The following is a 55919-nucleotide window of genomic DNA, read 5'->3' on the forward strand; positions in this document are numbered from 1 at the left end:
AGGGGGCGGTGGTGAAGTCTTTGAGGGAGACCCATCCCGACTTCGGGTTCGCCAGCGGGCCTGTCGATGTCCAGCGGTACGACGACGGAAGATCGCACGTACCGGTCGGCGTCGGCGTCGGCGTCGGGTCGGGGGTTCCCGGGGTGCCGTTCCAGGTCCATTTCTGGTTGTCGCCGGTGTGGCAGGTGTAGAGCTGGATCAGGGTGCCGTTGGCGGTTCCGGTGCCGACGGCGTCCAGGCACAGCCCGGACTGCACGCCGGCGATGGTGCCGTTGGTGTTGACGCGCCATTTCTGGTTGTCGCCGCCGTGGCAGGAGTAGATCTGGACTTTGGCGCCGTTGCCCGTGCCTCCGGCATCCAGACACTTGTTGCCGTAGACCTTGAACTCACTGGCGGCGGTGTAGGTCCACTGCTGGTTGGCGTTGTTGTGGCAGTCCCACAGGTTCAGCTGGGTGCCGTCGGTGGTGCTGGAGCCGGGCACGTCCAGGCAGCGGCCGGAGGCCACGCCCTTGACCTGCCCGGTTCCGCCACCCGAGGTCGGGGTGACGGTGGGCGTCGGGGTGGGGTTGGGGTTCGCGGCGTTGAGGGCGTTGAGGACCGAGGTGTAGGCGGGTTTCTTGTTGCCGTTGCCGTCGAAGAGCAGAGGGGCGGCGTTCGCGCCTAGCCAGGAGTCGCTGTCGCGGACGCCCCACACGGTGATGCCGGTGCACCGGGGTACGGCCAGGCAGTCGTTGGTCACGTTGGCGTAGGTGGTGGCCGAGCCGCCTTGGATGTCCAGTTCGGTGATCTGCACGTCGACTCCCAGTGCGGCGAAGCTCTGGATGGTCGTGCGGTAGTTGCTGTTGTAGGGGCTGTTGCTGTTGAAGTGCGATTGCAGGCCGACGCAGTCGATGGGTACGCCGCGGGCCTTGAAGTCGCGGACCATGTTGTAGACGCCCTGGGTCTTGGCCCAGGTCCAGTTGTCGATGTTGTAGTCGTTGTAGCAGAGTTTGGCGGCCGGGTCGGCGGTGCGCGCGGTGCGGAAGGCGACCTCGATCCAGTCGTTGCCGGTGCGCTGGAGGTTGGAGTCGCGCCGGCCGCCGCCGCTGTCGGCGTAGGCCTCGTTGACCACGTCCCAGGCGTAGATCTTGCCCTTGTAGTGGGCCATGACGCCGTTGATGTGGTCGATCATCGCCTGGCGCAGCGTGCTGCCGGACAGGGACTGCATCCAGCCCGGCTGCTGGGAGTGCCAGGCCAGGGTGTGCCCGCGGACCCGTTTGCCGTTCTGCACGGCCCAGTTGTAGATGCGGTCCCCGTTGGTGAAGTTGAACTGCCCCCGGTTGGGTTCGGTGGCGTCGATCTTCATCTCGTTCTCGGCCGTGATCATGTTGAACTCGCGGTTGGCGATCGTCGTGTACGCCGAGTCACCGAGTTTGCCCGCGGGGACCGCGGTGCCGAAGTATCGCCCGCTCTGCGCGGCGGCCGCACCGAGCGTGGTCTCCGCGGCACTGGCGGAAGCGGCACCGGAGGAGACCTGGCCGGTCACCACCGTGAGCGTGCCGAGCACGAGGGTGCCGAGGGCGCCGGCGATCAGAGCCCGTCGAAGGCCGCCGAGAGGTCGCCGGGTGCCGGGCGGGGGTATGGCATTTGTGCCCATGCCTGAGCCTCCATAACTGCATCACAGAAACGCGGAAGCGGGTAATCACGAGGGGAAACCCGCAGGATCGACGCCGCGTCCCGTCATCAGGGACGCACACCACCGGGCGTCGTGGCCGACGGCCCCTGCCGCTCACCACCGACTTGGCAGGGGGCCGTCTCGGGGACTCAGTGTGGAAACTATTGCAAAATGTGTCAAGCTCATCCAGAAGGGTTCTGTCGCACTGCTTGCTACCCATGTCTCGCACCTGCGCCAACGTCTCCTGACCCCTGAAAAGCTGTGGTTCCGCCACCTGGGCCGAGACGTCTTCTTGTGAAATCTTCATCACATCGGCCTGCCCGGCCCGATGCGGTGACTCATGAAACACCAGATGAGCCGTGCCTGCCTCTCACTTCTCCCGGCACGCTATGTTTCGTACTCTTGACAGCTTCTCCCTGCCTCGTGTTTGCTCCGCTCCACCACCACAACCGTTCGACGGAGAAGGAGCCACGACCGACAGGCAGAATGTTAGCGCTCACATTCTGCCGTCCCCCAAAGGCATGCTCGGCGACCGTGAACCCCCGGACAGACACCACATCCGCGGGTTCCTCCCCTACGGTCGCCGAACTCTTGACAGGAGAATTCCCGCACAAGCGAAAGCTCGGATCAGCCTGATATATCGGGCCTCGCGGTCCTCAGGTGACCGGGGACACCTGCGATGCGCCCGAGCCGCCACGCCCGGCCGCCAAGCCCGCCACCGCATGACATCCGTTGGCGAGCGATCCGAATACAGACCGTTAGCGCTACACGAGCTGTCAGCAGTAACTGCTCTCAGTTGCCGGAAAGAGGTTGAGCATGCGTGGGTGGAGACGGTGGTTCAGCGCGGCGCTTCTGGCCGCGACCATGGTTGCCCTGGGCGCGGCGACGCAAACGAGCGTCGCCGGCGCGGAGTCCAATGGCGGAGTGCGGGTCATGCCACTGGGCGACTCGATCACCGAGGGCACGCAGGTGCCGGGCGGATACCGCATCGGCCTGTGGCAGCGGCTGGTCTCCGGGCGGTACACGGTGGATTTCGTCGGGTCGCAGTTCAACGGACCGGGTGGCCTGGGTGACCACGACCACCAGGGGCACCCCGGCTGGCGTATCGACCAGATCGACGGGAACATCACCGGCTGGGCGCGGACCTACAGTCCGCGCACGGTGCTGCTGCACATCGGCACCAACGACATACTGCAGAACTACAACGTGGCCGGTGCGCCCCAACGGCTGTCGACCCTGATCGATCGCATCACAACGGCAGTGCCGGACGCGGACGTGTTCGTCGCCACCATCATCCCGTTGTCGTCGGCGAGCCAGGAGTCCGCCGCCCGTACCTTCAACGCGGCCATCCCCGGCATCGTGCAGAACAAGGTCAACAGTGGCAAGCGCGTCCACCTGGTCGACATGCACAGCAAGCTGACCACGTCCGACCTGATCGACGGCATCCACCCCACCGCCGGCGGATACGACAAGATGGCCGCCGCCTGGTACGCGGCACTCCAGTCGGTCTCCGGCAGCATCGGCCAGCCCGGCGGCCCCGGCCCGACGCCCTCGCCTGCGAGCGGGATCCGCGGGGTGGGTTCGGGCAGATGCCTGGACGTCGCCAACGTCTCGCAGGCCAACGGCGCGCAGGTGCAGATCTGGGACTGCAATGGGCAGGCCAACCAGCAGTGGACGCCGACCGGCGCGGATGAGCTGCGGGTGTACGGCAACAAGTGCCTGGACGTGTCCAACATGGGCACCGCCGACGGCGCGCAGGTGCATATCTGGGACTGCAACGGCCAGAGCAACCAGAAGTGGCGCCTCAACAGCGACGGAAGCATCACCGCGCTCGGCGCCGGCAAGTGCCTGGACGCACCCAACTACTCCACCGCCAACGGCGTCAAACTCCAGATCTGGTCCTGCAACGGCGCCCCCAACCAGCGCTGGACCCGCGTCTGACGCGGGAAGGAGCACGGGGCGGTCTCAGGCGCCGGCATGGTGGGGAGCCGACACCCAAGAGGCCGCCCCGGTGAAGTGTGAAGCTGGGCAGGTCAGGTTCTGCAGCGCCGGCTGATCGCCGCCGCTACGGGACCAGCCGACGGGCAGCACTGGGTACTGAAGTTGATGGCGTCCATGGCGCCGGGGGCGTCGGCCTTCCTGGTGGTCACGCTGTTGCCGTAGTCGAAGCAGCAGCCGCTGTTGATGTGGGTGCCACTGGTCACCATGTACATGCCCTCGGGTGCGCTGCCCGTGGGGACGCCTGTCAGGTGGCCGTCCCGCCAGTAGCTGGTGCCGGGGTTGATGTGGAGGGAGTAAGCCTCGTTGCCGCCGATGGTGAGCGACTCGGTGCGGTCGCGGTCGCGGGCCTGCTCTGGGGGACTGGATCCCTGGTACCACAGGTCGTCGCCGCGGTGGGTGTCAAGGTCGCCTTCACGACGGATCAGGTGCCCGATCAGTACGACACATCTGAACGTTTCATGGGGCGAGATGGCCGGTGTAGGCCACCTTGTGGCGGACATCGTCGCAGATCACAGCGGATAACGGCTAACCAGGGCCAGAATCTCAGTGTGCATAGTATGAAATAAGTAGGCTTAATGCCTTGACGGACATAAGTCGTCGGAACGTAATTGGTAGTGAGGTCCCGGGGGCACCTTCCGTGGCCTCCGCGGCTGGATCACATGAGCGGCATATGGAGGCGCTTCGCGGCCCTTCACGTTGTGGTCGGCCATGTCGACATCCACAGCCTCGCCGCACCATGCCCTCTTTCGTGGTGTCACCGGTGAGGCGCGCCATCCTGGGAGAAGCACGTGCCCGATCGAACGAGCTCCGCAGACGAGGTCGGCCTCAATCCGGCGTGGCCGTCCCCATCGGCGTCGTGATGGCCAGGAGACCGCCTCCACCGGCCCGCCGATCACGGTCACCATGCCGCGGAGCGGCATGATCCGGCCGACCTCGTAGCCGGATCCGCGCAGCCGGCCGCCGTCGTACACCTCCCCGTTCGGCGACGGCCTCCATCTCAGGAGGGCGTCACCCACCTGAGGAGGAGGGCGTGACCTGACCCACACCCCCACCCCCAAAGGAACCACCGTGCAACCATCTTCGCCCGCCGTGGCGCTCAGACCGGTCCTGACCGGCATCGTCGCCGCGGCGCTGGCCGCAGCCTTCGCCCTCGTCACCCCGGTCGCCTCCACCCTCGCGGCCACCCCGAGCCTGCACGCGTCATCATCCGGCGCCGACGGGGCGGGTTCGCTGTACCAGGCGAACGCGCTGAACATCCCGGCGTCCGACTACCAGCAAGTGCCGCTCGCGTCGGGCGGTGGCGAACTGGGTGAGGCGATGTCACTGGCCCTGATGCCGAACCGATCGGTTGTCCACACGGCCCGCGACGGCACGGTGCGCGTGACCGACGTCAACGGCAATACGAAGGTGGCCGCCAGGCTCAACGTCTACACCCACGACGAGGAGGGCCTTCAGGGGGTGGCGGTCGATCCGAACTTCGCCACGAACCGGTACATCTGGCTGTACTACTCACCCCGGCTGAGCACGCCGAACGGCGACGCCCCGGCCACCGGCACCCAGGCGCAGTTCGACCAGTGGAAGGGCGAGCTCTACCTGTCCCGGTTCACCCTCAAATCGGATGACACGCTCGACACGGCCAGCGAGAAGGTGGTCCTGCGGGTCGCCAACGATCGCGGCCAGTGCTGTCACGTGGGCGGCGACATCGACTTCGACGCGCAGGGCAACCTGTATCTGACCACCGGCGACGACACCAACCCCTTCGAGTCGAGTGGCTACTCCCCACTGGACGAGCGGACCAACCGCAATCCGCAGTACGACGCCCAGCGCTCATCCGCCAACACCAACGACCTGCGCGGCAAGCTCCTGCGGATCAAGCCGCAGTCGGACGGCACCTACACGATTCCCAGTGGCAACCTGTTCTCGCCGGGGACGGCGAGGACGCGGCCGGAGATCTACGCGATGGGTTTCCGCAACCCGTTCCGGATGAGCGTCGACAAGGCGACCGGCGTCGTCTACCTGGGCGACTACGGGCCGGACGCGGGGGTGACCAACTCCAGCCGAGGGCCGAGCGGGCAGGTGGAGTTCGATCGCGTCACCGGTCCCGGCAATTACGGCTGGCCGTACTGCACGGGCACCAACACCACCAGCGAGACCTACAACGAGTGGAACTTCGCCTCCAACAGCACCGGCTCGAAGTACAACTGCGCGGGAGGCCCGACCAACAACTCCTTCCGCAACACCGGCCTGACCACGCTGCCCCAGGCCAAGCCGGCGTGGATCAAGTACGCCGGTGACTCCGGTTCGCCACCGGAGTTCGGCACCGGCTCGGAGTCGCCGATGGGCGGTCCGGTCTACCGGTACGACCCGAACCTGAACTCCGGCGTCAAGTTCCCCCAGGTGCTCGACGGACGGTTCTTCGCCGGCGAGTACGGCCGCCGCTGGATCAAGGCCATCGAGGTGAAGGCGGACGGCGGCTACGGGGAGATCTCCGCGTTCCCCTGGTCGGGGACGCAGGTGATGGACCTGGCCTTCGGCCCCGACGGGGCGTTGTACGTGCTGGACTACGGCACCGGAAGCAACAACCAGGCGCTCTATCGGATCGAGTACATCGGCCAGGCCAACCGCAACCCGATCGCCAGGGCCTCGGCCGACAAGACCTCAGGACCGGCTCCGCTGACGGTGAACTTCTCCTCGGGCGGCAGTTCCGACCCCGAGGGCGGCACGCTGACGTACTCGTGGAACTTCGGCGACGGCACCACCTCCACCGCCGCCAACCCGAGCAAGACCTACACCGCCAACGGCACGTACACCGCCACGCTCACCGTCCGCGACCCTCAAGGGCTGACCGGAAGCGCGAGCGTCGGCGTGTCCGTCGGCAACACCGCCCCGTCCGTCACGCTCACGACCCCCGTCGACGGTCAGCTGTTCTCCTTCGGCGACACGGTGCCGTTCCAGGTCAACGTCAGCGATCCGGAGGACAACGCGATCGACTGTTCGAAAGTGACGGTGACCTACTCGCTCGGCCATGACAGCCACGCTCACCAGATCACCTCCAGTACCGGCTGCAGCGGCTCCATCGCGGTGCCGGCCGACGGCGAGCACGACGTAGCGGCGAACATCCGCGGCGTCTTCGTGGCCTCCTACACCGACGGGGGTGGCCTGACCTCGACCAGTACGCGGACACTGCAACCACGGCACCGTCAGGGCGAGCATTTCGGCGCTCAGCAGGGCGTGCAGACGGCCGACCACACCAGCGCCGAGGGCGGCAAGACCGTGGGCTTCGTCGACGACGGCGACTGGATCTCCTTCCAGCCGTACAGCCTGAGCAACGCCAGGAGCATCACCGCGCGGGTGTCCTCGGCGGGCGCGGGCGGCCGGATCGAGGTTCGAGCAGGCTCGGCCACGGGCACGCTGCTGGGAACGGTGAACGTCGCGAGCACCGGTGACTGGGAGAACTTCGCCGACGTCTCGGCGAACCTCAGCGGCGCGCCGGCCGGCACCACGACGTTGTACCTCGTCTTCCGCGGCTCGACCGGCCAGGGCTACCTGTTCGACCTGGACGCCTTCACCTTCGGCACCGGCACGACGCCCTCGCCGACTCCGCCGCCTTCCGGTGATACGGGCGCGTTGCGGGGGGTGGGCTCGGGCCGGTGCCTGGACGTCGCCGGTGCTTCGCAGGCCAACGGCGCGCAGGTGAACATCTGGGACTGCAACGGCCAGAACAACCAGCAGTGGACCTCGACCGGTTCAGGTGAGCTGCGGGTGTACGGCGGCAAGTGCCTGGACGTGAACGCGGCCGGGACCGCCGACGGCACCGCGGTGATCATCTGGGACTGCAACGGCCAGAACAACCAGAAGTGGCGCCTGAACACCGACGGCACCATCACCGCGGTCGGAAGCGGCAAGTGCCTGGACGTGTCCGGCTCCGGCACCGCCAATGGCACCAAGGTGCACATCTGGACCTGCCAGGGCGGCACCAACCAGAAGTGGACTCGCGTCTGAGGCCATCCGCCACACCACGCGACCTCGACCGCACGACGAGCACCTAATCGATGTGGTGCCCGGCACGGCCCGGCTCTTCGCCGAAAGGGCCGCGCCGGGCGCCACGACGGAAGGACATCCATGCTGCGACATCTGACCCGCGCCGCGCTCGGGCGCATCGCGGGTGACGGCCGGAAGACATCCGTGCTGCGACGCCTGTCGGTGGCCGCGGTGGCGCTCACCGCCGCCGCCGCGACGGTGATCCCCGCCATCCCCGCCCAGGCCGCCACCTTCAAGGTGCTGGTCTTCTCCAAGACGGCCGGGTTCCGGCACGACTCGATCCCCACCGGGATCCGGGCCATCCGCGACCTGGGCGCCGCCAATGACTTCACCGTGGACGCGACCGAGGACTCCAGCGCCTTCAGCGCGGCCAACCTCGCCCAGTACAAGGCGGTGGTGTTCCTCAGCACCACCGGTGACGTGCTGAACGACACCCAGCAAACCGCCTTCCAGACGTACGTGGACGGCGGGGGCGGTTATGTGGGGGTGCATTCGGCCGCCGACACGGAGTACAGCTGGCCGTACTACGGACAACTGGTGGGTGCCTGGTTCAGCAACCATCCGGCGATCCAGCAGGCCACGGTACGAAACGAGGACCGGGCGCACGCTGCGACCGCTCATTTGGCGGCGACGTGGTCGCGGACGGACGAATGGTACAACTACCGAAGTAACCCCCGCTCGAACACGCGGGTCCTGCAGAGCCTGGACGAAGGCAGCTACAGCGGCGGCGGCATGGGTGACCACCCGATCACCTGGTGTCACCCCCAGTCCTCCGGCCGCGCGTTCTACACCGGCCTGGGGCACACCCAGGAGTCGTACGCGGACTCGAACTTCCGCACGCTGCTGCTGGGCGGAATCCGGTACGCGGCCAAGGCGACCAACGCCGACTGCCGCCCGGAGACCGGGTACACGGCGTTGTACAACGGGTCGACGACGGGCTGGTCGCAGGCCGGGCCAGGGTCGTTCACGAACAGCGCCGCCACGCTGACCTCCCAGGGGGGCATGGGCATGCTGTGGTACAGCGCCAAGGAGTTCCGTTCCTACTCGCTCAAGCTCGACTGGAGGCTGACCGGCGACTCCAACTCGGGGGTGGTCGTCGGGTTCCCGGCCACCAGCGACGCGAACGCGGCGCTCAACACCGGACATGAGGTGCAGATCGACGCGACCGACAGCTCGGACAAGACGACGGGGGCGATCTACGGCTTCAAGGCGGCGGACATCACCGCACGTGACGCGGCGCTGAATCCGCCGGGTCAGTGGAACACCTATGAGCTGCTGGTGGAGGGTGAGCGGCTGCAGGTGTTCCTGAACGGCGCGAAGATCAACGACTTCACCAACACCGATCCGGTCCGCTCGCTCCAGCAGGGCTACATCGGCATCCAGAACCACGGGTCCGGCGACGTGGCGTCGTTCCGCAACATCCGCATCAAGGAACTGACCAGCGTGACGCCCTCTCCGACGCCGACTCCGCCGCCTTCCGGCGATACGGGCGCGTTGCGGGGGATGGCGTCGGGCCGGTGCCTGGATGTCTCCGGTGCTTCGCAGGCCAACGGCGCGCAGGTGAACATCTGGGACTGCAACGGGCGGTCCAACCAGCAGTGGACCTCGACCGGCTCAGGTGAGCTGCGGGTGTACGGCGGCAAGTGCCTGGACGTCAACGCGGCCGGGACCGCCGACGGCACCGCGGTGACCATCTGGGACTGCAACGGTCAGAACAACCAGAAGTGGCGCCTGAACACCGACGGCACCATCACCGCGGTCGGAAGCGGCAAGTGCCTGGACGTGTCCGGCTCCGGCACCGCCAACGGCACCAAGGTGCACATCTGGACCTGCCACGGCGGCACCAACCAGAAGTGGGCCCGGGGATGACCGTGATGTGACGCGCCCCTTGGAGCCGGTCCGCCCCCGGCGACCGGCTCCACGGGGCGTCATTGCCGGACATAATCGCCGTCCTGCCACACGTCAGGTTCGAGACAACGGTCGGCCCTTGTACGTCTATAGGGGTATTCGGCACCTACGCCGCGCGGCGGATGATGACACGGAAACGTTCGCCGAGAATGGACGTCCCGGCTGTCGACACTGTGGTGGCGTCATGGATGTTGTTAGCACCACCGAAGTCCCGGCGAACGAGCGGTTCGCCTTCTGGCGTGAGGTGAGCTCCAAGACCTGGGTACCCTACGATGCGCGCTGCGCGCCGCATCTGGAGGACCGGTTCCGGGCTCAGATCGGTTTCCGCCAGTTGGGTCCGGTGCAGTCGACGCTGATGACCACGACGCCGTACTCGATCCACCGCACCCACAAGCTCATCCGCCAGACCGATCCCGAGGTCTACAAACTCTGCTGCACCACGCACGGTCAGGGTGTGGTGGTGCAAGATGACCGGCAGGCCGTTTTCGGAGCCGGGGACCTGGTCCTGTATGACACCTCCCGCCCCTACCATGCCGAGCTGGCACCGGACATTCCGGCGATTCAGATGCTGGTCCTGCAATTCCCGCGCTCATTACTACCGTTGCCCACTCGGGACCTACAGCGCCTGACCATGGTTCCCATCTCAGGCATCCAGGGAATCGGCGCGCTGTCTTCGCAGTTCATGCTGCAACTCGCTGAGCACATGGATGAACTCACTCCCTCCGACACCGCCCGGTTGTCCACCCTGACGCTCGACGTGCTGACCGCGGCGCTGGCCAATGCGCTGGACGCCCACGGCGCGGTACCCCCCGAGACCAGGCGACGCGCGCTGATGGCCGAAATCCACGCCTTCATCCGGCAAAACCTCGGCGACGCGCACCTGACCCCGGGCGCGATCGCCGCGGCACACCACATCTCCCTGCGCTATCTGCACAAGCTATTCCACGACGAAGAACGCACCGTCGCCAGCTGGATCCGCGAGCGCCGCCTGCAACAGTGCCGAGGCGACCTCGCCAACCCCCGCCTGGCCGCCCACTCGATCAGCGCGATCGCCGCCCGGTGGGGGTTCACCAGCTCCGCGCATTTCAGCCAGGTCTTCCGCAGCACCTACGGCCTCTCCCCACGCCAGTTCCGCCGGCAGTGCGCAACTGTGCGCGCTGACTAAAGAGGTGGGCGCGCACACGAAAGACGTGCCGAGCAGCAGCCTGCCATCCTCGAAGTGAGGAAACAACGAGGCCTCAAGTCCCATCAACCAAAAGGAGAACCCTTGAAGGTCAAATCCCTGACGGTGACTGGTGCCCTGGTCATGGCGACGGCTGGAATCCTCACCGCCTTACCCGCTCAGCCGGCGGCAGCGGATGCGCCGTGCCTGACCGGCCAGGTCTGCATCTACCGAGACGGCTCCTTAGTGAACAGACTCGCACCGGTTCCCTCGGGCCAGTGCCGCTGGGCGGGGCAACAAAATCCCTGGCGCTTCGACTTCATCCGGAATCTTTCCACGGTACCGCAGCGTGCCTGGAGCGCCATAAACTGCATGGGCGACAACGTTCTCGTGGCACCGGGCACCTCGAAATCAATCAGCTTCCCGTACGGCGGCAACAGTCTCGGCGGCCGCTAAAGGATTCTTTCAACCTCCTGGTGATCTTTCGGGGGCTGTGAGGGCGCAGCCCTGGTCGCCGCTCACGACCTGCTCGAGCGTCCATTGCGCAAGGACAGGATGGACCTGGTCAAGCTCTTGCACGAGGGCGGCAAGGTGGTCCTGGACTTCTGGGCGGGATCGACGTCCTGCCCATGGTCGGGGTCCAGGGGCAGGACGCGCTCTCCCTTTCAGCCATAGCGGCGGTCCAGGACCATTCGTCGGCGTACGCGGCCGTCCTCGGTAGCTCGGCGCCTGGCTCCGGGAAGTCGGGCACGTGAATGCTGGGTCTTTCGCGGGCCACGGGGTTTCAGCGCCCGGGGCGGTCCGTTGCGGTCTCGTCCGGTCCGGTGGCGAGCAGGATCCACTCCAGGATGGAGGGGCGTTCCGGGCGCCAGCCGAGTTCGGTCCTGGCGGCGTGGCCGCGGACCCTGCTGTTCGACCCGAGGGCGTACACGGCGGGCTCGTAACCCCACATCTCGATGGCGGCCGCAATGTCCATGGATTCCGGCCCGGGAACGCCCAGCGCTGACGCGATGGCGGCGGTAATGTCCTTGAACCTGGTCTCCCCGTTCTCCACGAAGAAGAAGGAACCGGGGGCGGCCGAGTCGAGCGCCCGGAGGTAGAGGTCGCAGGCGTCGTCCAGATGCACGTTGGACCAGATGTTCTCACCCGAGCCAATGTGCCGGGCGACGCCGCTCTCCCGTGCCGCGCGTACAAGCCGGGGAATCTGGACGCTGTCGGGGTTCAGCCCGGTGCCGGTCCCGTACACCATCGTGTTGCACAGAACCGCCGACCGCACGCCAAGATCAGCGGCGGCCATCACGTGCCGGTCGATCGCCGCCCGCGCGGCCTTGTCCGGCGCGGGCGTCCAGGACGTTCCCGGGGCGATGTCGGCCTCGGTGTACACCTCCTCCTGTGGGTGCCCGTTCGAGGGCTCTCCGACGATGCTCGACCCGCTGGTGTGCAGAAACGGCTTGCCGGACCCGGTGAGGGCACCGACGAGCGCGGTCACCGCACCAGCGTGGTCGCTGTCGGCGGCATTGACCACGGCGTCGGCGGCCTGTGACTCCTGTGCCAGCAGCATGTCGTCGTCCAGCGAGCCGAGCACCGGGTCGACGCCGAGCGCGCGGAGAACCTCGATCGTCTGAGGAGAGCGGGTGAGCCCGCGAACATGGTGCCCGGCCTCGATGAGCCGCGTGGCGAGGGATCCGCCAAGATATCCGGTCGCGCCGGTCAGGAAAATGCGCATAAGAGGTTCTTCTTTCACCTGTCAGATGGTGGGCGCACCATTCGGGTGTCTCCACCGTCGGCCTTCTCGGACTGCTCAGGTATGGCCGGTCTCCCCGGATTTCTGGGGATGCGGCCACCGTTCACAGGCCGACGCCGGCCGTCTCGATCGCGGGTTCCGGCGCGTTGTTGTCTTCCAGGACCATCAGTGCGTCCGCGACGGACGGCTCCGGTGAGTGAACCAGGGCCATGAGCGCCCGCACCATGCGCCGCGGGTGGGGGTGCTGGATGATGTTCCGCCCGTAGACGATGCCGGCCGCGCCCTGTTTCATGATCTCCGCAGTGCGAGCCAGGATCTCCTCGTCCGAAGCCCGGCCGCCGCCGCGGACGAGGACCGGGATGCCGGAGGCCGTCTCGACGACTTGGTGGAAGTCCGCCGGATCGGTACAGGGATCGGCCTTGATGATGTCCGCGCCCAGTTCGGCGGCCTGCCGGACCAGCGTCGTGATCTTCGTCAGGTCGCCGTCGACCATGTATCCGCCCTGGACGTCGTTCGGCGCCATGACAAGAGGTTCGACCATCAGCGGCATCCCGGCGCTCTCGCACTCGCGCTTCAGCCCCGCGATGTTCCGCACGCACTGATTGTGCAGCTCGGGCCGGCCGGGAAGGAGAAGCAGGTTGACCACCACACACGCGGCGTCGGCGGCCACCGCGAGGTCGACCGCGGCGCCCATGGCCTCAGAGAACAGATGGCGGGGAAGTGTCGGCCCGTAGACGTTCGACACGTCGCCGCGCAGTGCCAGAGCGGGCCGCCGCTTTCCTCGTACTCCGTCGAGCAGGCGCGCCATCCCGGGTGTCAGCTGGATGGCGTCGGGTCCCGCGTCCACGATGCGGGCCACCGCTGTGCGCATGTCCTCAATACCGCCGAGCAGCGAGAACTCGTTGGTCATGCCGTGGTCGAGGGCAACGTCGAGGCATTTGCCGCTCTGCCCGAAGAAGCGGTCCAGTCGTGCTTTCACGGATGTCGTACTCCTGTCGGTCAGTTGGCCGGTTCAGGCGGGTAGATCGAGTACATGTCGGCCGGGAGGTCGAGGACGGGGCAGTTGCCGAGCTCGTAGATGAAGTCCAGCTTCGGCTCCGTGGCGAGGTAGTAGTGGACGTCGACGTCGAACCGGCCTGTCTGCATGACCCCGATGCTCTTCTCCCGGTACGCGGCCACTACGGCGTCGATGTCGGCGTCGGCGATCCGCTCCTTGATGTGGTGCAGTCCCTCGCCCTTCTCCTGCAGGAACTTCTCGTAGATGGTGGGGCCGTACACCGGTTGGATGATCTCGAACTGCATGTCGCCGACCCAGGAGATGGCGATGAGGAACTTGAACGGCTCGGTGACCGGCTCGTCGGCCACCTGGAGGTTGTCCACGGTGTCCTGGGTGAAGGTCAGCACGGTCCACGGACCGATGCCCAGGTTCTCGACCCACGCCTTCATGCTTTTCTCCAGGTCACGTGTGACGACCGCGATCTGGTAGATCTTGCGCGACTTGTTGAGCTCTCTCAGCTCGGCGTTGTTCATACCTCTCCTTGTGCCGATGTGGTCGGGTGTTCGTTGTTGGCCGTGATCCACTCCGCCATGGCCGTGAAGATGATCGTCGTCGACACGGCGCCGGCGTCGGGGAAACCGAGAGATCGCTCGCCGAGGGTCATGGCCTTGCCGAAGCGGGCAACGAGGTCCTTGCTGCGATCGGTGCCCTCCCCAGCCGCGATCGCGGCCCCGCGAAACGCGTACGCCAGCGTGTCGCCGGCCTCCGAGCTGCGGCGCAACGACTCCACGGCGGGATGCAGGGCGTCCAGCATGGTCTTGTCTCCGATGGTGGCCCCTCCCCGCCTGGAGATCTCCCGAGTGGAGCGCTCGAAGTGGTCGGCGGCGATGGGAACTGTGAGGACGTCCGACGGGAGCAGCCCCTGCGCTCCCGCACGAAACAGCAGGCCGAAGACGACTCCGGACGCGCCTCCCATGGAGGTGATCAGTGTGTCGCCGACACCGGCCAGCACGCTCTGGACGTCGTCGTAGGTGTTCTCCAGCAGTAGTTCCCGCACCGCGGTGAAGCCGCGGGTCATACCGAGCCCGTGATCTCCATCCCCGATGTCGCGGTCGGCCTTGGTCAGCAGCTGCTCGCTGGCGATGATGCGGTCGGCGACGGCGATCATCATGCTTCGCACGTCGTCGGCTGTCATGCGGTCCATATGCTCAGTCCTGGTGGAGACGGTGGTCAGTGGCGGTTCGCGCCGGAGAAGAAGGAGGTCCGCCCGGGGGCGTCATAGAGCTTTTGGAGCTCCGGTGTCAGGCCGAACACACTGATGGAGAAGCCGTGCATCTCCTGGCTCGTGGCGAAGTCACCGACCTGGAGGTCGTGGATTCGGATGCCCGCCTGGTCCAGGACCCGCGCGGTCCGCCGGGCGATGATCAGCAGTTCGGCGCGGGTGGTCGCGCCGAGTCCATTGACCAGAACGCATGCCTTCTCGTCCGGTGACAGGGAGCGGTCGCCCATGATGAGCCGTACCATCTGGTCCACGGTCTCGTCCGCGGTCGCCATGTCGGCGCGCCGGACCCCCGCCTCGCCGTGCATTCCCATGCCGATCTCCATCTTGCCGTCGGGCAGGACGAAGGTCGGCTCCTCGGTCCCGGGGATGGTGCCCCCGGCGCTGGCGACCCCCATGCTGCGGGTGCGGTCGGCGGCCAGGGTGGCGAGTTCCTGAACGGACTTGAGGTCCAGACCGACCTCGGAGGCCGCACCGGCGATCTTGCTGACGAAGAAGCCTCCGGCGATCCCCCGCCGGTCGTTCGCGCGCTCGGGTGGCGCGGCGGCGACATCGTCGGCGACCCGTACGGTCAGGACCTCGTGTCCCTCGGCTTGCAGTTCCTCGGCCGCCAGGTCGAAGTTGAGCCGGTCACCGGAGTAGTTGCCGTAGACGAACAGGATGCCGCGCCCGCGCTCGACAGCCTTGGCGGCTCGCACGATCGACCGCGGCGCGGGCGCGGCGAAGATGTCCCCCTGGCACACCGCGTCGGCGAAGCCGGGTCCGATGTACTCCAGCCACACCGGCTCGTGGCCGCTGCCTCCTCCGGAGACGATCGCGACCTTGTCGGCCGGAATCCGCTTGGCGACGGCCAGCGAGCCAGGCACCTGTGTGAACCGATCCCCGTATACAGCGAGGAAGCCTTCCAGGGTCTCCCGGGCGACCTGGCGCGGTTCGTTGATGAACTTTCTCATGATGGCTCCGTGTAGAAGATCGGGTTCACCGGCCCGCAACTGACAGGTATCGCCGGACCGGCTCGGGGTCGTCGTGCGTATAGGTCGGGCCCGCGGTGAAGTGGTCGAACCCACCGGTGCTCGCACCGGACCTGAGGGCGTCGGCCACCTTGATCACTTCGGCTGCCCAGGACGCGGCGTCCTGGCCGGTCGTGTGCCGGACGGTGCCGTCGCCTGCGAGTAGCAGCTGGCCGACCGTGGGGTTGATGCCGATGCCGAAAACCGTTGTCTTGCCGGTGAGTCCGCGAGCCTTGATCGCGTTCGCGCTCGCGATGACCGCGTCCTCGTTCTCGGCGAAGATGACGTCGACATCCGGGTTGGCGGACAGGATGGCCGAGGCGACCGGAGTGGCCTTGTCGACGACGAAGCCCTCTTGGGATGCGACGACCTCGGTCGTGACGGAGGACAGGCCCTTCTCGAGCCCCTTGCGGCGCTGCTTGCACACGTCGTAGGTCTCGCAGGTGAGATACGCGATCTTCGCCGAGCCGCCGAGCGTGTCCTTGATGTAGGCCGCGGCGGCTTCACCCGTCGTCACACCGAGCGCCACGTTGTCGTTCGTGACGAACGCCCGTGCGAGCTGCCGATCCTGCGGGGCGCCCAGGCACGTGTTGTAACACACGACGGGTACGCGGTTTGACTGCAGGCGTCGCAGCGAGGCAGCGGAGCCTGTGGGCGACACGACACTCGCGACGACGAGATCGACCTTCCTGGTGGCGAAGGCGGACATGATCCGGCTCTCCTTGCCTGCGTCGTTGCCGACGTCCTGCACGTCGAAGGCCATGTCGTGCTTCGGGCCCTCGCGCTTCAACGCGGCGGCGAATTCGGCGAAGGTACCGGTCGGGAAAAGCGTCGTGACGCCGACGGTGAACGGCTCGCCTGAGCCGGACGCCTTCGCGGGGCCGGTGGACGGCCCGGCGGCGGAGCAACCCACGACCGTGAGGACGGCCACGGCCGCGGCGCAGCGAAAGAGCAGTCCTGCGGAGTGTGGACGGGACATGAGCGATCCTTTCTGTGGTCACGCCAGCCGACATGGTTCGGTGACGAGGACGGGCTGGGCCGGTCGGCGGAACCGTTCTTCAGCTTCCGGGGGCCGGGGCGATGACGGCCCGTCGGCGGGTGCGGCGGGTCGACGGCCTCGCCACGCTGACGAGGACCGCCAGCAGGACGATGGCGCCGTTGGCCACGTTCTGGGAGTAGCTGTTGACGCCCAGCAGGACCATGCCGTTGTTGAGGATTCCGATGAGGACGACACCGAGCAGGGTCCCGACCATGGAGCCGCGGCCGCCGTACAGGCTGGCTCCGCCGACGATCACAGCGGTGATCACCGCGAACTCGACCCCGATGCCGATCGTCGGGTTCCCGGATCCGAGCTGGGACGTTTGCAGCAGGCTCGACAGCGCGGCGAGCAGGCCGGTCGTCCCGAAGAGGACGGCGCGCACCCGGGCGACCGAGATGCCGGACAGGTTGGCGGCCTCGGCGTTGCCGCCGATCGCGTAGACGCTGCGCCCGAACGTCGTGCGGTTGGCCAGCAGCCAGAAGGCCGCGAACACCACGATCATTATCAGCGCGGGGATCGGTACGCCGAGCACGGAGTCGTTGCCCAGTGCGGCGAAACCGGCGTCGGTGACGGGGATGGGAATCGAGTCGGTCATCAACAGCGCCAGCCCGCTGAGTGCCGAGAACAACGCCAGGGTGACGATGAAGGACGGCACGTTGAGCAGGGCCCGCAGCAGGCCGGCTCCGACACCGATCAGCGCGCCCAGCGCGCATACGGCGACGGCGGCGAGCCACAGCGGCCACCCCCGGTCGACCGCGAGCACCCCGAAGAGCGCGGAGCCGAAGGCGATGGCCGAGCCGACGCTGATGTCGATCTCGCCAGCGATGATCACCAGGGTCATGCCGAAGGCGATGAGCCCGGTGAAGGAGATCTGGCGGGCGACGTCGAGCAGGTTTTCCGCGCTCAGGAAGTTCGGCGCGGTCAGGGACAGCAGGACGAAGACCACGGCGAGCACGCCGAGCAGCCCGAGGTGCTCCATGGTGGGGCGCCCCGCCACCCCGGTGACCCGGCGGAGCCGGCTCTCAGTGCCCTCGCCCGGCGAGTAACGGTCGGAGACGGTCGTGCCCGTCATCGCGCGCTTCCTTCCATGGCCGCGGCCATCACCGCTGGGAGATCCGTTTCACCGGTCTCCCGGTCGAGGACGACCCTGCCGGAGTTCAGAACCAGGAGGCGGTCGCAGACGAGAAACAGCTCCTCGATCTCGGACGAGACGACGACGATCCCGGACCCTTCGTCGGCGAGGTCGCGCAGGAGCGCGTAGATGTGCTCTTTGGCCTCCACGTCCACGCCCCGGGTGGGTTCGTTGAGGAGCAGCACCCGCGCCCGCGCGTTCAGGCACTTGCCGAGGACCACTTTCTGCTGGTTGCCGCCGGACAGGGTGCCGACGGCGGTGCGGAGCGCCGGGGTCTTGATGGCCAGGCGGCTGCGTGTGGCCTCGGCGACACGCTGTTCCTTGCGCCGGGAGAGCAGCCCCGCGACGCTGATACGGCGCGGGCTGGACAGCGTCACATTGACTGAGACGCCCATGCCGAGGGCCAGCCCTTCCTTCTTGCGGTCCTCAGGGGCGAAGCCCAGACCGGCGTCGATCGCCTGGCGTGGGGTGCGGGGGCGCAGCGGCTGCCCGTCCAGTTCCACCGACCCGCTTTCGCGCCGGCTCAGACCATAGAGACATCGGAAGAGCTCCGTCCTGCCCGAGCCGAGCAGTCCGACGATGCCGAGGATCTCCCCCTGACGCAGATCGAACGAGACGTCACGGACGCGGTCACCGCTGCTCAGCCCGGACACCGAGAGCACCACGCGCTCCGAGGCCTTCCTTTTCGGCCCGCGGCTGGGGGAGGCGGTCCTGCCGGTCATCATCTCCACGATCTCCGCGGTGGTGACGTCGCCGACAGGCCGAGTGGCGACGTGGCTCCCATCGCGGAGCACGGTGATCGAGTCGGCGACCCGGGGGATCTCGTCCATCCTGTGCGAGACGTAGATGACGGCGAGACCCGTCTCCGCGAGCCTTCGCACGAGGACCAGCAGCGTGTCCACTTCGGCGGCCGGAAGTGAGCTGGTCGGCTCGTCGAGGATGAGCACCTTGCCGCCGTAGGACAGCGCTCGCGCGATCTCGACCATCTGCTGTTCGGCCACGCTGAGCTCACCCACCTTGGCCCGGGGGTCGAGTTCGAGCCGCAGGTCGTCGAGGAACCGGCTGGCGTAACGCACGAGCGCGGCGGGGTTGATCAGTCCTCCGCGGGTGCCTGCAGCGCGCCAGCGGCCCAGCAGGATGTTCTCAGCGACGCTCAGTTCCGGGACGAGACTGAGTTCCTGGTGGACGGTGGCGATGCCCTGCTCGCGTGCGACGGCCGGGCTGGGCAGTTCGACCTGCCTGCCACCGATATGGATCCGCCCGGCGTCGGGGCGGACCGCACCGGAGAGGATCTTCACGAGAGTGGACTTCCCCGCGCCGTTCTTCCCCAGCAGCGCCCGGACCTCCCCGGCCGCCAGCGACAGATCGACGCCGTCGAGCGCCTGCACGCCGGGATAGCGCTTGACCAGGCCATGTACGGCGACCGCAGCACGTGCGCCGTCTGGCGGTACCGGATGGGCACTGTCCGGCGAGTGCCGGGAGAGAGCGTGGGCGTTCATGTCATCTCCGTTCGAACTTGATCTCGGCACCCCCCGCCGAGTGATCCAAGCAGGTCCACATTCTGATGAGTGTTCTATATCTCGGCGTGCCGTCCGAGCTATTGAACAACGTAGGTGGCCGTAATTCGGCTGTCAAGCGTCCGAAACATGAAGGTCCGAATGGCGGCATCGGTCGGCCGCCTTGAACGGGGGCCGACCCGGCGCCAGAGCGGTGCCTGCTCACGTCGCTGGAGTTTGTGGCACGCCCAGGCGGCCGGTTGGAGGAGCCAAGACCCGGCCAGGAGAGGGTTAAAGCGCGGGCGGGGCCGGGCTTTCGAAGGCGGCCACCATAAGACGACGGACGTCGCGGGCGGCACAGACGATCACGGACACGACACCGGCACCGGCACCGGCACGAGCGGGTTCAGTCGGAGCACGCCACGGCCGCCGGCCCGTGGCGTGCTCAGGCGCCGCGCGGCACGGAGAGTCCGCTCAGGTGCGACGGGGCGTGGGCCGCACCGTCAGGCTTCGGACGGGCTAGTCCGCTCCCGTCACAGGGATTCGGACAGGTGGCGAGCGAGCGCTCGGACCGCTTCGGCGTCGCCGTCGCCGTCGGCGTCCGCCGAGGCGATGTCGACGATCGATCCGACTGCGGCCAGCGGGCCGCCTCGGCCGTACACGACCGCGGCGGTTCCGGCCAGCGCCATCTCGCCCAGGTCCGCGTTGGAAGCGAAGCCCCGGGCACGGGCCAGGCCCACCGCCTCGATGAGCCGCTCCATCTCGAACAGTTGCCCGCTGGGTGAGAGCGGAGCTGCATCGGTGTGCATCTCCCTGATCACCGGATCAGGCAGCGTGCTGAGCAGCGCACGGCCGGTCCCTGTCGACCACGCGGGCAGGCGGATACCCGGCTTGAGGGTGAGCGGAAGAGGTCTCTCTCCGGGACGTACCGAGAGGTAGGCGGCGTCAAGGCCCGACAGGACGGCGAGCACGACCGTGCGCCCCGCAAGACCCTTGGCGTGCGGGGTCTCTGCGTGGAACAGCTCCAGAAGCGGGGTGCCGCCCACTAGTCCTCTGGCGATCTCGTTCAGCCTGGCGCCGAGCTGCATGCGCCCGTCGATGTCGCGTGCCAGGACTCCGGTCTCCAGCAGAACACCGCAGATGTCGGCCAGGGAACTCTTGGGCATGGCGAGGCGCCGACTCAGCTCGGCGAAGTTCGCCGCTTCATGGTGGGCGGCGAGCTCGAAGAGGATGCGGGCCGCCTTGCGCACCGCGGGCGATCGGCCCGGGGTCGTGCTCTCGCTGATCGCGATCACCCCCAGGGGTGGTAGTCGGCGACGTTGGCCTCGGTGACCAGCGTCGTGGGAAGGAGTCGAGTCTGGGTGACCAGACGCTCCCCAGCCCGCACTTGCGCGGCCAGGCGCAAGGCGAGGCGGGCGAGCTGAGCGGGGTCCTGCGCGGCGGACGCCTTCAGAGGGCCCCCGGCGGCGATAGCCGAGACGGCGGCGGCTGACCCGTCGACGCTCACCACCGGCACCGAAGCCCCCCGCTCTTCCAGCGCCTCGATGATCCCTGTCGACGTCGGGTCGTTGATGCCGAAGAACCCCGCGAGCCGCGGGTGCTCGGCGAGGATTCCGCGGGCGATGGACCTGCCCGCCTGCGGGGAGTGGTCGCCGCGTTCCCGAGCGACCACGCTCACGCCCGGGTGCTCACGCAGGGCCGACATGAATCCGGCGACCCGGTCGGCCGTGGCGGTCACCGGCTCACCGTCGACGATGGCCACCTCACCCCTGCCGCCCAGCAGGCCGGCGAGGTGGTGCGCGACCAGCTGGCCCGCCTGGACGTTGTCGGTGGTCACGGTCACGTCGGCACCCTCGGCGCCGACGTTGACGGCGATGACGGGGATGTCGGCAGAGCGCGCCAGCCGTACGGCTCCGGCCACCTTCGTGGAGTGCACAGCGTCGAGCACGATCGCGTCGACACGCATGTTCACCAGGTCACCGATCTGCTTGATCTGCACGTCGACGTCCTGCCCCGAGTCGAGCGCCACGATCTCGGCCCCTATCTCGGCGGACGCTTCCGCCAAAGCGCGGAGCTCGACGACGTAGAAGGGATTGCCGGTGTTCGGGACGGCGACACCGATCCGGGCCAGTTTGGGCGGATGCCGCAGCTGCGCGGCGGCGAGTTCCGCGACCGCCAGCCCGAGAGCGTAACGGCCCTGCTGATCCTGGACGAGCAACCGTTCCTCCACCAGCGTCTGGCAGATGCCCAGCAGGCTGCTCTTCGGCAGTCTCAGACGCCGGCCGAGATTGGCTAGGGAGGCTGGGCCATGGACGGCTATGTCGCTGAGCACGGCCACGGCTCGGCTGACCGCGGGCACCCTCGAAGGCGCCTCGGGGTCCACGGTCCCATCACGGGGTGCTTCGGTCACGAACCCACCTCCTGCCTCGACCAGCGGCCCGAATCGAAACGCCACATCTTGACAACTTCGCCACTGGAAGTATGTTGTTCAACATATCGCATGGGAAGACGAAATAATGACCACGTCTTCGGCGACCATCCCGATCATTCTCTCGTTCTTCCACACCCAGGGTGTGCGCCCTGACTAAGGCATGCCCCCAACCCGGAGTCACGCGATGCGAACACAGGCCGCCGTCCTCGATCATCCCGACCTGTCCCGGCTGTTCACGCACGACCGGCCGCTACGCGTGGGCGCCGTCGACCTCGAGGCCCCGGGGCCGGGTGAGCTGCTCGTCTCCATCGACGCGGCCGGGGTGTGCCACTCCGACCTGTCCGTGGTCAACGGCTCCCGCAGGCGTCCCACCCCCATGGCGCTCGGGCACGAGGCGACAGGCATCGTGGAGGCTCTCGGCCCATACGTGACCGACGTCGAGGTCGGCGACCGCGTCGTGCTGGTCTTCGTCCCGAGCTGCGGGCTCTGTGGCCACTGTACCGGTGGCGCCCCGGCCCGGTGCGTGAGCGCCGCCCGCGCCAACGCGGCCGGCACGCTTCTGTCCGGGGCCCGCCGCCTGCACCGCGACGGCCAACCCGTCCACCACCATCTCGGCGTCTCCGCCTTCGCCCGGCACGCGGTCGTCGACCGCCGTTCCGCAGTGGTCGTCCCGGCCGACCTCCCCGCGCCGGTCGCCGCGCTGTTCGGCTGCGCCGTCCTCACCGGCGTCGGAGCGGCTCTCAACACCGCGAACGTGCGCCCCGGCGAGTCGGCCCTCGTCCTCGGGCTGGGTGGCGTGGGATTGTGCGCCCTGCTCGGCGCGGTCCTGGCGAACGCGCACCCGATCATCGCCGTGGACCCCATCCCGGAGAAACGCGACCTCGCGCTCAAGCTGGGCGCCACGCACGCGGTCCACCCGGAGGAGGTGGAAACCAGACTCGCGGCCGTCCTCGACGGCGGAGCGGACGTGGCGTTCGAAGCGGTCGGGCGCGCTTCCGCGCTCCAGACCGCGTGGTCGCACACCCGTCCCGGCGGCCGTACCGTGTCGGTCGGCCTCCCCGATCCGTCCGAGCGGCTGCCGGTCCCGGTCGCCGCCCTGGTAGGAGAGGGGCGCACGCTTCTGGGCAGCTATCAGGGCGACTCCGTTCCACAGCGCGACATCCCCCGCTACGTCGCATTGTGGAGGGCCGGCAGGCTCCCCGTCGACCTGCTGCTTGGAGAGATGTTCCCCCTCTCGGACGTCAACGTCGCCCTCGAACGACTCGCCACCGGAGGCGCGGTACGGCCGATGCTCCTACCGTGATCCGACGCCGCGGGCCGATTCCGGCTCGCGAGACGGCGGTTACTCCTGATCGCCGAGGTGTGTCGTGTCTCGTCGCTTCCTGCGGCGTATCTGGCCATGCAAGTGCTGCGTCCGGCGCTGTTCCCGTGAAAGTCCTGGGACCGGCTGCGCGTAACGGCCCCAACGCTGGATGTCTTGGCGAAGGGAAGCGCTGATTTTGTCCCGTGGGCCGGCGGTGTCCGTGGAACACCTGGTCCCCGGACTCGACGGCGTCGGCCAGGCGCTCGAACGAGACGTCGTAGCGCGAGTAGTCGTGACCACTGGTCCGCCCGCTGATCACGTGTCCGGTGCAGACGTGCGGGGATCAGCGTGGCGGTGCTGTCCATGTAATGGTGCCACCTGCCATGAAGGCGATGAGCCCGATCCCAGTTGCCGGATCGGTATTCAGGCGTTGAGCTCGCGCTATCGCCAGACAAGTGACGAAGGGACCGCGTACCGTCACCCTCGTGAACAGCCCACCCGTTTGCCCGCACGACCCGCTCGACGTCGGCGTCGATACCAGCCAGAGCGGGGCCGCCCACCGGAAACTGCCGGCCCGCCAACTCGGCGAGACCACCGTGGGCGATGGTCCGGGGCGGCGAACGCTGCTCACAGCAGCGGCGTCTCTGGCGGTGGCCGGCCTGGTCGGCTGCTCATCGGCCGAGGTGCGGAACGAGATGCACACGGCGCCGCCCGCATCCCGCACAGGACCGGCTCCTGGCGCGCCGAAGGCCGCATACCAACGGCTGATGGAGGGCAACAGACGCTGGGTGGCCAACGCACTGCTGCATCCGGATCGCGATCCCACACGCCGGGAGTTGCTGGCCGCCAGCCAGCAGCCCTACGGAGCGGTGCTGTCATGCATCGATTCCCGGGTGCCACCCGAGCTTGTCTTCGACACCGGTCTAGGTGATCTGTTCGTCATGCGCAGCGGCGGGGGGGCTGCGGGGCCCGTCATTACCGGCTCCATCGAGTACGGGCCAATGACCAGCGGAACTCCGCTGATCGTCGTACTCGGCCACCAGCGGTGCGGCGCGGTCTCCGCCGCGTACAGAGCCCTGCGGGAAGGCAAACCGCTGCCGGGCAACCTCCAGGCGATCACGAAGGCTCTGCGCCCGGCATACGAACAGGCCGTACGGGAGAGCAGCGCCGACCCCGCCGACACGATGGCCAGAGCCCAGGTGAAGCTGACCGCGGATGCCCTGCGCAGCAATCGAGACCTCGCGCCGCTGGTGGCCGAGGGAGTCCTGGCTGTGGTCAGCGCGTATTACTCTCTGGACACAGGCCAGGTCGAGATCCTGAACGGCGCACCTGTCTGAACAGCCCTTGAACCTGAGAACGCCCCCGCTACGGTGCGTCTCGGGGGTGAGCCGGGAGGCGCGTCCGGTTGCGTCCTGTGTCGGCCCACGATGCGGTCCGGTCAGCCGAGGTCGGCGAGCTTACGTTCCAGCACCGGCCGCTCGCGTTCGTTGCCGCACAGCCGTACGGCGTGCTCCAATTCGGTGCGCGCCTCGTCGGTGCGTCCCAGGCGGATGAGCAACTCCCCGCGGACGCTCGGCAACAGGTGCGAGTCCACGAGCGGCAGCGCTGCGGCCGGTCTCTGCGCCATGGCGACCGCCACCGCCCGGTTTAGGCATGTCAGGCAGTGGAGCGTCAGCGATCGGAGCCGAACAGGCCCACGAGGTCATCGAGGCGGACGACGAGGAGCACGATGATCGCTGCGGCCCCCAGCGAGATGACCAGGCCGCCGAGGTGCGGAGCAGCCCAGGTCTCGCGCCAGATGGCGGTGAGGCCGGCCAGACATGCGGAGAGAAGGACCAGGTTGCGGACCATGTGGACCCGGCCGAGCGGAGTCGTCGAGGCGCCGAAGCATCGGCAGGGTGCGCGGCGACCGTGCCGCACGGCGTTGGATATCGCCACCGTGAATATCGTCAGCAACCCGGCGGCGAGCAGGAAACCCGCCGGCACTGTGGCGGGTATCGCCAGCAGCGCCACGGCGGCCGCCTCGGCCGCGATCGTGGCGATCGCGGCCGATCTTGTCCACGATCGGGGCAACGCTCGCATCGCCACCACGGACGAGACGAACTCGTCGTAGGCGTGGCGGGTACGTATCTTGCCCACGACCGAGAAGAGGAAGACGCCGATGAGCGCGGCTTGACACCCGACTACCACGTAGATCATGAGTCTCCTAGGCCGGTGGAGTCCGCGCGGGCAACTGCCTGACCACGACGCCGAGCAGGCGGTCGGAGGCGAAGAAGCCGCGCTGCCTGGAATCAGCGCTGGCGGGGCTGTCGCCATAGACCACCAGCGCGTCGTGAGGAACCCGGCTGACGCCTTCGATGTGCGCCACGGCGGCCGGCACCGGATCGCCGGGCAGCGCGACGACCCGTTTGATGTTCCAGCGGGGGGCCGGCCGCCGCCGGATCACCTGCTCCGGTGGCGGCATGAGGACGACCAGATCGCCGTGCCGAACGTCGGCGAGCCCGCGTTTGCGTACCAGGACCCGGTCGCCTGCGCGAAGTGTCGGTTCCATGCTGGAACCCTCGACCGTGGCCAGGACCAGCGTCCGTCGCGCCCAGACGATGCCCGCGGCCAGACCGGCCGCGGCGAGCGCGCCCGCGACGAGAACACGGTGGCCGCGGATTCGCATGCGTTTCCCTCCCCGTCCTTTGAACTTTCGGCGTCTTCGACACCTCACTGCCCAGAGAATGACCGGTTTTCTGTCTCCGGGTCAAGTGGTCTTATTTGTCCTTATTCGGTGAAGCCCGTTTTGAAGCAAGAAGGAAGGCGAACTGAAGGCGATATGAAGCTCGACATCTCTACAGTTCGGGTGAACTCTTACTCGAGTACGGATTAGGAGGATCCGAATGATCCGAAGTATCGAGTCGCTCGGAGACCGGCTGGTGGCAAGCCTCGTCCCGCGGGTAACCGCCGCAGCCGAGCCGTGCGACTGCATCGGCCAGGCCGGCAAGGAGAGACGTCAGTGGTGCCTCTGTACCGAAAAGTCAGGCACCAGCGTCGTCCATCATTGGTACAACTACTTCAAGTGCGATGGTTGCCGCTGGTACCAGTCGAGGCCGTGCAACATAGAAGAGACCCGCTACGGAAACTGCTAGCCGATGAGTAACTCGTGGCCGGGCATGGTAGGCGATTTCCGCATGCCCGGCCACGAGGCTCCAATCAGCAATTCGCCCGAATTCGCGATCAGGGAGTGAAATGACGTTCGTCATCGGGGCACTGACATTCGTGGGAGTGCTCTGTGTCCTCAACCTTGTCTTCACGTTTGGTGTGGTACGGCGGCTGCGGGAGCACAGCGAGCTGCTGTCCGGGAAGTCGCAGAGCGTGACCGCCCCCGGTCAGGCGATGCTTCCGGTGGGAGAGACGCCTTCGGAGTTCGCCGTGACCACCGTGGACGGCCAGACCGTGTCGCGGTCCGAGATCAGCGGCACCACGCTACTGGGATTCTTCTCGCCGGAATGTTCCCTGTGCCGCCAGTACGCCCCCGCGTTCGCCGCGCATGTCGCCGAGCTCCCCGAGAAGGAGCGCCGGGCGCTGGCGGTCGTGGTCGGGCGGGAAGACGAGACCCGGGATTTGGTGGAGAGCCTCGGCGACGTCGTTCAGGTCGTACGCGAGCTGACCGGGGGCGCCGTGTCGAGCGCGTACGACGTGCGGGCGTTTCCCTGCCTCGGCATCGTCACCGACGGCGGGACCGTGGTCGAGTCCGACCTGACCATCGACCGGCTACGCGACATCGCGGCGGTCTAGGCAATGTGGCCGCCGGCCTCGTCGAGGACGATCGACCGGGGAGCCTTGCTCTCGTCGATCGGGACGGCACTGACACTCGGCTGGAAAGCCTCCCGTTTCTGCCTGGTCACGAAGGCGTTCCTGACAATAGTGGGCGGCGTGACGCCGATCGTGCTGGCCTGGCTGATGAAGTTCGTGCTCGACGGGCTCACCGGCGCAGGCACCGGTTCCGTTCCGCTCGTCGTCCTCGCGGTCGGGGTCGCCGTCACCGGTGTGGTGGTCGGCGTTCTACCGATTGTTTCGCAATACATCGGAACCGAGTTCGACCGGTCCGTCAACCTCATCGTGCGAACGACCTTGTTCACCGCCATCAACCGGCTGAAGGGCCTCGCACGGCTGGAAGATCCACGGTTTCACGACCAGTTCCAGCTCGCCCAGCAAGCCGGCTACGCCGGACCGGCACAGGTGATCTCCGGACTGCTGGGAACGACGCAGAGCCTGGTCACCGCCGTGGGTTTCATCGGGACACTCGTCGTTCTCAACCCCTGGCTGGCGATAGCAGTCCTCGCGGCCGGAGTCGTCACCGTCCGCGCGGAGTTCGCGCTGTCGCGCCGGCGAGTCCGGGTGACGATCGGCATCAGCAAGACCGAAAGGCGGGATTTCTTCTATCAGAGCCTGCAGAGTCGAATGGACGCGGCGAAAGAGCTTCGGCTGCTGAACCTCGGGGGATTCTTCCTCGGCCGGATGCTGCACGAGTTGCGGAAGGTCAACGCCACCCGCCGCCGGCTCGACCGGCAGGAGATGGTCACCCAGGGATCGCTGGCTCTCCTCGGTGCGCTGCTGACCGGCGGCGGGCTGGTCTGGGCCATCACGGCCGCGTCGTCGGGCCGGCTGACGCCTGGCGACGTCTCCATCTTCGTGATGGCCGTATCCGGCGTTCAGTCCGGAATCACGATGGCGTCATCACATCTGGGCGGGGTGCACCAAGCGGCGGTGCTGCTCGGGGAGTATCGACGAATCGTCGAAGCGGAGCCGGACATGCCGCTCGCAGCCGACCCGAAACCGGTCACGGAACTCGGACGCGGTATCGAACTGCGCGATGTCTGGTTTCGCTACAGTCCTGACCAGCCATGGGTGCTGCGCGGCGTCAACCTGCACATCCCGGCGGGGCGTACCACCGGACTGGTCGGCCACAACGGTGCCGGCAAGACCACCGTGGTGAAGTTGCTGTGCCGGCTGTACGACCCGACGCAGGGGCAGGTGCTGTGGGATGGTGTCGACGTCCGCGAGTTGGACGTCGAGGAGCTTCGCCGGCGTATAGGCACGATTTTCCAGGACTTCATGACCTACGAACTGTCGGCGGCGGAGAACATCGGAGTCGGGTGGCTGGACGCCCTCGACGATATGGACCGCATCACAGCCGCCGCCCGCCGTGCCGAGGCACACGAGATCATCACCGGGCTTCCCCGCGGTTACCAGACCCTGTTGAGCCGGAACTGGTTCGATCAGACGGACGACGGAGACCAGGACGGCGTGCTTCTCTCTGGTGGTCAATGGCAACGGGTGGCACTGGCTCGGGCCTTCATCCGGGACAAGCCCGAGCTGCTGATCCTCGACGAGCCGACCGCGGGCCTTGACGCCCGTGCCGAGTTCGACATCCATCGGCGGTTGGATGACTACCGCGCGCAGAACAAGACCAGCCTGCTCATCTCCCACCGTCTCGGCTCGGTCAGAACGGCCGATCATATTGTGGTGCTGGCCGACGGCCAGGTCGTCGAACAGGGCAACCATGAGGAACTTTTCGCCCGCGACGAGCTCTACGCCGAGCTCTTCAAACTGCAGGCGACGGGCTATCGGAACTAGGACGCGTCGGCGTGTGCCAGGCATCAAGTGCTCTTTTGATCTTCCCTTGTTCCGGCACGGCACGGCACGGCACGGCACGGCACGGCACGACCGGTCGGCCGGAACGCCAGGGGCGGCAATTTTCATATCGCCTTCGGATCGCCTTCAAACCGGCGTCACACACCTCGGCCCGCAAATTCCGGTTCAGCATGCTCCGCCAGGGCAGTCTCGATTGTGCCGGTGAGCACCCATTTGTAGATCTTTAGCCTGGTACGGCCGGACAGCTGGTCGAATCCACCGGCGCTGTCCGACCCACATCCGGCTCGCCAACGGACAAGTACGAAAGGAAGTCTTCGGGCAGAACGGCGATCGGCCGCTACGAGAACATCGCCTCGGACAACCTGGCGGTCTACCGCCCCTCCGAGGCCGCGTTCTACATCCGCAAGGCGAACCTGACCGTGCAAACCGCCGTCTTCGGCGACGGTGGTCAAGGCGACGTCCCGCCATTGGGAAGTTCCGGTAACCACATTCCAATGACGAATGCCGGCGGCTCCTTCGGGCTCACGCGTCCGAAGGAGCCACTTCGCGTATGGGAGCCGGCCTGCGGATGATCACGCATGCGCCCGCCGCATGGTGCCCTGATGCCAGGGGGTGATGTCCGGGAAATGTCCGGTCGTTTGCCCTGGTCTGTGTACCGGTGGGCGCCCAGACTTTACTGCCTGAAACAGAAGGAAAAGGAGCATCGCATGAGGAGAGTTGTAGCGATCGCCGGTTCGGCGTTCGTCCTTGCAGGTATGGCGATGACGGGTCAGGCCGGCGCGGCCTCCGCCGTCCAGCGCCAGGATTCCGGGGCTGAGGTGGTGCAGTTGGTGCGGTACTTCGGCGGTGAGCGGCACTGGAGTACGACCGGTCCGGCCCCGAGCTCGCGTTATCGAGTGGAGGGTCGGGTGCCGATCCTGGCGGAGGGGGGTCCGGGCACGTTGGCGATCCATGGCTGCCTCGCCGCTCAGGCCCCGCTGAATCAGTTCTTGTCGGCGGACCGTGCCTGCGAAGGCGATAAGAACGTGTTCCTGCGCACCGAGGGATACGTGTACAAGCAGGCGGCCCCCGGCAGGAAGGCCATTTACCGCTGTTACGTCGTGGCCCACAAGAGCCACTTCTTCTCAGTCGACCCCGACTGCGAATCCACGCCGCGCAACCCGGTGCGAGCCGAGTTCAGAATCGGCTACACGGTGTCATAGCCAGCCGTACGGCAAGGTTCGGGGGAGAAAGCCACCGCTGCGGAAGGCCGCCGATCTGCTGACACCGACGTGCGGCAGATCGCCGGACACGGCATGATCTCGGCAGCGGCAGCGCACGCCGTCGCTGCCAAGATCAACCTCCGCGCGATGGTGTGCGCGTCGCCGGAGCAGACCGGTACCCGATACGCGTTCAGACTGGTACGCGGCGGTCATGAACTCGTTCTCAACCACATCACGGGGCGATGAGCCGGTCGTTGACGGCCTGCACGAACTGGACGGCTCAGACGCCCGAACCCGCGCCGATCGGGCAGGCAGGAGCGGTGCCCGGTTGGATGCGGACCTGCGGCGCGTCCCGGAAGTCGGCTGGCACGGTGGATCGGCCCGCGCACAGCACCTTCGTGGCGCCCACGCGGTTGATCAGCACGACCTGGCAGCCCGGCAACGGACGATTGTCGAACGCGCCGATGGAACTCGCCGTCTGATGGTTCCGCGCCGGCTGGCAGGATGTGTAGATGATCGTCGTCGCTGGGCCGACGAAGGGCTCCTTGTACAACACGAGTTGCCCGGACGCGGCCCGTTCATGAGATACCGCCGCCGAACCGGGGGCCGCCATCCCCATCATCCCCGCTGCCACGAGACCGGTGAAAGCAACGCTGGAGGCAAACGCGCTGATTCTCGATCGCACTCTTGATCTCCCTCTGTGAACCTGCTTGGTCGTGCACAACGATGGCAGCGTTCGCAGGGCAGAGACAGGGCATCGACCGGACATCAGAGCTCCGGGCAACGCGTCTCTCCCTGGCGAATCGGGCGGAACTCATCCTGATCATCGTCATCCGCCGGGCGGGGCTGCGCACGGAGGCCCTGTCCACGAGATGCGGCCGGCTCGCGGTGATCGACCTGCTCTTCATCGCCCCGGCCTTTGCCTATTCGAACTGGTCAGCGACCACGCCGGCTGCACGCCGGGCCGTGGCGCCCCGCGAGGAGCGGACGTGATGGGCCGCTCAGCCGTAGGCGTCGACCAGTCGGCGATCCCGATGAGACGTCATCGGGCTCCTGCGCCGACGATTAGTCTGGTCAGACCAGATCTCCAAGCTTTTCGGACGCATGGATCGGAGAATCCTGGTGCCGGGCTGGGTGGCGATCGTCGGGAGCATGCCGGGCGACTCATTCGAGCCGGCCGCTCCTTCGTCGCTCGGTCTGTTGGACAGCGCGGTGACCAGCCACTAACGGCTCCCGGCAACGTTCCCTTCGTCGTGCTGTGGACGTGCCGGTGAACCTATCGTGAGCGCGAAAGGTGAGGGTGTTGTGATTCCTATTCGGTTTTCGGTGCTCGGTCCTTTGACGGTGGCTCGTGACAGCGCGAAGGTGCCGGTCCCGAGCGGCAAGATCCGGACTCTGCTCGCGGCGCTCCTGCTCCGGCCTAACCAGACCGTCTCGCTCGACCAGCTCGCCGAACGGTTGTGGGGTCAGGACCCGCCGCGAAATCCTCGCCGGGTTCTGCAGACCAATGTGGTGCGTCTGCGGCAGTCCTTGGACCTGGGCGGATTGATCCTGACACAGCCGGGTGGTTACGCCGCCTGTTTGGAGCCCGCCCAGCTCGATCTGCTCGAATTCCAGCACCTGATCCAGACGGCGGCCGGTGCGGCGACACCTGTGCTGGAGGGGCGTCTCCTCCGCGAGGCGCTGGCCTTGTGGTGCGGGCCGGTATGCGCCGACGTCGAATCGGACGCTCTCCACCAGATCGACGTCCCGCCCCTCACCGAGCAACGTCTTCATGCGGTCGAACGTCGTATGGACATCGACCTGCACCTCGGTGAGCACGCCGCGCTCGTTGCGGAGCTGCGGGCCCTGACCATCGAGCACCCTCTGCGGGAGCGTTTCTGGGCGCAGCTAATGACCGCTCTCTACCGGACCGGGCGGCAGGCCGACGCCCTCGACGCGTACCGCACCGTTTCCCACCGGCTCAAGGAGGAGCTCGGCATCGATCCCAACGCCGAACTGCTCCGACTCCACCAGGACATCCTCACCCAGCAATACCAGCCACAGGAGCACCCCCGCCCACCCCTCCAGGCGGACGGTGGCGCCCCGACGAGACAGGTGGCCGCCCCCGGAGCAGGCGACGATTCCCCGGTGGTCCCTCCGAAGGAGGAGCCGGCGTTAGGTGTGTTGTTGCGTACCTGGCGGGAGCGTGCTCTCCTCACACAGGAGCAGGTGGCGGCGCGGGCGGGCCTCAACGTCCGTACCGTCCGCCGGTTGGAGGCCGGTGAACTACGACGGCCGCGCATCCGGTCGGTGCAACTACTCGCCGAGGCGCTACGTCTGGATGCCGAGGAGGTGTCGATCCTCACGCAAGCCTCGATCGGGAGCCCGGGCGGCCCTTCCCCGATACGCACCATGTTGCGGCAACTGCCCGCCGATGTGGGGGCGTTCGTCGGCCGGGAGCAGGAACTGGCCGTTCTGGACCGCGTCGGTGACACGGCCACGGTGGTGATCACCGCCATCGACGGCATGGCGGGGGTCGGCAAGACCGCGCTGGCGATCCACGCCGGACACCAGCTCTCCCCCCGCTTCCCCGACGGCGACCTGTTCGTCGACCTGCACGGTTACACACACGGCATGACCGCCGCGGACCCGGCCGACACACTCGCCCGCGTACTGGGCGTGCTGGGCGTCCCCGGGGAGTCGATCCCGCAGCACATCGATGACCGGGCGGCCCTGTACCGCAGCGTGCTGGCCGGCAGGAAGATGCTGATCGTGCTGGACAACGCCGCGGACGAGGCCCAGGTACGTCCGCTGCTGCCCGGCGCGGGAGGCTGCCTCGTCCTGATCACCAGCCGGCGCCGGCTGGTCGGCCTGGACGGCGCCGACACGGTATCGGTGGACGTCCTACCACCCGCGGACGCGATCGCGCTGTTCACCGGCACCGCCGGCCAGGAACGGGTCGCAGGGGTGCCACACGACCTGCTGGCCGAGGTGGTACGGCGGTGCGGGCTGCTCCCACTGGCGATCCGCCTGGCCGCGGCCCGGCTGAAAACCCACCCGGCCTGGAGCGTCAGCCATCTGCTGCAACGGCTGGAAGAACACGAGCGCAGGCCGGAAGAACTACAGGCCGGGCAGCGCAGCGTCACCGCCGCGCTCGACCTGTCCTACCGCGAACTCACTCCCGCCGAACAACACACCTACCGTCTGCTGGGCCTGCACGCCGGGATCGACATCGCGCCCGACGCCGCCGCCGCCCTGCTGGACACCACCATCACGCGGGCCCTGACACTGCTGGACCGACTGCTGGAGGTCCACCTCCTACAGGAACCGGTCCCCGGCCGCTACCGCTTCCACGACCTGATCCGCGCCCACGCCGCCGAGAAGGCCGCGGAAGAGGAACCCGAATCCGATCGACGCACCGCACTGACCCGGCTGCTCGACCACTACAGCCAGGCCGCCTCAGCCGCGATGGACCGCCTCTACCCCTACGAAGCCGACGCACGACCACGCCCCCCCACCGGAACCACATCCATGCCCGACCCGGCCACAGCCACCACCTGGCTCGACGCGGAACTCGCCAACCTCCTCGCCCTCGCCCAATACGCCGCCGAACACGGCTTCCCCGAACACATCCAGCACCTGTCGGTCACTTTGCATCGCTGCCTGCGCACTCGTGGGCGCTACGCCGAAGCCGAGACCCTGCACGCGCGGGCGCTGACCGCCGCCCGCGCCGCCGAGGATCGTACGAGCGAAATGGAGGCGCTTCTCGGGCTGGGGGAGATCCGTTACCGCCAGAACCAGTACAACATGACCCTGGAGGACACCTCGCGCGCCCTCGACCTCGCCCGCGACATCGGCAACCGCTCCGGCGAACTGCGTGCGCTGAACACCCTGGGCCTGCTCCGCGCGGTGCACGGGCAGTACGCACAGTCCATCGAGGACTTCACACAGGCCCTGGACCTCGCCCAGGCGATTGGTCAGCGGACCGGCGAACTGGACGCATTGATCGGCTCCGGACACATCCACAGGATGATGGGGCGGCACGAGCCGGCCGTCGAGAATCTGGAGAGGGCCTTCGACATCGCCCGCACGATCGGTCACCGCACCGGCGAACTCCGCGCACTGCTCGGGCTCGGTCACATCCATCTCGGCCAGGGCGAGTACGGGCCGGCGACCGATTGTTTCACGCGGGCCCTGGATCTGGCTCGTGGCGCGGAACACCGGCTCGGCGAGCTCGACAGCCTCACCGCCCTCGGCGACCTGAACCGTCTCCAGGGCCGGTACGAGCATGCTCGCGACTGCTACCAGCAGGCCGTCGACCTCGCCCGCGAGATCGGCAACCGCAACTGGCAGTTCGAGGCCATCCACAGCATCGGCCGGCTGCAGCACGACTGCGGGCGACCCGATGAGGCACTCGACAGCCACGGTCAGGCCCTCCGCCTCGCCACAGACCTCGACCAACCCGGCGACCAGGCCCGCGCCCACGACGGCCTCGCCCATGCCCACGCCGCCCTCGGCCACCACGACCAGGCCCGCCACCATTGGTGCCAGGCCCTGGCCATCCTGAGCGCCCTGGGCACCGGCCACAGCGACGAAAGGGGGGTCGACGTCGAGAGCATCCGCGCCCACCTCGCCCGCCATGGTGATGATCGTTGACCCCGGCTACCCCCTACGCAGGTCCGCCCTGACCAGCCGCAGGAACGCCTTCAGCCCCGTGATCACCTCCTGGTCGTCCTCGGCGTAACCGCACACCCCACCGGTCCGTAGGTCACCCAACTCGGGCGTAACCTCCTCATGGACCTGCATGAGGCGGGCACCACGGCCGAATGCCTTCTGAAGGTGGCTCAGGTGACGCTGTCTGAGTTCGTTTCGGGTTTCGTGTGGAGGATCTCGCGGGCCTGGTCCGCGGCGCGGGCGATGCTCTCGGAGACGAAGTCGACGAAGCGGGCGATGTTCTCCAGGCGGGCGGCGGCCGGGGTGTCGGGACCGAGGATGCCGACGCCCTGCCGGGCGACCTCGCCGAGGTGGGCGGTAGATCGGGCGCTGGCCATCGTGGATTGGTACATGACGTCGTCGTCGACGACGTAGCGTTCGCGGCGGCGTTCGTCGCGTTCCCGGCGGATGAGGCCCTGGCTTTCGAGGAACGTGACCGCTTTGGAGACGGATGCCCGGCTGATCTGGAGGCGCCCGGCGAGTTCGGAGGCGGTGAGGCTGCCGGCGTCGGTGGTGTAGAGGTTGGCCAGCGCGCGGGCCGTCATCTTGGGCAGGCCCGATTGCATGAAGACGGTGGTGAACGTCTCCTCGTACTCGCGTACGGCTTCGGCATCGCGTCCGTGGGCCTGCGGGGGCGTGTCGGGGTCCCGGGGCGCGGCCTTTCTGCGGCGGTGGGCGCGGTGTTCGGTGGCGCGGTGGGCGAGGTCGGCGCGGTAGGCGGTGGGGCCGCCGTTGCGCATCACCTCACGCGTGATCGTCGAGGTCGGACGGTCGAGGCCTCTGGCGATTTCCGCGTAGGCGAGACCGTCGGCCAGCCCCAGCGCGATCTGCTGGCGGTCCTGCTGGGTGAGTCTGCCTCCCGGCATCGCGGTCTCCTTCGTGGTCTGTGGTGTCTCCACGATAGCGTTCACCCTCGATCCATTGCAACGAACAGATGAGCGTTGTTGCATTAGATTCTGAAACCATTGCAACGAATCACCTATCTCCACCTGCGACGATGGCTAGTGCACGCAATGAATCGATTGCCTCATCTGGAAATGCAACGTAGTGTTTCCCTCATCAGAAACAACAAGCCGAAGGAAAACACGATGCAGAAGTTCGACACCCCCACCCCGATGACCGCCATCCTCGACATCCCCGCCGGCCGCATCCAGCTCATCGCCGCCGACCGAGCCGACACCACAGTCGAAATCCTCCCCGCGAACGCCTCCAAGAGCCGCGACGTGAAGACGGCGGAACAGACCGAGGTCACCTACCGCGACGGCATCCTGCAGATCACGGCCCCAGAGGCGAAAAACCAGATCCTCGGCCCCTCCGGATCCATCGAGGTCACCATCCAACTCCCCGCCGGCTCCCGCATCGAAGCGAAGACGGCCCTCACCGAGTTCCGAGGCGTCGGACGCCTCGGCGACATCGCCTTCGAAGGCGCGCAGGGCTCGATCAAGCTCGACGAAGCCGCGAGCGCCCGCCTCACCCTCCAGTCCGGCGACATCTCCGTCGGCCGCCTGAACGGCCCCGCGAAGATCAGCACCCAAAAGGGCGACCTCCACATCACCGAAGCCGTACGCGGCACCCTCACGCTACGCACCGAATCCGGCCAGATCTCCGTCGGCGCCGCCCGCGGAGCCTCCGCCACCCTGGACGCCGGCACCACCTACGGCCGGATCCACAACACGCTCAAGAACACCGACGGCGCCGACGCCGCCCTGACCATCCACGCGACCACCGCATACGGCGACATCACCGCCCGCAGCCTCTAAGAGAAGCACCCCGCAGGCGCGGCGACCCTACCCGTTCAGGTGAATTTCGTACCAGTTCCAAAGGGCACACCACCCCCACCGACCAGGACCGCCCGGAACTGCAGAAAACCATCGAGGAAATGGTCGATACCGGCTTCACCGGGGTGACACTGCGCGTCCACGACGAGCAGGGCGAGTGGATCGGCAGCGCCGGGGCGGCCGAGCCGGGCGGGACCGCGAAGCCCCCGACGAACGGACACGTCCGGATCGGCAGCAACCGCACTGCGCAAGGCCCTCCACGGCGAGTTCGCACAGGGCGATGCCGCACGCCGAGAGCAGGGTGATGCCCTTCGCTCTCGTTCTCATAAATGACCATCTGTGCGAGTTCTGCGAGAGCCCCGGAACGTGATTACATGATCGCTCCTCGGACCGGACCCTAAAGCGGGTGGAGATCTTCTCGCTGAAGATCTTGTCGCGGCCGTCCCTGGGTGCCCTGTCGGTCGCCGCGCCGGCAGGTAACCCGCGCCGAACGTTTCATAGCCGAAGGAGCAATTCGTAACCGTTCCTGGAGGTCGGCTCGCTGACCGCGGCGGTACCGCGCCCGTGGTCTGCCACTACGACGTATCCCCTGCTATTACGACATGAGCGCCGTGTTCGGCGCTGAGACGAGCGTTAGCGTCGAGGCTCGCCGGCTGATCTTCGCCGCGGGTCCGGATGACGGGAGGTCGGTGTGCATGGCGACCGTGAATGTCCGGGTGCCCCAGGGCCAGCCAACTGATGAGGTCGCCGGGAGCGCCGGCCTGACCGTCACGTTCGGCGGCGCCGCACTTCAGATGGCCGGCCTGACTTTCGCTTCGGCCGTGCGTCCGCTGGTGGTCCATCTCGCCGGCGACTCGACGGCGTGCGACCAGAGGGCGGTGCCGTACACGGGGTGGGGTCAGATGCTGACCGCCTCGGTCCGCGCCGGCGCGGTGGTGACCAATTACGCCGCGTCGGGGGAGAGCTCGCTACCTGCGGTGAGGGCGCCGGGCGATGCCATTCGCATGGCACCAGGCGCGCATCAAAGTTTCGTCGTCACCAACTAAGCGAGCATCCCAGAGGAGGATCTCATGGCAACAGTCACCACCACCGCGTTACGCACGCCCGAGGGCCGACGTCGTCGGCTCACCCGGATCGTCGCCGCGCTCGCCGTCCTGATCGGCGGTGCCGGGACCGGTGTCGTGCTCGGCGTGCCCTCAGCGTCCGCCATCGCGTGCGGTGACGGCACCTTCCAGTCGCAGGTGACGCTCAGCGGTAGCACCTGGACCGCCCGCAACAGCGCCGGCAGCAGCGTCTACAGCGGCACCGACTTCCGGGCGGCGGTCCAGGCCGGCATCGGTAGCCTCACGGCCGGGCGCACCTCGATCCAGCGGGTCGTCGTGCGCGGCAACGGCACGATGAGCGCAGGCAGTCGAATCTCGCTGCCGAGCTACACCTCCCTGTCGGTCTGCGGCACGATCAACGTCACCGGCTCCGGCTCCGGCGACTACGCGCCGATCTATTCCCGCGGCACCACGAACATCGAGGTCCCCTACCTCAACGTCAGCGGTACCCCGATCTACGGCATCTTCCTGCGCAACGTCACGAACGTCTGGCTCGGCCAGATCGACATGCGGCTCGGCCGGGGCCTCGGCGTGCGCATCGACAACCGCGGCGACACCAGCCAGTGGACCCGCAACGTACGAGTCGACAACGTGTACGTGCAAGGAGCCAGCTCGCACGCGATGGAGACCTACGGCGTCGACGGTCTCACCGTCGGCACTGTGACGGCACGCAGCGTCGGCGAGTCCGGTCTGCTGCTCAACCAGACCATCAACGCGACGGTCGGCACCGTGGACGCCGAGAACGCCGGCACCGGCACCGGGTACGCGGCCTTCCGCATGGCCAACCGCAACGGCCGGGTCGGCAGCTCCTACCCGAACAACATCCGGGTTGGCACCGTCAAGGCACGCGGCGGCGGCCGGGGCATCTTCTGCGTCTCGGAGAGCGGCGGCGCCACCATCGACCGGGTCGACATCGCCAACACCGGCAACAACTCGGTCCTGGTGGAGAACTGCTACAACGTCGTCATCGCCGGAGCGTCGGGCACGATCAGCGGCGGCGGCGAGGTCCGCATCGCGGCCCGTACGGAATTCGCTCCGTCGTCGGGCATCAGGTTCCAGAATCTGACGGTCACCAATACCAACATCAGGTGGAGCCCCTGCACCGGCAGCAACAACGCGATCAGCAACGTGACTCGTGTCAACTCGACGCTGACCTGGTGCTGACCCAGCGGCGCCGGCAGTCCGCCGACTGCTGCGGCTGCCGGCGCCATTCCTCCACCCGGCAGGCGTCCCTGGCGCTGTTCGTCCTGACGAACAGCCGCGAGCGAACGGTCAAGGCCCACCACGTGGGCATCTGCATCGGCGAGAGCATGATGATCAACGCGCTGCGCGCGGGCGTCACCATCCGCACCGACCCGGTCGACATCCTCCCGACCATGCTTGCTACCACCGTTGCACCGCTGACCCACGCGTGACGCCCATACGTCGGATCTGGGATATAACCCGCACCGCCCTTGACCTGCAAATATGTAAACTCATACCAACATGGACTAAACAAGCCGATTGAGCGCTCTTTGAGGGCTCAACCGCTCCCAGGTTGCGGATGGGTCCAGGGACGGTACACGCACTCCGCTCCTGGCCACGACGAAGTCGCGTCAAGCCGTGGGCCGATTCGGGCGGGGAGGCCATGAGGTCATGAGCGAACGGCACGCCGGCGTGGTCAGACCGAGACGTGCGATCGCAAGGCGTTCTTGCGAGCTCAGGCCAGACGACTGCCCGTAGGGCCGGGAGCGCGAGATGAGGGACGATGAAGAAAGCCAGCACTCCCGCGAGTGACCGGCCGGATCCACGACCCGGCTCGTTCTGGTTGGGTGATTCGCTCGACGCACCGTACACGGCGACCGCCGTGATCGATGACCAAGGTGTCGTGACCGGCTGGAGCACGGGGGCCCGGAGGTTGCTCGGCTACCACGCCGCTGACATCGTTGGACGGTCCGCGGCCATCCTCCTCGCCGAGGAGATCGTCCCCGAGCCGGTTCAGTCGTCCTTGGCGGAACTGCCGCGGTGGAACGGAAGAGTCACACTGCTGCATCGGGACGGCCATCGACTGAAGGTGGAGATACTGGCGCATCACCGGACGGCGGACTCCGGTGGCAGCGAGTGGATCGTCGTGTCATCCGTCATGGCCGAGACGCGGCCGCTCGAGCACGATGTCCTGATGGAGTGGGCGTTCGGTCAGGGCCCGTGCGCCATGGCGATCTACGGTAGCGATCTGCGCCTGCGTCGGGCGAACCGAGACATGCAATGCGCTTTCGGCCTCACGGAGGATGAGATGCGCGGGCTGCGGGTGTCGGAGATCGTGCTCGACCCCCATCTGGAGGAGGTCGACGAGTGCATCCGCCAGGTGCTGGAGAGCGGCGAGCCACGAGAAAGGGAGAACTTCTTCCGCACCCCAGGGAAGAGCCGTAAGCAGGCCTGGGCGGTTCGCCTCACCCCGCTCAGGAACCAAGACGATCAGATCCTTGCGGTGTGCCTCGCGGCGCACGACATTACTGAGCAGTATTGGGCACGGGAGCGTCTGCTGATGCTCAATGAGGCGGGTGCCCGGATCGGCCGCACACTCGAGGTCGTGCGCACCGCCCAGGAAATGGCGGACGTCGTGGTTCCCAAACTCGCGGACTCCGTCGACATCTCCCTGCTCGCCTCGCTGGACCAGGGCGAGCCACCCACCGTCCCTCCGGCCGGGCCCATCACGATGCGTCATGCCGCCCGGTCGGTCATCGAAGACGGCCCTGCGGCCACCCTTGAGCCAGGAGAGATCACCACCTATTCGGACGACCCTCCACAGGTCCAGTGCCTGCGTTCAGGACGGTCCTTCTTGTACGACACGCCCGGAGACTGGGCCCTTCACTCGATGGCGGTGCCGCTACGAGCCAGTGGCACCGCCCTGGGGGTGGCCGTCTTCGCACGCCACCGGCTGATGGAACCGTTCGATCAGCACGACCTGTTGCTGGCCGAAGAGATCACGGCCAGAGCAGCGGTCTGCATCGACAATGCCTACCGTTATAGCCGTGAGCGTGAAACGGCCCTCACCTTGCAGCACAGCCTGCTGCCACAACGGCTGCCCCAGCAGGCGGCAGTCGAGGTCGCTTCTCGCTACCTGCCCGCAGGAGCCCGGGCCGGCGCGGGTGGCGACTGGTTCGACGTCATCCCCCTCTCCGGGGCCCGTGTCGCCTTGGTCGTCGGCGACGTCGTCGGCCACGGCATCCAGGCGTCCGCCACCATGGGCCGCCTTCGTACTGCGGTCCGAACTCTGGCCGACGTTGACCTGCCGCCCGACGAACTACTTATTCACCTGGACGACCTCGTCACCCACCTGGCCGCCGAAGTGGACAGCACCGGGTGGCGCGACGGCGCGGCCGAAGCCCCGGGAGAGATCGGAGCCACCTGTCTCTACGCCGTCTACGATCCGGTGACGCGCCGTTGCGGCCTCTCCCGGGCCGGTCACCAGCTGCCCGTCGTGGTAAGTCCTGGTGGCACCGTCGAATTCGTCGATCTTTCGGCCGAGCCGCCGCTCGGTATGGGTGGCCTCAACTTCGAGTGCACCGAGATAGAACTGCCCGCGGGCAGCTTGCTCGTGCTCTACACCGACGGCCTCGTCGAAGCCCGTCACCGCGACAGCAACGAGGGCCTCGAAATTCTGCGCAAGGCCATCGCCAGGCCCGATCAGTCGCTGGACACCATCTGCGACAACGTGCTCGAGGCGCTGCTCCCCTCCCACCCTCCGGACGACGTCGCCCTGTTGATCGCCCGCACCCGAGCGCTGGACGCGTCCCAGGTCGCCACCTGGGATCTGCCTGCCCGCCCCGCCATCGTCGCCCAGGCGCGCAGGAACGCCTCCAAACAGTTGGCCCTCTGGGGACTCGACGAAGCGATCTTCACCACGGAACTGGTGGTCAGTGAACTGGTCACCAACGCCATCCGCTACGGCGACGCACCCATTCAGCTCCGGCTGATCTACGACCGCAGCCTGATCTGCGAGGTGTCCGACGCCAGCAGCACCGCCCCCCACCTTCGCCGCGCCCGTGTCTACGACGAAGGCGGCCGCGGTCTGCTCCTGGTCGCCCAGCTCACCCAACGCTGGGGCACGCGCCACACGACTGCCGGGAAGACCATCTGGGCAATACAGACGTTGTCTGGAGACAACGGCACGGGCACCTGACCCGACGCTCCTCGCCCTGCCCGTTCGCCCCCTGTTTGAGGGGTTCGGCCTTTATATGTCACTGCGGCTACGTCCGGTCTCCACAGGCTGGAGGTCGTGCGTTCTTTCTCTCGCAGGGTTTGGGCCGGTCGTACGGCCCGGTTCGGGCACGGCTGGTGTAGGCGGCGAGGTCGAACGGGGCGCGTCGATCAGCGGCCGCCGCCGTGCCGAGCTCAGCACGGCGGCGCGAAGGATCGCGGGTTCTCGCAAAGTCGGGTCAAAGTCGGGTCATCGACGAGGTCGATGCCGCGCAGGTCCGGTCCGGCGACGCAGGACCCCGCCGAGTCGCCACCGTATGGTTGTGACCGAGTGACGTGTCCGCAGTCGGACCGCGGGTGCGACCCTCCAACCTCAGCAACAGATCCTGGGATCCACCTCGACACAACTCGTACCGCCCGGCCGATAGCAGCAGTAGTAGCGCCGCTTTCCCAAGAAGTGCGGCAAGCCGCACGCCAAGTGGATCTTACAGGTGTCGGAATTGTTGTACCAGCAACCGCTTGAGGCTTGGGCGTTCTCACGCGGGACCAACCTGGCCAGCAGCGCATCGCTGAGGTTGCCGATGAATTCCTTCATTCATGTCTCCCAGATCGCACGGAGGAAGCCGCCGGTCAGTCCAGCCCGGCGGCGCGGGATCAGGCGACGGCCGGGGCCACGCCCGATGGCGCACAGCGTGCCCGGTCTCACTAGCCCGGCGATAAACCGCCACTAGCGCGACTGCGGTTGGCCCTGGCGGGATGACATTGGAGAAGTCGGAGGCGGCGCCCGCCTGTGGCGTCGGCGCACCTGGCGGGGCCGCCGACGCTCGAGAGCGGTGCGGCCGGCTTCGGCGAGGCAGTTGCAAGTATGCGCGGGGACTGCTGCGCCCTGCTCAGGCGGATTACGGACGATCCGCGCTGAACAGGGCCGCCATCGTGCTCAGGGGCAGGTCGGCTCGCCGCTCTGCGCGGGTACGTTCACCCCGCTCCAGGCCGCCTTGATGACGTTGAATTCGACACAGCCGGTGTACAGCGTCTTGGCCGCCCGCAGCGTGGCCACGCGCGCCTTGGCGTGCGTCCACGGCGCCGTCTTCATGTTCAGGCCGGTCATGAAGATCTGGCCCGCCTTGCGGATGCCGATGCCGGTGATGGCCGCGCCGCCGTCGCACCGGCTGCTGGCCGGCTTTCCGCTCGGGTTCGTGCCCTCGGCCAGTAGGTAGAACCAGTGGTTCTGCGGTCCGGCCGCCGCGTGCACCTGGGTGCCCGGGATGGCGGAGCTGTAGCAGTTCGGGTGACCCAGCGCCGACGGGTTGTACATGTTCCTGATCTCCCCGCGGCCCGACAGGTTGACCTCCTCGCCGACCAGGTAGTCGGGCGGGTCGAGGCTGGCCGGCTCGTTGACGTACGCCTCGGTCAGCGCGCCGAAGATGTCACCCGTCGACTCGTTCAGGCCGCCGGACTCGTTGCCGCTGCCGCCGCTGCCGCCGGAGAACTGGAAGATGCCGTGGCCGAACTCGTGCCCGACGACGTCCATCGAGACGGCCTGCTGGCTGCCCGCGGAGTTGCGGCCGAAGGAGGCGTACGACCCGTTCCAGAAGGCGTTGGCCTGGTTCAGCCCGACCCTCGCGGGGTACCCGCGGCCCGAGCCGTTGACGCCGTTGCGACCGAGCCATTCGCTGAGCATGTTCCACTGGCGCTGGGCCGCGAAGAGCGCGTCGACGCAGGCCGTCTCCAGGTTCGTGCCGCTGCCGGTGCCCCAGCTGTCGGTCGACTTGGTGTACGCCGTGCCGTTCTGACCGCCGCACTGGATGCCGGTGCGCGTGGGGTCGCGCATCACGTACGACGGGGAAGTGTCGATGGTGACCGGGTTGCCGTTGTAGTAGCTGTTGCCGGTGCCGTCGACTACCTGGTCCCACTGGTCGATGACCTGGCCGCCACGCGCGTCCACGTACACGTGCACGATGCTGGACTGGTCGTCGGTGGCGGCCACGACCTCCCACGCCAGGCGTGGCGTGGGCGTGGCGGCGTGCACCACGAGAGTCGGCGTGCCGATCGAAGTGGCCTTGGGCGCCACGTTGCGGGCCGTGTCCGCCGCCGCCTGCGCGGCGATCTGCGGCTTGGTGTCCAGGGCGATCTTCGCCTGCTGGCCGGTGTCGATCGTGCTGACCGCCTTGCCGGACTTGTCGGTCGTTATGACTACCTCGCCGCCGAAGACGGGCAGGCCGGCGTAGGTACGCGTGTACGTGAGGTGCTGGATGCCGTTGACGCCGGCGATGGCCGACGACAGGGAGAAAGCGTCCTGGTCGGCGGCCAGGAGCTGTGTCCGGCTGGAGGCGATGACGTTCTGCGCGGTCGCCACCGCGGTGCCGCGCTCCGAGGGTGAGGGCGGGTCGGCCACCTGGGCGTTCGCGCTTGTGGCGCCCGCCGGTGCGGTGATGGTCAGGGCTAACGCGAGTATGGCGGCAGAGCCCAACCTGTGCTTGGGGTTCATCGCTCGTTGCTCCTCAGGGGGGTGGAGTGGACGAGCCCCGGCCGGCTGGGGTGCACTCAGATTGACATTTCGAGTGACCTAAGTGATAGCTCCCAATTTGCCCATAACGCCGTGGTATGGATCGAACAACACCTTTTCCAGACCTGCCATCACGGGGGGTTGGCCGGAGTAGCGGCGGCTCTCCTCGGTGGGCCAGATCTCGGCGAGCGGATGCATCCTCCCGTCAGGTGGGGGCCACCGCCACGGCCAGGCCGCCGGCCTCGTAGACGGTCTCCTGGATCCGCCGGGCCGGGCGTGCCGCCGGTTCGATGGCTCCGTCTGCCGCCTGGCTGGAGTGCCGGTCCCCGTGCCCCCGGCCAGGAGCTCCGAGTCGGAGTCGAACAGCGCGACCGCCTCCTCACACCGCTGGGCCATCGCGGAGTACGCCACGCACGGCGTCGAGCCGTACACCTGGTTCGAACTCCGGCAGCCACCAGGTCGCGCCGGCCTTCGCGTACGGCTCGGGATCGACACCGAGCGGCAGACCGACGGCGATGTCGTACGAGGCCATCTCGCCATGTCGCAGTTCGGTGAGGGTGCCGACGACCTCGGCGAGCTGGTCCGGGTGCTCGAGATCGGCCGGGAAGAAGCCGTCGAGCCGGGCGGCCCGGCGGATCGGCTTGGTGTTGCCCGGGAACCCGGCGGCCCACACCGGCACGCCGGGCCGCTGAACCGGCCGCGGTAGGAACGCGATGTCGTCGACGGTGTAGTGCTCGCCGCGATGGCGCACCGGCTCGCCGGACCAGGCGGCGGCCAGGATCGCCAAGGACTCGTCCAGCATCCGCCCGCGCCGCCGGTCGTCGAGCTGCTCGCCGGTCTTGGACAGCTCGCCGCCGAACCGGTCGCTTCCGAGGCCGACGCCGAGGGTGAGGCGGCCGTCGCTGAGCCGATCCAGCGTCGCGGCCTCCCGCGCGATCTTGGCCGGCCGCCGACGGGGAAGCGGCGACACCATCGGGCCGAGCCGCAGCCGCTCGGTCGCGGTCGCGATCGCCGCCAACGCGATCCACGGGTCGGCGACCTGTCGGACCGGCGCCCGCCAGCACAGCTGATCCCACACGAAGCAGCCGTTCCACCCGGCTTCCTCCGCGTCGGCGGCAAGGCGCGCGACCACCCGTGGGTCGGCGAGGTCGTCGAAGAGCGGCAGCCAGAGTGCCGACCGTAGCCGGTTCATGGGCGGTCACCTTCTGTGTGCCGTACCAGGGCCGACACGAAGGCATTCCACACCGGCTCCGGCAGGTCATGTCCGGCCCCCTCCAGGACCAGCAGCTCGGCACCGGGGATCGCGTCGCGTAGCGCCTTGCCGTGCGGCAGCGGCAGGAATGGGTCGTGGTCGCCGTGGACCACGAGCGTCGGCGCCGTGATGTCGCCGAAGCCGCCTCGGGCCGGCCCGTCGAGCTCGATGGCGTAGTGGTTGGCCAGCGTCGAGGCGTAGCTCCTGGCGCGCGCCACGTCACGTTCGACCAACGCGCGGATCGCGGCCTCGTCGAAGTACGGCGAGCCACCGGCGTACGCCCTCGCGCCGGCGACCACGTACTCGACGATCGCGGCCGCGTCGGAGGAATCCGGCTCGGCCGGCATGGCCAGATCGCTCGAGGGCGGCGGCAGGTCGTCGGCCCCGGTCGAGGTCGAGACGAACGTCAGCGACGCGACCCGATCGGGATGGTCCACACCGAGGATGAGTCCGGTCCCGCCGAACATCGACTGACAGACCACGTGGGCGCGTTCGATGCCCAAGGTGTCCTGGATGCCGAGCACGTCCAGGGTCAGGTCGGTGAAGGAGTACGCCGGCTGTCCCGGCGGGTGGCAGGTCGACCGGCCGGTGTCTCGATGGTCGTACCGGACCACGAACCGACCACGGGCGGCGATGCGTTCGCACAGTTCGGCGTCCCACCACAGCATCGAGGCAGCAGCCCCGGCCACCAGCGTGATCGCCGGGGCCGCGCGGTCTCCGAAGGTCTCGACACACAGCTCGACGCCGTTGATCGAGAGGAGTTGCCGGCCGTGGGATTGGTGAGCGTTCATGTCTGGCACGCTAGGCCCGCGACTTCATCGTGAAAAGCGATGATTTTCGATCGAGTTGATCGCTCATAACGATGGATTTCGCTAGGCTGGAATTCGTGATCGACATCGAGCTGCGCCACCTGGCGGCGATGGCCGCCATCGCCGAGGAGGGCTCGTTCGGTCGGGCGGCCGCCCGTCTCGGGTACACCCAGTCGACGGTGAGCCAGCAGATCGCCGCGTTGGAGAGGGCCGTCGGCGGTCTGGTGTTCGACCGGCCGGGCGGTCCCAAGCCAGTACGGCTCACCCCACTCGGCTCCGTGGTCCTCGACCAGGGTCGCGAAATGCTGGCGAAGGCGGAGGCATTGGCCGACGCCGTGGACCGGTTCAAGGCGGGAGACGGCCGGATCGACATCGGCACGTTCCAGAGCGTGTCCAACGTCATCCTGCCGTCGGTCGTACGGCGGCTGCGAGACGAGCACCCCGGCTGTGACATCAGGTTGTCCGAGGAGGAGCCGGAGCAGCCGCAGATCGGTGACCTTGACCTGCTGTTCTACGACGGCCGCATCGACGGCGACGTCGAGCACATCAAGCTGCTCGACGATCCGTACCTGCTGGTGGCCGACGCCGGCACCTTCCCCGACGGCCCGGTCCCGCTGGAGTGGCTCGACGGCGCACCGATGGTGGCCTGGCCGCTGACCTGCGACCAGCCCTTGATGGAGCAGGCAGTCGCGCGCAGCGGCGCCCGTCCGCAGATCGTGTTCCGCTCCGCGGTCAACGACACCTTGTTGTCGATGGTGCGAGCCGGCATGGGATCGGCGGTGCTGCCCTGGCTCGCCATCCGCGGTGCCGGCGTCCCATCCGACGGCAGGCTCCGCGTCCACGAGCTACGGCCTTCCCTGCCGGCACGGGAGATCTACCTGCACTGGCGGGCCGGACGTACCCACTCACCCCTTGCCGGCCGGGCCATCGAGATCGCCGTCGAGGTCGCGGCCGAGCTCGCGCCGCCGCCAGCCAGTGCTTGATGCGTGCGGGTTGTAGCCCCTGAAGAGGGACGACACGTCACACCGCGCAGGAGATCCACCCGATCCGCGAGGAGATCGAACGCCGCGTCCGCACTCTGCTCACCGACCTCGGCGTGCCAGTGAACCGACTACGTCGGCAGGCATCCATAGATGCACATCGATATAGATGTACACTAATTTCGATGCTCATCTATTCAGGAGGCTTGATGGAGCTGCTGGAGATCCTGGAGTGCAGCCCGCCGCTGGCGCGTGAACCGCTGGACGCCGATCAGGCCGCCGGGGTGGCACGGGTGTTCAAGGCGCTGGGCGATCCGGTCCGGCTGCGCATCCTGTCGATCGTGGCCAGCCGCGAGGGCGGCGAGGTGTGCGTGTGCGACATCACCGGTGCGTTCGACGTGTCCCAGCCGACGATCAGCCACCACCTCAAGGTGCTGAAAGACGTGGGTTTGCTGACCTCGGAGCGGCGCGCCTCCTGGGTGTACTACCGCGTGGTCCCCGACACGCTCGCCGAACTGTCGGCGCTGCTGAATACGCCCGCCACCGTTTGAGCGCCGGCAGAGCGCGCAGGCCGACGGCACCGACTGACCACCCGGTCGAGAAGGAAGATCCATGTCTCAAGCTCCCACCCGCGCGCAGGCGCCCGCTCCGGCGGGCCCGACGGGCGTGATCGGCGCCTTGTCCACGCTGGACCGGTTCCTGCCGGTCTGGATCATCGGGGCGATGGTGGCCGGGCTGCTGCTCGGCAGGCTGGTGCCCGGCCTGGACGCCGCGCTGGAAGCGGTGAAGGTCGGGGAGATCTCGCTGCCGATCGCACTCGGACTGCTGCTGATGATGTACCCGGTGCTGGCCAAGGTCCGCTACGACCGGCTGGACACCGTCACCGGTGACCGGCGGCTGCTCATCTCCTCGCTGGTGCTGAACTGGGTCGCCGGCCCGGCGCTGATGTTCGCGCTGGCCTGGCTGCTGCTGCCCGACCTGCCCGAATACCGCACTGGGCTGATCATCGTCGGGCTCGCGCGGTGCATCGCGATGGTGCTGATCTGGAACGACCTGGCGTGCGGCAACCGGGAGGCCGCGGCCGTGCTGGTGGCGATCAACTCGGTCTTCCAGGTGCTCGCCTTCGCCGTACTCGGCTGGTTCTACCTGGACCTGCTGCCCGGCTGGCTCGGCCTGACCCAGACCGCGCTGGAGGTCTCGATGTGGGACATCGCCCAGTACGTGCTCATCTTTCTCGGCATCCCGCTCGCCGCCGGATACCTGTCCCGCACGTTCGGTGAACGGGTCAAGGGCCGGGACTGGTACGAGGGCCGCTTCCTGCCGCGTATCGGGCCGGTCGCCTTGTACGGGCTGCTGTTCACCATCGTCATCCTGTTCGCCCTGCAAGGCCACACGATCACCTCCCAGCCCTGGGACGTGGCCCGCATCGCCATCCCGCTGCTGGCCTACTTCGCGATCATGTGGGGCGGGTCCTTCCTGGCGGGGCGGGCGATCGGCCTGCCGTATGACCGGACCACGACGCTGGCCTTCACCGCGGCCGGCAACAACTTCGAGCTGGCCATCGCCGTGGCCATCGGCGTCTTCGGCGTCACCTCCGGCCAGGCCCTGGCCGGAGTCGTCGGCCCGCTCATCGAGGTACCCGTCCTGGTCGCCCTGGTCTACGTCAGCCTCTGGGGCCGCCGCCTGTTCACCGGCAAGGAGTCCGCCAGTGTCTGAGACCGCCTCCGGCAAGCCCAGCGTCCTGTTCGTCTGCGTCCACAACGCCGGCCGCTCCCAGATGGCCGCCGGCTGGCTCACCCACCTGGCCGGGGACACGGTCGAGGTCCGCTCCGCGGGCTCGGAACCGGCCGGGCGGGTCAACCCCGTCGCCGTGGAGGCCATGCGCGAGGTCGGCATCGACATCACCGCCGCCCAGCCCAAGGTCCTCACCACCGACGCCGTCGAGGCTTCCGACGTGGTGATCACCATGGGCTGCGGCGACGCCTGCCCGATCTTCCCTGGCAAGCGGTATGAGGACTGGCAGCTCGCCGACCCGGCCGGTCAGGGCATCGAGGCCGTCCGGCCGATCCGGGACGAGATCCGCGACCGGATCAAGAAACTGATCACCGAACTCGCCGCCGCCGGAGGCGGCGAGTAGCGGACGGCTGGACGGCTCGCCGATCCCGACACGCTCCCACCAGCGGTCTTGAATGGGCGTGAACGACGATATCTGTCGAACTCGGGGGCGGTCCGCCGGGGACCGGGTCAGTCGTGTCGATTAGTGATCGATCACTTCCGCGTCGATGCCCTGTTGGCGGCATTGGTTAGGCTGTGGCGCACGGAGCGAGGAGAGGGTTCCCTTGGACGAGGCCGAGACGCCGCGCATCACGATCCATGAGGTGGCCCGGCGTGCAGGAGTTTCGCACCAGACGGTTTCACGGTATTTCCGCCACAACGAGGGCTTGAAGCCGGAGACCCGCAAGAAGATCGATCTGGTCGTCCAGGAGCTCAACTACCGGCCGAATCTGGTCGCGCGTTCCATGCGCACGCGGCGTACGAACCGGCTGGCGATCACCCTGCCCGTCTCCAGCTACCTGTGGCCGGTGCGCCTGCTCCGTGCCGCCTCCGCCGTCGCGCACGCCGAGGGCTTCCAACTGGAGGTCGTCAGCGTCGAGGGTGACCCGCGCGCCAGGGTGGAGCGGATCTTGGAGCTGGCCGGCTCGGGGCAGGTGGAGGGCATTCTGTCGCTGACGCCTCTGGAGTTCGACCACGCTGCCTCGCCGGTGCCCGTCGTCGTCACGGGCGGCTACGACGACAAGCTGCGCGGGGTCAGCGAACTCGCGGACGCCTCCCCGATCCAGGAGATCATCGAATATCTCGCCTCGCTCGGCCACCGGGTCTTCTTTCACATCGCGGGTGCACAGAGCTGGACCTCGGCCCGTAACCGCAAGCTGGTCTACGAGCAGACGATCGAGCGCCTCGGGCTCACCTCGTACGGCGTCGCCCTCGGCGACTGGAGCCCTCAGTCCGGCCACGATGCCGTACGCGGCCTGCCGGACGGGTGCGGCGTGACCGCCATCGTCGCCGTGAACGACCACGTGGCGATGGGCGCCGTGCGGGGAGCGTTCTCCCGCGGCTGGCGGGTTCCCGGCGATGTCAGCGTGTTCGGCTGGGACGACGAGGAGCTGGGACGCTTCGCCACGCCCTCCCTGTCCACGGTGGCCGTCGACAGGGAGGTGCAGGGGCGGGAGGCCATGGCCAGGCTCATCGCGGAGGTACGCGGTGAGCCCGAGCCGCCGCCTTCCGCACGGTCGATCAACCGGGTCATCGTCCGCGAGACGGCCGGCCCGCCGCCGGCCTGAGTCCGGCCCCTGCGTAGTGAGCCGGACGGCACCGATGTGCTGACTCCATGGCGCCGCTCTGACGACGATCGTCCTGCGCTGAGCCGCGGTCGCTCACGCCGTGCCGCCGGGCACGCGATGCGCGCGACCCGGCGGCTCGGCTCGGTCCTGCCGCTTCGCCGGACTAGGACGGGGGCACCGGCGTCCAGGTACGCAGCCGCCCGCACATGCCGAAGGCGCGGGGGCCGGGCCTGGGCGTGGTCCGTACCACGGTGGCCTGCCCGAGGTGAGCGGGATCGCCGTTCGCGATGGCCGCGAGCTGCTCGCGGGTGCGCTCGGTCTCGGCCGCGACGGTTAGGCTCCACAGCTCCGCCCAGGCCGCCGCCCGCAGCCGGACGATCGCCGCGGCGAGGCGGTGGAAGTCAGCCAGCGCCTCGCCGCCGCGCTTGTCGACCTCCTCCAGGAGTTGTCGGAAGCCGGCGACGGCCAGGTCACGCCGGGTCCGGGCGGCGGCCGCCCGCTCGTCCTCCGAGCCGTCCGCCGGCAACGTGGCCGCGGTGAGGTAGGCGTCGCGATCGCGCAGGACGTCCGGGGGAAAGGTGAGCACGGCGTCGCCTGCCTCGGGCAGCCCCGCGTTCTGCATGATCACGACCAGCCGGAGGCCGTCCTCGTTGACCAGGCGGTGGATCGTTCCCGGCGAGAACCACAAGACGGCGCCGGCTTCGAGCCGGTCCCGGGCGAAGCCCGCGGCGCTGAGGGTGTGCACCTCCCCGCGGCCCGCGGTCACGACGTACGCCTCGGTCGAGACGGTGTGCAGGTGCGGGGTGCCGCCGTGCACGCCGTCGGCGCATTCCCAGTCGTAGACCGCCAGGTCGCTGATCGAGGTGCCGCCGGGGAACAGCGGGGTCACAGCGCGAACTCCGTGCCGAGCTCGTCCAGCTCGGCCCGGTCGCACATGTGGTCGATGAAGACGTAGCGGTGCGCGAGTTCGAGGGTGTCGCCGTCGGCCAGCGCGATCTCCTCGTCGAAGGAGGGGGAGGGGCTGATCACGGCGAACGCCTCCCTGCGGACGAACCACTTGATCGGCACGGACGCGCTGGAGCGTCCGGCGATGGCCAGCACGGTGCCCCCGCCGTCGATCTCGTCGTGCTTCCCGACCATGGCCAGCCATGGGGCTTCGGTGCCCATCATCTCCTCCCCGCCCTGACCGCCGGCGCCGATGATCGTTCCTCCGGTCCAGGACCTGGGGCCGCGCCAGAAGTAGCCCGCGTATCCGGCCATCGGCCTGCCGTGCGTGGTGGGGCTGCCGAAGTCGAGCGTGGCGCCGCGGACGTTGCGCAGGCGGGTGGTGAAGTCCAGGGCCCAGATGCCGCGCTCGGCGTCCACGCCGTGGAAGACCTGGTGGCGCTGCTCGGTGATCCAATGCTCACCCTGTGCCGAGACCCAGTGCAGGCTCTCCTCGACCGTCACCCGCTCCTCGTCGGAGGAGAGCGCGGTGAAGTCGATGTGGTTCATGTGACCGAGGTTGTCCTCCATGTGGTAGCCCCGCTCCACCGAGTACGTCGGGCCACCCCAGAAGTTCTGCCCCGACAGGTGCGCCCACGTCATCTGCAGGCCCTTGTGCCAGCGGTGGTCCCACGGCCGGTAGACCGACATGGGCGCGCCGGTCAGGCTGCGGATGGGATGCACGTAGGGCTTGGGCGACTCGGCGTCGGGCGCGTCCGGGTGGTAGACGTACTGCGCGATGTCCACGTCGCCGGCGGTGATGATCAGAGACTTGTCCTCGTCGCGGACGCTGAGCCCGGGTTCAGGCATGGGTGTTCTCCTTGTGCTGGAGGCGGCTGATGGCGGTTGGCGTGTCGCCGCCGTTGAGCGCGTGGTAGAAGGGGTTGGCCGGGCCGAGTTCGGCCCGGCAGACGGGACGGCCCGTGATGGCGGACTGGTACATGCCGGTGATCAGCTCCATGATGCGCCTGCCGTCGGCGCCGCTGGCCGGGGGCCGTTCGCCGGCCTTCATGGCGGCCAGCAGGGCGGTGAGCTGGGCGCGGTGCGAGCTGGGCGTGTTCTCGGCCGGCGCCCAGCCGGCGATCCGGTCCTCATCCGTGACGTGCGGCGCGGGAGTCCAGCGCCAGTTCGAGTTGTCGTAGCCGTACAGGTGCTCGACCTCGACGGTGGCGTCGGTGAAGTCGAAGCGCAGGTAGCTCGTCTCGCGGGGGGACAGGACGCTGTTGACGACCGAGGCGATGGCGCCGGAGTCGAAGCGGACGATCGCGAACGACACGTCCTCGGTCTCGACCCGGCGGCCGAGGGTCGCCGCCACGGCGTGCACCTCGTGCCAGTCGCCGAGCAGGCTGAGCAGGAGGTCCATCTGGTGGATGCCGTGGCCCATGGTCGGGCCACCGCCCTCGGTCTCCCACCTGCCGCGCCAGGGCACCTCGAAGTAGTCGTGTCCGCGGTACCACAGCGTGTTGCACACGGCGACGAGCGGCGCGCCCAGCTCGCCGTCGCCGATGTGCCGCCGCAGCCGCTGGGCCGCGCCGCCGAAGCGGTGCTGGAAGACATAGCCGGCGTAGGGTCCGCCGTCCTTCTCGTGGGCGGTGATCTCGTCGTACTCGGCGAGTGACAGCGTCGGCGGCTTCTCGCACCAGACCCACGCGCCGGCGTCGAGCGCGGATGTCACCGCCTCGCGATGCGCCACCGGCGGCGTGGCGACGACCACGAGGTCGGGGCTCTCCGTTGCCAGCATTTCGGTCAGATCGGTGTGGCGGCCCGGGATGTCGTAGGCGTCGGCCAGCTCGTTCGCGCGGGCGGAGTCGACGTCGCACACGGCGACGACCCGTACCGCGTCGCCCGCCGCGGCCAGGGCGGGCAGATGACAGGCTTTCGCGATGCCCCCGGTGCCGACGATGGCGACACGAATCGGGGACGAAGACGCAGGCATGCATGGCTCCCTTGGACGACCCAAAGAGTGATCGATCACTTTTTACTGGGTCAACCTATTTTCGATCGCTCCTCGGGTCAACCCACCCCATCCGTTATGGCGTGATCCGGACCGTGGCGTCCAGCCGGTCCGTGCAGCTGCGCGGCCGCAACGCGATGGCAGACGCCCCGTCGGCTCCTCAACGAGGTCCCTTCCGCCAGATCACTGGAAGGAGGCGTCGTCGACGTAGAGGCCGTCGGTGCCCGCGGCCGTCTCGACGTACAAGGAGGCGTTCGTCAGCGTGCCGGTCCAGGAGACGGTCGCGGTGCCGGTGAGCTGGGTCCAGCCGTTCGTGTCGGCCGTTTGCGCCGGGGTCAGCTGGTGGTAGTTCGTGGTGCCGTTCGCCGTGACCGCCAGGGTCGCCTTCGCGCTGGGGGTTCCGCTCTGCGACCGCACCCAGACGCTCGTGGTGTAGCTCTTGCCGTTGGTGAGCTGCGAGGTCACGTTCTGGTTGGGGCCGTTCCAGGCCGCCGTACGTCCGGAGTTGAGCAGGGACCGGCTGCCCGCGTGGGCGACGTCGGTGACGGCGGACAGGGTGCCGCCGGAGGTGGTCCAGCCCGTGGTGCCGTTCTCCATGGTGCCGTTGGTCAGCAGGTTCCCACCGCTGCCGCCACCCGAGGTGAACTGCCACCAGTTGAGGTTGAGCAGGTAGCCGCTGCCGCCGGCGAACCGGAGGTAGAGGTCACGGGTGCCGGTCGCGCCGGACACCGGGCAGGTGACCGAGGACCAGTTCTGCCAGCCGCCGGTGCCGGTGACGGTGCAGGTGCCCACGAGGGTGCCGGTGGCGCTGCCGAGCCGCAGTTCGATCCGGCCGCCGCCGGTGCCCGAGGCCACGCGGGCGGTGAAGGAGGAGGATCCGTTGCCGAAGGCGACGCCCTTGACCTTGAGGTAGTCGCCGTTCTCGATGTGGCCCACGTTAATGCCGCCTTCGCCGGAGGCTTCGGTCTCGACCCCGGATGCCCACGCGACGGTCTCGGCCTCCTGGCGGACGTACGGGTTGAGCGTGCCGACCTGGGGTGGTCCGGCGGTGGTCATGTTGATGGTGGGAATGGTGCCGTCCGCGTTGTAGGTGAACTTCTCCATAGCCACCGACCTGGTGAAACCGCCTCCGCCGGGGAGGGCGCCGTTGTGGTAGAAGAAGTACGACCCGCCGTTGAAGTCGACGATCCCGGCGTGGTTGGTGAAGCTGCCTCCCTGCCGGGGCATGATCGTTCCCCGGTAGGTCCACGGACCGGTGGCACTGGGGGCCGTCGAGTAGGCGATGAACTCCGAGCAGCATTCGGCGGCGAACACGTTGTAGTACAGGCCGTTGCGCTTGAAGACCCAGGGGGCTTCCTCGTAGAGGGTCGGGCGGCCGGCGTTGCCGGTGCGAGTGCCGTAGCCCGCGGTGGTGAGGGGGATCTGGGTCGGGCTGCCAGAGTAGGAGATCATGTCGGTGTTCAGCCGGACGTACCAGAGGCGAGGGTTGCCCCAGTACAGGTAGGCCTGGCCGTTGTCGTCGATGAAGACGTTGGGGTCGATCTCGCCGTTGTTGACCAGTGGGCGTCCGATGGCGTCGCGAAAGGGCCCGGTCGGGCTGTCGGCGACCGCGACACCGATGGCCATCGAGCCGGTGGCGCGGTCGCGGACCGGCACATACCAGTAGAAGCGGCCGTTGCGTTGGGCGACGTGGCCGGCCCAGGCGTTGGCGTCGGCCCAGGCGAAGGTGGCCAGGCTCATGGGCGAGCCGTGGTCGGTCCAGTTGGCCATGTCCGAAGAGGAGTAGACGTGCCAGTCCCGCATGGTGAAGTACGTGGAGCCGTCCTCGTCGTGGCCGGTGTAGAGGTAGACGCGGCCGTTGTGGACGAGCGGTGCGGGGTCGGCCGTGTAGATGGTCTGCACGATCGGGTTGTCGGCCAGGGCCGACGACGGGAACAGCACGGTCGAAAGAAGCAGGCCCACGGTACACAGGACCGTGCGCAGAGCGGGTCTCACCTGTTGTCTCCCTCAGGCGGGTAGTCGACGGGGGGTGTTCGTGGGCCCCGAGCACGGCGGACGCTCGCTAGGTGAGCGTTGACATTTCCGCGTGACGCGGGCGGGCTCGGTCTTGCGCCGAGCCCGCCGCTCCGGCTCCACCCGGTCCTGATCGCGACGCACCCGATGGGGCGTTGAACGTCGGGAACCTTCGAGCCGGATCTGTGTCACGCCGTCAGCGTTGGAGTGTCAGCAGGCCTGGCCGGTAGGGGAGGAGGCCGTAGTCGCCGCCGGAGTTGGGGTTGCGTCCTTGGTAGAGGAG

45 protein-coding genes and 1 pseudogene are annotated in these 55919 nt (G+C 68.0%); 22 read left to right on the forward strand and 24 right to left on the reverse strand.

From position 1 onward, the window contains the following. Positions 1-1636, reverse strand: a 1636-nt coding sequence (locus tag MBA17_RS47945) for a non-reducing end alpha-L-arabinofuranosidase family hydrolase (RefSeq protein WP_238505639.1), incomplete at its 3' end; no start/stop codon positions are given. Positions 1637-2470: 834 nt separating this feature from the next. Between MBA17_RS47945 and MBA17_RS47950 the strand changes: the two genes are divergently transcribed. Then, positions 2471-3595 (forward strand): ricin-type beta-trefoil lectin domain protein, encoded by a 1125-nt coding sequence (locus MBA17_RS47950; protein WP_238505640.1) that lies wholly within the window; start codon positions 2471-2473, stop codon positions 3593-3595. A 92-nt stretch (positions 3596-3687) separates the two neighbouring features. Here the strand turns inward: MBA17_RS47950 and MBA17_RS47955 are convergent, their stop codons facing one another. Continuing rightward, complete coding sequence (locus MBA17_RS47955; RefSeq protein ID WP_238505641.1) at positions 3688-4155, reverse strand: arabinofuranosidase catalytic domain-containing protein; 468 nt, start codon at positions 4153-4155, stop codon at positions 3688-3690. Between the two features lie 568 nt (positions 4156-4723). Here MBA17_RS47955 and MBA17_RS47960 point away from each other — a divergent pair. The 4 genes from MBA17_RS47960 to MBA17_RS47985 all read left to right on the forward strand — a co-directional run bounded on the left by MBA17_RS47960 (position 4724) and on the right by MBA17_RS47985 (position 11222). Then, positions 4724-7657, forward strand: coding sequence for a lectin (locus MBA17_RS47960; RefSeq protein WP_238505642.1), 2934 nt, complete (start codon positions 4724-4726; stop codon positions 7655-7657). Between the two features lie 120 nt (positions 7658-7777). Then, entirely contained in the window at positions 7778-9565 is a 1788-nt protein-coding gene (locus MBA17_RS50125) for a lectin (protein WP_274387069.1), read from the forward strand. A gap of 223 nt (positions 9566-9788) precedes the next feature. Further along, a complete protein-coding gene (locus tag MBA17_RS47980; RefSeq protein WP_238505643.1) occupies positions 9789-10769 on the forward strand; it encodes an AraC-like ligand-binding domain-containing protein in 981 nt (326 codons plus the stop codon). Between the two features lie 102 nt (positions 10770-10871). Next, the gene (locus MBA17_RS47985) at positions 10872-11222 is read left to right on the forward strand and encodes a hypothetical protein (protein ID WP_238505644.1); all 351 of its coding nucleotides are present in this window, start codon (positions 10872-10874) and stop codon (positions 11220-11222) included. Between the two features lie 328 nt (positions 11223-11550). Here the strand turns inward: MBA17_RS47985 and MBA17_RS47990 are convergent, their stop codons facing one another. The 10 genes from MBA17_RS47990 to MBA17_RS48035 form a co-directional block, all read right to left on the reverse strand. Beyond that, entirely contained in the window at positions 11551-12492 is a 942-nt protein-coding gene (locus MBA17_RS47990; RefSeq protein ID WP_238505645.1) for an NAD-dependent epimerase/dehydratase family protein, read from the reverse strand. A 121-nt stretch (positions 12493-12613) separates the two neighbouring features. Continuing rightward, on the reverse strand, positions 12614-13489 hold the full coding sequence (locus MBA17_RS47995) for a class I fructose-bisphosphate aldolase (protein ID WP_238505646.1): 876 nt from the start codon (positions 13487-13489) through the stop codon (positions 12614-12616). A 20-nt stretch (positions 13490-13509) separates the two neighbouring features. Beyond that, a complete protein-coding gene (locus tag MBA17_RS48000; protein WP_238505647.1) occupies positions 13510-14040 on the reverse strand; it encodes a VOC family protein in 531 nt (176 codons plus the stop codon). Beyond that, on the reverse strand, positions 14037-14711 hold the full coding sequence (gene dhaL / locus MBA17_RS48005) for a dihydroxyacetone kinase subunit DhaL (RefSeq protein ID WP_238505648.1): 675 nt from the start codon (positions 14709-14711) through the stop codon (positions 14037-14039). The genes MBA17_RS48000 and dhaL overlap by 4 nt, the downstream gene beginning before the upstream one ends. A 26-nt stretch (positions 14712-14737) precedes the next feature. Beyond that, positions 14738-15739 carry a dihydroxyacetone kinase subunit DhaK gene (locus MBA17_RS48010; protein WP_238505649.1) on the reverse strand — a complete coding sequence of 334 codons (1002 nt, stop codon included), beginning with the start codon at positions 15737-15739 and terminating at the stop codon, positions 14738-14740. 25 nt (positions 15740-15764) lie between these two features. Continuing rightward, on the reverse strand, positions 15765-16775 hold the full coding sequence (locus MBA17_RS48015; RefSeq protein WP_238505650.1) for a sugar ABC transporter substrate-binding protein: 1011 nt from the start codon (positions 16773-16775) through the stop codon (positions 15765-15767). Between the two features lie 79 nt (positions 16776-16854). Beyond that, a complete protein-coding gene (locus MBA17_RS48020) occupies positions 16855-17907 on the reverse strand; it encodes an ABC transporter permease (protein ID WP_238505651.1) in 1053 nt (350 codons plus the stop codon). After that, positions 17904-19466, reverse strand: a complete 1563-nt coding sequence (locus tag MBA17_RS48025) for a sugar ABC transporter ATP-binding protein (RefSeq protein ID WP_238505652.1) — start codon at positions 19464-19466, stop codon at positions 17904-17906. The genes MBA17_RS48020 and MBA17_RS48025 overlap by 4 nt, the downstream gene beginning before the upstream one ends. Positions 19467-19996: 530 nt before the next feature. Further along, complete coding sequence (locus tag MBA17_RS48030) at positions 19997-20758, reverse strand: IclR family transcriptional regulator (RefSeq protein ID WP_238505653.1); 762 nt, start codon at positions 20756-20758, stop codon at positions 19997-19999. After that, entirely contained in the window at positions 20755-21873 is a 1119-nt protein-coding gene (locus MBA17_RS48035; protein WP_238505654.1) for a substrate-binding domain-containing protein, read from the reverse strand. The genes MBA17_RS48030 and MBA17_RS48035 overlap by 4 nt, the downstream gene beginning before the upstream one ends. Positions 21874-22078: 205 nt before the next feature. Between MBA17_RS48035 and MBA17_RS48040 the strand changes: the two genes are divergently transcribed. Next, positions 22079-23197, forward strand: coding sequence for a zinc-binding dehydrogenase (locus MBA17_RS48040; protein WP_238505655.1), 1119 nt, complete (start codon positions 22079-22081; stop codon positions 23195-23197). Positions 23198-23682: 485 nt separating this feature from the next. After that, positions 23683-24534, forward strand: a complete 852-nt coding sequence (locus tag MBA17_RS48045) for a carbonic anhydrase (protein WP_238505656.1) — start codon at positions 23683-23685, stop codon at positions 24532-24534. A gap of 101 nt (positions 24535-24635) precedes the next feature. On the opposite strand, the pseudogene MBA17_RS48050 reads toward MBA17_RS48045, so the two are convergent. The 3 genes and pseudogenes from MBA17_RS48050 to lepB all read right to left on the reverse strand — a co-directional run. Further along, positions 24636-24848 (reverse strand): annotated as a pseudogene (locus tag MBA17_RS48050) (RNA polymerase subunit sigma-24); the annotation flags it as partial. 20 nt (positions 24849-24868) lie between these two features. Then, positions 24869-25396, reverse strand: coding sequence for a MauE/DoxX family redox-associated membrane protein (locus MBA17_RS48055; RefSeq protein WP_238505657.1), 528 nt, complete (start codon positions 25394-25396; stop codon positions 24869-24871). 7 nt (positions 25397-25403) lie between these two features. Then, on the reverse strand, positions 25404-25865 hold the full coding sequence (gene lepB / locus MBA17_RS48060; protein WP_238505658.1) for a signal peptidase I: 462 nt from the start codon (positions 25863-25865) through the stop codon (positions 25404-25406). Positions 25866-26431: 566 nt separating this feature from the next. On the opposite strand from lepB, the gene MBA17_RS48065 reads away from it, so the two are divergent. The 3 genes from MBA17_RS48065 (at position 26432) to MBA17_RS48075 (ending at position 30042) form a co-directional block, all read left to right on the forward strand. Beyond that, complete coding sequence (locus tag MBA17_RS48065) at positions 26432-26980, forward strand: TlpA family protein disulfide reductase (protein WP_238505659.1); 549 nt, start codon at positions 26432-26434, stop codon at positions 26978-26980. Between the two features lie 45 nt (positions 26981-27025). Next, complete coding sequence (locus MBA17_RS48070; protein WP_238505660.1) at positions 27026-28822, forward strand: ABC transporter ATP-binding protein; 1797 nt, start codon at positions 27026-27028, stop codon at positions 28820-28822. 725 nt (positions 28823-29547) lie between these two features. Beyond that, a complete protein-coding gene (locus MBA17_RS48075) occupies positions 29548-30042 on the forward strand; it encodes a hypothetical protein (protein WP_238505661.1) in 495 nt (164 codons plus the stop codon). Between the two features lie 280 nt (positions 30043-30322). Here MBA17_RS48075 and MBA17_RS48080 read toward each other — a convergent pair whose 3' ends face one another. Continuing rightward, positions 30323-30727: a hypothetical protein gene (locus MBA17_RS48080; protein WP_238505662.1), complete on the reverse strand. Its 405-nt coding sequence runs from the start codon at positions 30725-30727 to the stop codon at positions 30323-30325. 41 nt (positions 30728-30768) lie between these two features. Between MBA17_RS48080 and MBA17_RS48085 the strand changes: the two genes are divergently transcribed. Both MBA17_RS48085 and MBA17_RS48090 read left to right on the forward strand, forming a co-directional pair. Further along, complete coding sequence (locus tag MBA17_RS48085) at positions 30769-31035, forward strand: hypothetical protein (protein WP_238505663.1); 267 nt, start codon at positions 30769-30771, stop codon at positions 31033-31035. Between the two features lie 351 nt (positions 31036-31386). Beyond that, positions 31387-34680, forward strand: a complete 3294-nt coding sequence (locus MBA17_RS48090; RefSeq protein WP_238505664.1) for an AfsR/SARP family transcriptional regulator — start codon at positions 31387-31389, stop codon at positions 34678-34680. 188 nt (positions 34681-34868) lie between these two features. Here MBA17_RS48090 and MBA17_RS48095 read toward each other — a convergent pair whose 3' ends face one another. Next, a complete protein-coding gene (locus MBA17_RS48095) occupies positions 34869-35603 on the reverse strand; it encodes a GbsR/MarR family transcriptional regulator (RefSeq protein WP_238505682.1) in 735 nt (244 codons plus the stop codon). A gap of 222 nt (positions 35604-35825) precedes the next feature. Here MBA17_RS48095 and MBA17_RS48100 point away from each other — a divergent pair, with 222 nt between their 5' ends. The 5 genes from MBA17_RS48100 to MBA17_RS48120 all read left to right on the forward strand — a co-directional run bounded on the left by MBA17_RS48100 (position 35826) and on the right by MBA17_RS48120 (position 41780). Beyond that, positions 35826-36497 carry a DUF4097 family beta strand repeat-containing protein gene (locus tag MBA17_RS48100; protein ID WP_238505665.1) on the forward strand — a complete coding sequence of 224 codons (672 nt, stop codon included), beginning with the start codon at positions 35826-35828 and terminating at the stop codon, positions 36495-36497. Between the two features lie 620 nt (positions 36498-37117). After that, entirely contained in the window at positions 37118-37561 is a 444-nt protein-coding gene (locus tag MBA17_RS48105; protein ID WP_238505666.1) for an SGNH/GDSL hydrolase family protein, read from the forward strand. A gap of 24 nt (positions 37562-37585) precedes the next feature. Continuing rightward, entirely contained in the window at positions 37586-38782 is a 1197-nt protein-coding gene (locus MBA17_RS48110; RefSeq protein WP_238505667.1) for a hypothetical protein, read from the forward strand. After that, positions 38776-39033 carry a hypothetical protein gene (locus tag MBA17_RS48115; protein WP_238505668.1) on the forward strand — a complete coding sequence of 86 codons (258 nt, stop codon included), beginning with the start codon at positions 38776-38778 and terminating at the stop codon, positions 39031-39033. The genes MBA17_RS48110 and MBA17_RS48115 overlap by 7 nt, the downstream gene beginning before the upstream one ends. A gap of 332 nt (positions 39034-39365) precedes the next feature. Continuing rightward, complete coding sequence (locus tag MBA17_RS48120; RefSeq protein WP_238505669.1) at positions 39366-41780, forward strand: SpoIIE family protein phosphatase; 2415 nt, start codon at positions 39366-39368, stop codon at positions 41778-41780. 954 nt (positions 41781-42734) lie between these two features. On the opposite strand, the gene MBA17_RS48125 is transcribed toward MBA17_RS48120, so the two are convergent. The 3 genes from MBA17_RS48125 to MBA17_RS48135 form a co-directional block, all read right to left on the reverse strand. After that, entirely contained in the window at positions 42735-44285 is a 1551-nt protein-coding gene (locus tag MBA17_RS48125) for a M4 family metallopeptidase (protein WP_238505670.1), read from the reverse strand. A 397-nt stretch (positions 44286-44682) separates the two neighbouring features. Beyond that, the gene (locus MBA17_RS48130; RefSeq protein ID WP_238505671.1) at positions 44683-45495 is read right to left on the reverse strand and encodes an LLM class flavin-dependent oxidoreductase; all 813 of its coding nucleotides are present in this window, start codon (positions 45493-45495) and stop codon (positions 44683-44685) included. Beyond that, positions 45492-46346: an alpha/beta fold hydrolase gene (locus MBA17_RS48135; RefSeq protein WP_238505672.1), complete on the reverse strand. Its 855-nt coding sequence runs from the start codon at positions 46344-46346 to the stop codon at positions 45492-45494. Before MBA17_RS48135 ends, MBA17_RS48130 begins: the two co-directional genes overlap by 4 nt. 95 nt (positions 46347-46441) lie before the next feature. On the opposite strand from MBA17_RS48135, the gene MBA17_RS48140 reads away from it, so the two are divergent. The 5 genes from MBA17_RS48140 to MBA17_RS48160 all read left to right on the forward strand — a co-directional run bounded on the left by MBA17_RS48140 (position 46442) and on the right by MBA17_RS48160 (position 50685). Beyond that, entirely contained in the window at positions 46442-47347 is a 906-nt protein-coding gene (locus tag MBA17_RS48140; protein WP_238505673.1) for a LysR family transcriptional regulator, read from the forward strand. Positions 47348-47553: 206 nt separating this feature from the next. Beyond that, positions 47554-47895, forward strand: a complete 342-nt coding sequence (locus MBA17_RS48145; protein WP_238505674.1) for an ArsR/SmtB family transcription factor — start codon at positions 47554-47556, stop codon at positions 47893-47895. A 61-nt stretch (positions 47896-47956) separates the two neighbouring features. Then, entirely contained in the window at positions 47957-49060 is a 1104-nt protein-coding gene (gene arsB / locus MBA17_RS48150) for an ACR3 family arsenite efflux transporter (protein WP_274387072.1), read from the forward strand. Next, on the forward strand, positions 49053-49481 hold the full coding sequence (locus tag MBA17_RS48155) for an arsenate reductase ArsC (protein ID WP_238505675.1): 429 nt from the start codon (positions 49053-49055) through the stop codon (positions 49479-49481). Before arsB ends, MBA17_RS48155 begins: the two co-directional genes overlap by 8 nt. Positions 49482-49683: 202 nt before the next feature. Continuing rightward, positions 49684-50685 (forward strand): LacI family DNA-binding transcriptional regulator, encoded by a 1002-nt coding sequence (locus tag MBA17_RS48160; protein ID WP_238505676.1) that lies wholly within the window; start codon positions 49684-49686, stop codon positions 50683-50685. 163 nt (positions 50686-50848) lie between these two features. Here the strand turns inward: MBA17_RS48160 and MBA17_RS48165 are convergent, their stop codons facing one another. The 4 genes from MBA17_RS48165 to MBA17_RS48180 all read right to left on the reverse strand — a co-directional run bounded on the left by MBA17_RS48165 (position 50849) and on the right by MBA17_RS48180 (position 55618). Then, entirely contained in the window at positions 50849-51574 is a 726-nt protein-coding gene (locus tag MBA17_RS48165; RefSeq protein ID WP_238505677.1) for a cupin domain-containing protein, read from the reverse strand. Continuing rightward, complete coding sequence (locus MBA17_RS48170) at positions 51571-52479, reverse strand: DUF6807 domain-containing protein (RefSeq protein ID WP_238505678.1); 909 nt, start codon at positions 52477-52479, stop codon at positions 51571-51573. The genes MBA17_RS48165 and MBA17_RS48170 overlap by 4 nt, the downstream gene beginning before the upstream one ends. Further along, the gene (locus MBA17_RS48175; protein ID WP_238505679.1) at positions 52472-53605 is read right to left on the reverse strand and encodes a Gfo/Idh/MocA family protein; all 1134 of its coding nucleotides are present in this window, start codon (positions 53603-53605) and stop codon (positions 52472-52474) included. The genes MBA17_RS48170 and MBA17_RS48175 overlap by 8 nt, the downstream gene beginning before the upstream one ends. Before the next feature lie 201 nt (positions 53606-53806). Next, a complete protein-coding gene (locus MBA17_RS48180; RefSeq protein ID WP_238505680.1) occupies positions 53807-55618 on the reverse strand; it encodes a family 43 glycosylhydrolase in 1812 nt (603 codons plus the stop codon). Between the last annotated feature and the right edge of the window lie 301 nt (positions 55619-55919).

It is taken from the genome of Dolomitihabitans soli, assembly GCF_022213955.1.
GTDB classification, from domain to species: Bacteria; Actinomycetota; Actinomycetes; order Streptosporangiales; family Streptosporangiaceae; genus Streptosporangium_A; species Streptosporangium_A soli.

Coding starts and splice junctions, on each gene's coding strand:
- MBA17_RS47950 (WP_238505640.1), top strand. CDS start 2,471: ATGCGTGGGTGGAGACGGTGGTTCAGCGCGGCGCTTCTGGCCGCGACC.
- MBA17_RS47955 (WP_238505641.1), bottom strand. CDS start 4,155: ATGTCCGCCACAAGGTGGCCTACACCGGCCATCTCGCCCCATGAAACG.
- MBA17_RS50125 (WP_274387069.1), top strand. CDS start 7,778: ATGCTGCGACATCTGACCCGCGCCGCGCTCGGGCGCATCGCGGGTGAC.
- MBA17_RS47980 (WP_238505643.1), top strand. CDS start 9,789: ATGGATGTTGTTAGCACCACCGAAGTCCCGGCGAACGAGCGGTTCGCC.
- MBA17_RS47990 (WP_238505645.1), bottom strand. CDS start 12,492: ATGCGCATTTTCCTGACCGGCGCGACCGGATATCTTGGCGGATCCCTC.
- MBA17_RS48000 (WP_238505647.1), bottom strand. CDS start 14,040: ATGAACAACGCCGAGCTGAGAGAGCTCAACAAGTCGCGCAAGATCTAC.
- dhaL (WP_238505648.1), bottom strand. CDS start 14,711: ATGGACCGCATGACAGCCGACGACGTGCGAAGCATGATGATCGCCGTC.
- MBA17_RS48010 (WP_238505649.1), bottom strand. CDS start 15,739: ATGAGAAAGTTCATCAACGAACCGCGCCAGGTCGCCCGGGAGACCCTG.
- MBA17_RS48015 (WP_238505650.1), bottom strand. CDS start 16,775: ATGTCCCGTCCACACTCCGCAGGACTGCTCTTTCGCTGCGCCGCGGCC.
- MBA17_RS48020 (WP_238505651.1), bottom strand. CDS start 17,907: ATGACGGGCACGACCGTCTCCGACCGTTACTCGCCGGGCGAGGGCACT.
- MBA17_RS48025 (WP_238505652.1), bottom strand. CDS start 19,466: ATGAACGCCCACGCTCTCTCCCGGCACTCGCCGGACAGTGCCCATCCG.
- MBA17_RS48040 (WP_238505655.1), top strand. CDS start 22,079: ATGCGAACACAGGCCGCCGTCCTCGATCATCCCGACCTGTCCCGGCTG.
- MBA17_RS48055 (WP_238505657.1), bottom strand. CDS start 25,396: ATGATCTACGTGGTAGTCGGGTGTCAAGCCGCGCTCATCGGCGTCTTC.
- lepB (WP_238505658.1), bottom strand. CDS start 25,865: ATGCGAATCCGCGGCCACCGTGTTCTCGTCGCGGGCGCGCTCGCCGCG.
- MBA17_RS48065 (WP_238505659.1), top strand. CDS start 26,432: ATGACGTTCGTCATCGGGGCACTGACATTCGTGGGAGTGCTCTGTGTC.
- MBA17_RS48075 (WP_238505661.1), top strand. CDS start 29,548: ATGAGGAGAGTTGTAGCGATCGCCGGTTCGGCGTTCGTCCTTGCAGGT.
- MBA17_RS48085 (WP_238505663.1), top strand. CDS start 30,769: ATGGCAGCGTTCGCAGGGCAGAGACAGGGCATCGACCGGACATCAGAG.
- MBA17_RS48095 (WP_238505682.1), bottom strand. CDS start 35,603: ATGCCGGGAGGCAGACTCACCCAGCAGGACCGCCAGCAGATCGCGCTG.
- MBA17_RS48100 (WP_238505665.1), top strand. CDS start 35,826: ATGCAGAAGTTCGACACCCCCACCCCGATGACCGCCATCCTCGACATC.
- MBA17_RS48105 (WP_238505666.1), top strand. CDS start 37,118: ATGAGCGCCGTGTTCGGCGCTGAGACGAGCGTTAGCGTCGAGGCTCGC.
- MBA17_RS48110 (WP_238505667.1), top strand. CDS start 37,586: ATGGCAACAGTCACCACCACCGCGTTACGCACGCCCGAGGGCCGACGT.
- MBA17_RS48120 (WP_238505669.1), top strand. CDS start 39,366: ATGAAGAAAGCCAGCACTCCCGCGAGTGACCGGCCGGATCCACGACCC.
- MBA17_RS48125 (WP_238505670.1), bottom strand. CDS start 44,285: ATGAACCCCAAGCACAGGTTGGGCTCTGCCGCCATACTCGCGTTAGCC.
- MBA17_RS48130 (WP_238505671.1), bottom strand. CDS start 45,495: ATGAACCGGCTACGGTCGGCACTCTGGCTGCCGCTCTTCGACGACCTC.
- MBA17_RS48135 (WP_238505672.1), bottom strand. CDS start 46,346: ATGAACGCTCACCAATCCCACGGCCGGCAACTCCTCTCGATCAACGGC.
- MBA17_RS48145 (WP_238505674.1), top strand. CDS start 47,554: ATGGAGCTGCTGGAGATCCTGGAGTGCAGCCCGCCGCTGGCGCGTGAA.
- arsB (WP_274387072.1), top strand. CDS start 47,957: ATGTCTCAAGCTCCCACCCGCGCGCAGGCGCCCGCTCCGGCGGGCCCG.
- MBA17_RS48170 (WP_238505678.1), bottom strand. CDS start 52,479: ATGCCTGAACCCGGGCTCAGCGTCCGCGACGAGGACAAGTCTCTGATC.
- MBA17_RS48175 (WP_238505679.1), bottom strand. CDS start 53,605: ATGCCTGCGTCTTCGTCCCCGATTCGTGTCGCCATCGTCGGCACCGGG.